Annotated in this window: 55 protein-coding genes and 1 other RNA gene (1 of these 56 only partly in view); 34 read left to right on the plus strand and 22 right to left on the minus strand. The window is 64.0% G+C overall.

The annotated features are described in order from the left end of the window. From truB to pnp, 3 genes are all read left to right on the plus strand, one after another. Positions 1-734 carry the 3' portion of a tRNA pseudouridine(55) synthase TruB gene (gene truB, locus QYC26_RS06875; RefSeq protein ID WP_317514652.1) on the plus strand. It extends 172 nt beyond the left edge of the window, so only the last 734 of its 906 coding nucleotides appear in the window; the start codon falls outside the window, past its left edge; its stop codon occupies positions 732-734. Positions 735-757: 23 nt separating this feature from the next. Further along, positions 758-1,027, plus strand: a complete 270-nt coding sequence (gene rpsO / locus QYC26_RS06880) for a 30S ribosomal protein S15 (RefSeq protein ID WP_317514653.1) — start codon at positions 758-760, stop codon at positions 1,025-1,027. Positions 1,028-1,185: 158 nt separating this feature from the next. Then, positions 1,186-3,486 (plus strand): polyribonucleotide nucleotidyltransferase, encoded by a 2,301-nt coding sequence (gene pnp, locus QYC26_RS06885; protein ID WP_317514654.1) that lies wholly within the window; start codon positions 1,186-1,188, stop codon positions 3,484-3,486. A gap of 94 nt (positions 3,487-3,580) precedes the next feature. On the opposite strand, the gene QYC26_RS06890 is transcribed toward pnp, so the two are convergent. The 3 genes from QYC26_RS06890 to mscL all read right to left on the minus strand — a co-directional run bounded on the left by QYC26_RS06890 (position 3,581) and on the right by mscL (position 4,866). Beyond that, positions 3,581-3,865, minus strand: coding sequence for a hypothetical protein (locus tag QYC26_RS06890; RefSeq protein ID WP_317514655.1), 285 nt, complete (start codon positions 3,863-3,865; stop codon positions 3,581-3,583). Between the two features lie 132 nt (positions 3,866-3,997). Then, positions 3,998-4,381, minus strand: a transfer-messenger RNA (tmRNA) gene (gene ssrA, locus QYC26_RS06895). Positions 4,382-4,446: 65 nt separating this feature from the next. Then, entirely contained in the window at positions 4,447-4,866 is a 420-nt protein-coding gene (gene mscL, locus QYC26_RS06900; RefSeq protein ID WP_317515017.1) for a large conductance mechanosensitive channel protein MscL, read from the minus strand. A 109-nt stretch (positions 4,867-4,975) separates the two neighbouring features. Here mscL and QYC26_RS06905 point away from each other — a divergent pair, with 109 nt between their 5' ends. From QYC26_RS06905 to QYC26_RS06925, 5 genes are all read left to right on the plus strand, one after another. Next, positions 4,976-5,560 (plus strand): LemA family protein, encoded by a 585-nt coding sequence (locus QYC26_RS06905; RefSeq protein ID WP_317514656.1) that lies wholly within the window; start codon positions 4,976-4,978, stop codon positions 5,558-5,560. Positions 5,561-5,705: 145 nt separating this feature from the next. Further along, complete coding sequence (locus QYC26_RS06910) at positions 5,706-6,452, plus strand: TPM domain-containing protein (protein ID WP_317515018.1); 747 nt, start codon at positions 5,706-5,708, stop codon at positions 6,450-6,452. Further along, complete coding sequence (locus QYC26_RS06915) at positions 6,452-7,135, plus strand: hypothetical protein (protein ID WP_317514657.1); 684 nt, start codon at positions 6,452-6,454, stop codon at positions 7,133-7,135. The genes QYC26_RS06910 and QYC26_RS06915 overlap by 1 nt, the downstream gene beginning before the upstream one ends. A gap of 33 nt (positions 7,136-7,168) precedes the next feature. Beyond that, a complete protein-coding gene (locus QYC26_RS06920) occupies positions 7,169-7,696 on the plus strand; it encodes an NUDIX hydrolase (protein WP_317514658.1) in 528 nt (175 codons plus the stop codon). A 78-nt stretch (positions 7,697-7,774) separates the two neighbouring features. After that, positions 7,775-8,824, plus strand: coding sequence for a CaiB/BaiF CoA-transferase family protein (locus tag QYC26_RS06925; RefSeq protein ID WP_317514659.1), 1,050 nt, complete (start codon positions 7,775-7,777; stop codon positions 8,822-8,824). Positions 8,825-8,830: 6 nt separating this feature from the next. Here QYC26_RS06925 and astD read toward each other — a convergent pair whose 3' ends face one another. After that, on the minus strand, positions 8,831-10,282 hold the full coding sequence (gene astD / locus QYC26_RS06930; protein ID WP_317514660.1) for a succinylglutamate-semialdehyde dehydrogenase: 1,452 nt from the start codon (positions 10,280-10,282) through the stop codon (positions 8,831-8,833). 106 nt (positions 10,283-10,388) lie between these two features. Here astD and QYC26_RS06935 point away from each other — a divergent pair, with 106 nt between their 5' ends. Then, a complete protein-coding gene (locus QYC26_RS06935) occupies positions 10,389-10,748 on the plus strand; it encodes an antibiotic biosynthesis monooxygenase family protein (protein ID WP_317515019.1) in 360 nt (119 codons plus the stop codon). Here QYC26_RS06935 and QYC26_RS06940 read toward each other — a convergent pair. Beyond that, the gene (locus tag QYC26_RS06940; RefSeq protein ID WP_317514661.1) at positions 10,696-11,601 is read right to left on the minus strand and encodes a LysR family transcriptional regulator; all 906 of its coding nucleotides are present in this window, start codon (positions 11,599-11,601) and stop codon (positions 10,696-10,698) included. The genes QYC26_RS06935 and QYC26_RS06940 overlap by 53 nt on opposite strands. A gap of 103 nt (positions 11,602-11,704) precedes the next feature. Here QYC26_RS06940 and QYC26_RS06945 point away from each other — a divergent pair, with 103 nt between their 5' ends. From QYC26_RS06945 to QYC26_RS06980, 8 genes are all read left to right on the plus strand, one after another. After that, positions 11,705-12,226 carry a DUF3598 domain-containing protein gene (locus QYC26_RS06945; protein ID WP_317514662.1) on the plus strand — a complete coding sequence of 174 codons (522 nt, stop codon included), beginning with the start codon at positions 11,705-11,707 and terminating at the stop codon, positions 12,224-12,226. Continuing rightward, the gene (locus QYC26_RS06950; protein WP_317514663.1) at positions 12,223-13,365 is read left to right on the plus strand and encodes a nitrilase-related carbon-nitrogen hydrolase; all 1,143 of its coding nucleotides are present in this window, start codon (positions 12,223-12,225) and stop codon (positions 13,363-13,365) included. The genes QYC26_RS06945 and QYC26_RS06950 overlap by 4 nt, the downstream gene beginning before the upstream one ends. Beyond that, positions 13,362-14,096: a hypothetical protein gene (locus tag QYC26_RS06955; protein ID WP_317514664.1), complete on the plus strand. Its 735-nt coding sequence runs from the start codon at positions 13,362-13,364 to the stop codon at positions 14,094-14,096. The genes QYC26_RS06950 and QYC26_RS06955 overlap by 4 nt, the downstream gene beginning before the upstream one ends. Then, complete coding sequence (locus QYC26_RS06960; RefSeq protein WP_317514665.1) at positions 14,093-14,755, plus strand: hypothetical protein; 663 nt, start codon at positions 14,093-14,095, stop codon at positions 14,753-14,755. Before QYC26_RS06955 ends, QYC26_RS06960 begins: the two co-directional genes overlap by 4 nt. Continuing rightward, positions 14,752-16,329, plus strand: coding sequence for an FAD-binding oxidoreductase (locus QYC26_RS06965; protein ID WP_317514666.1), 1,578 nt, complete (start codon positions 14,752-14,754; stop codon positions 16,327-16,329). The genes QYC26_RS06960 and QYC26_RS06965 overlap by 4 nt, the downstream gene beginning before the upstream one ends. 16 nt (positions 16,330-16,345) lie before the next feature. Then, entirely contained in the window at positions 16,346-16,726 is a 381-nt protein-coding gene (locus tag QYC26_RS06970) for a c-type cytochrome (RefSeq protein ID WP_317514667.1), read from the plus strand. Positions 16,727-16,888: 162 nt separating this feature from the next. Continuing rightward, positions 16,889-17,803 carry a DUF1838 family protein gene (locus QYC26_RS06975; RefSeq protein WP_317514668.1) on the plus strand — a complete coding sequence of 305 codons (915 nt, stop codon included), beginning with the start codon at positions 16,889-16,891 and terminating at the stop codon, positions 17,801-17,803. After that, positions 17,803-19,200, plus strand: coding sequence for a flavin monoamine oxidase family protein (locus tag QYC26_RS06980; RefSeq protein ID WP_317514669.1), 1,398 nt, complete (start codon positions 17,803-17,805; stop codon positions 19,198-19,200). Before QYC26_RS06975 ends, QYC26_RS06980 begins: the two co-directional genes overlap by 1 nt. A gap of 40 nt (positions 19,201-19,240) precedes the next feature. Here QYC26_RS06980 and QYC26_RS06985 read toward each other — a convergent pair whose 3' ends face one another. Further along, complete coding sequence (locus tag QYC26_RS06985) at positions 19,241-19,960, minus strand: TetR/AcrR family transcriptional regulator (RefSeq protein ID WP_317514670.1); 720 nt, start codon at positions 19,958-19,960, stop codon at positions 19,241-19,243. A gap of 66 nt (positions 19,961-20,026) precedes the next feature. Between QYC26_RS06985 and QYC26_RS06990 the strand changes: the two genes are divergently transcribed. The 6 genes from QYC26_RS06990 to QYC26_RS07015 all read left to right on the plus strand — a co-directional run bounded on the left by QYC26_RS06990 (position 20,027) and on the right by QYC26_RS07015 (position 27,927). After that, positions 20,027-20,806 carry an SDR family oxidoreductase gene (locus QYC26_RS06990; RefSeq protein WP_317514671.1) on the plus strand — a complete coding sequence of 260 codons (780 nt, stop codon included), beginning with the start codon at positions 20,027-20,029 and terminating at the stop codon, positions 20,804-20,806. Between the two features lie 119 nt (positions 20,807-20,925). Further along, the gene (locus tag QYC26_RS06995) at positions 20,926-23,160 is read left to right on the plus strand and encodes a TonB-dependent receptor (protein WP_317514672.1); all 2,235 of its coding nucleotides are present in this window, start codon (positions 20,926-20,928) and stop codon (positions 23,158-23,160) included. A 314-nt stretch (positions 23,161-23,474) separates the two neighbouring features. Then, the gene (locus tag QYC26_RS07000; protein ID WP_317514673.1) at positions 23,475-25,847 is read left to right on the plus strand and encodes a TonB-dependent receptor; all 2,373 of its coding nucleotides are present in this window, start codon (positions 23,475-23,477) and stop codon (positions 25,845-25,847) included. Positions 25,848-25,942: 95 nt separating this feature from the next. Continuing rightward, the gene (locus tag QYC26_RS07005; protein WP_317514674.1) at positions 25,943-26,248 is read left to right on the plus strand and encodes a DUF1330 domain-containing protein; all 306 of its coding nucleotides are present in this window, start codon (positions 25,943-25,945) and stop codon (positions 26,246-26,248) included. Positions 26,249-26,295: 47 nt separating this feature from the next. Further along, positions 26,296-26,601: a YciI family protein gene (locus tag QYC26_RS07010; protein WP_317514676.1), complete on the plus strand. Its 306-nt coding sequence runs from the start codon at positions 26,296-26,298 to the stop codon at positions 26,599-26,601. A gap of 180 nt (positions 26,602-26,781) precedes the next feature. Further along, on the plus strand, positions 26,782-27,927 hold the full coding sequence (locus QYC26_RS07015; protein WP_317514677.1) for an acyltransferase family protein: 1,146 nt from the start codon (positions 26,782-26,784) through the stop codon (positions 27,925-27,927). Between the two features lie 51 nt (positions 27,928-27,978). Here the strand turns inward: QYC26_RS07015 and QYC26_RS07020 are convergent, their stop codons facing one another. From QYC26_RS07020 to QYC26_RS07060, 9 genes are all read right to left on the minus strand, one after another. Then, positions 27,979-28,884: a hypothetical protein gene (locus QYC26_RS07020; protein WP_317514678.1), complete on the minus strand. Its 906-nt coding sequence runs from the start codon at positions 28,882-28,884 to the stop codon at positions 27,979-27,981. A 61-nt stretch (positions 28,885-28,945) separates the two neighbouring features. After that, positions 28,946-29,710, minus strand: a complete 765-nt coding sequence (locus QYC26_RS07025; protein ID WP_317514679.1) for an enoyl-CoA hydratase/isomerase family protein — start codon at positions 29,708-29,710, stop codon at positions 28,946-28,948. Continuing rightward, positions 29,707-30,573, minus strand: a complete 867-nt coding sequence (locus QYC26_RS07030; protein WP_317514680.1) for a polysaccharide deacetylase family protein — start codon at positions 30,571-30,573, stop codon at positions 29,707-29,709. The genes QYC26_RS07025 and QYC26_RS07030 overlap by 4 nt, the downstream gene beginning before the upstream one ends. After that, positions 30,573-31,406 carry an SDR family NAD(P)-dependent oxidoreductase gene (locus QYC26_RS07035; protein ID WP_317514681.1) on the minus strand — a complete coding sequence of 278 codons (834 nt, stop codon included), beginning with the start codon at positions 31,404-31,406 and terminating at the stop codon, positions 30,573-30,575. The genes QYC26_RS07030 and QYC26_RS07035 overlap by 1 nt, the downstream gene beginning before the upstream one ends. Continuing rightward, positions 31,406-31,711 carry an REDY-like protein HapK gene (locus QYC26_RS07040; RefSeq protein WP_317514682.1) on the minus strand — a complete coding sequence of 102 codons (306 nt, stop codon included), beginning with the start codon at positions 31,709-31,711 and terminating at the stop codon, positions 31,406-31,408. Before QYC26_RS07040 ends, QYC26_RS07035 begins: the two co-directional genes overlap by 1 nt. Before the next feature lie 20 nt (positions 31,712-31,731). Further along, the gene (locus tag QYC26_RS07045) at positions 31,732-33,048 is read right to left on the minus strand and encodes an amidase (RefSeq protein ID WP_317514683.1); all 1,317 of its coding nucleotides are present in this window, start codon (positions 33,046-33,048) and stop codon (positions 31,732-31,734) included. Beyond that, positions 33,045-34,415 (minus strand): phenylacetate--CoA ligase family protein, encoded by a 1,371-nt coding sequence (locus QYC26_RS07050; protein ID WP_317514684.1) that lies wholly within the window; start codon positions 34,413-34,415, stop codon positions 33,045-33,047. The genes QYC26_RS07045 and QYC26_RS07050 overlap by 4 nt, the downstream gene beginning before the upstream one ends. Then, positions 34,412-35,719, minus strand: a complete 1,308-nt coding sequence (locus QYC26_RS07055; RefSeq protein ID WP_317514685.1) for an MmgE/PrpD family protein — start codon at positions 35,717-35,719, stop codon at positions 34,412-34,414. Before QYC26_RS07055 ends, QYC26_RS07050 begins: the two co-directional genes overlap by 4 nt. Beyond that, positions 35,716-36,747, minus strand: a complete 1,032-nt coding sequence (locus QYC26_RS07060) for an MmgE/PrpD family protein (protein ID WP_411197634.1) — start codon at positions 36,745-36,747, stop codon at positions 35,716-35,718. Before QYC26_RS07060 ends, QYC26_RS07055 begins: the two co-directional genes overlap by 4 nt. Before the next feature lie 257 nt (positions 36,748-37,004). Here QYC26_RS07060 and QYC26_RS07065 point away from each other — a divergent pair, with 257 nt between their 5' ends. Further along, on the plus strand, positions 37,005-37,766 hold the full coding sequence (locus QYC26_RS07065; RefSeq protein WP_317514687.1) for a GntR family transcriptional regulator: 762 nt from the start codon (positions 37,005-37,007) through the stop codon (positions 37,764-37,766). 4 nt (positions 37,767-37,770) lie between these two features. On the opposite strand, the gene QYC26_RS07070 is transcribed toward QYC26_RS07065, so the two are convergent. From QYC26_RS07070 to QYC26_RS07095, 6 genes are all read right to left on the minus strand, one after another. Then, positions 37,771-38,859, minus strand: a complete 1,089-nt coding sequence (locus QYC26_RS07070; RefSeq protein ID WP_317514688.1) for a CoA transferase — start codon at positions 38,857-38,859, stop codon at positions 37,771-37,773. A 3-nt stretch (positions 38,860-38,862) separates the two neighbouring features. Beyond that, complete coding sequence (locus tag QYC26_RS07075; RefSeq protein WP_317514689.1) at positions 38,863-40,056, minus strand: CoA transferase; 1,194 nt, start codon at positions 40,054-40,056, stop codon at positions 38,863-38,865. After that, positions 40,053-41,222, minus strand: a complete 1,170-nt coding sequence (locus QYC26_RS07080; RefSeq protein WP_317514690.1) for an acyl-CoA dehydrogenase family protein — start codon at positions 41,220-41,222, stop codon at positions 40,053-40,055. The genes QYC26_RS07075 and QYC26_RS07080 overlap by 4 nt, the downstream gene beginning before the upstream one ends. 13 nt (positions 41,223-41,235) lie before the next feature. Next, positions 41,236-41,745, minus strand: coding sequence for a MaoC family dehydratase (locus QYC26_RS07085; protein WP_317514691.1), 510 nt, complete (start codon positions 41,743-41,745; stop codon positions 41,236-41,238). Then, positions 41,738-42,568, minus strand: coding sequence for a CoA ester lyase (locus QYC26_RS07090; protein WP_317514692.1), 831 nt, complete (start codon positions 42,566-42,568; stop codon positions 41,738-41,740). The genes QYC26_RS07085 and QYC26_RS07090 overlap by 8 nt, the downstream gene beginning before the upstream one ends. An 83-nt stretch (positions 42,569-42,651) precedes the next feature. After that, the gene (locus QYC26_RS07095) at positions 42,652-43,332 is read right to left on the minus strand and encodes a hypothetical protein (protein WP_317514693.1); all 681 of its coding nucleotides are present in this window, start codon (positions 43,330-43,332) and stop codon (positions 42,652-42,654) included. A 135-nt stretch (positions 43,333-43,467) separates the two neighbouring features. On the opposite strand from QYC26_RS07095, the gene QYC26_RS07100 reads away from it, so the two are divergent. The 7 genes from QYC26_RS07100 to QYC26_RS07130 are packed head-to-tail and all read left to right on the plus strand — an operon-like array spanning position 43,468 to position 52,153. After that, positions 43,468-45,936: a TonB-dependent receptor gene (locus tag QYC26_RS07100; RefSeq protein ID WP_317514694.1), complete on the plus strand. Its 2,469-nt coding sequence runs from the start codon at positions 43,468-43,470 to the stop codon at positions 45,934-45,936. Between the two features lie 38 nt (positions 45,937-45,974). Next, a complete protein-coding gene (locus QYC26_RS07105; protein ID WP_317514695.1) occupies positions 45,975-47,243 on the plus strand; it encodes an MFS transporter in 1,269 nt (422 codons plus the stop codon). Position 47,244: 1 nt separating this feature from the next. Beyond that, on the plus strand, positions 47,245-48,801 hold the full coding sequence (locus tag QYC26_RS07110; RefSeq protein ID WP_317514696.1) for an FAD-binding oxidoreductase: 1,557 nt from the start codon (positions 47,245-47,247) through the stop codon (positions 48,799-48,801). Positions 48,802-48,805: 4 nt separating this feature from the next. Beyond that, entirely contained in the window at positions 48,806-49,861 is a 1,056-nt protein-coding gene (locus QYC26_RS07115; protein ID WP_317514697.1) for a nitrilase-related carbon-nitrogen hydrolase, read from the plus strand. Then, positions 49,858-51,060: a class I SAM-dependent methyltransferase gene (locus QYC26_RS07120; protein WP_317514698.1), complete on the plus strand. Its 1,203-nt coding sequence runs from the start codon at positions 49,858-49,860 to the stop codon at positions 51,058-51,060. Before QYC26_RS07115 ends, QYC26_RS07120 begins: the two co-directional genes overlap by 4 nt. Next, positions 51,057-51,422: a hypothetical protein gene (locus QYC26_RS07125; RefSeq protein ID WP_317514699.1), complete on the plus strand. Its 366-nt coding sequence runs from the start codon at positions 51,057-51,059 to the stop codon at positions 51,420-51,422. The genes QYC26_RS07120 and QYC26_RS07125 overlap by 4 nt, the downstream gene beginning before the upstream one ends. Continuing rightward, positions 51,422-52,153, plus strand: a complete 732-nt coding sequence (locus tag QYC26_RS07130; protein WP_317514700.1) for a hypothetical protein — start codon at positions 51,422-51,424, stop codon at positions 52,151-52,153. The genes QYC26_RS07125 and QYC26_RS07130 overlap by 1 nt, the downstream gene beginning before the upstream one ends. 73 nt (positions 52,154-52,226) lie before the next feature. Here the strand turns inward: QYC26_RS07130 and panC are convergent, their stop codons facing one another. Beyond that, on the minus strand, positions 52,227-53,072 hold the full coding sequence (gene panC, locus QYC26_RS07135) for a pantoate--beta-alanine ligase (protein ID WP_317514701.1): 846 nt from the start codon (positions 53,070-53,072) through the stop codon (positions 52,227-52,229). 184 nt (positions 53,073-53,256) lie between these two features. Between panC and QYC26_RS07140 the strand changes: the two genes are divergently transcribed. From QYC26_RS07140 to pgmG, 3 genes are read left to right on the plus strand one after another with little or no spacing between them, the layout of a single operon-like run. Next, positions 53,257-54,042, plus strand: coding sequence for a division plane positioning ATPase MipZ (locus tag QYC26_RS07140; protein ID WP_317514702.1), 786 nt, complete (start codon positions 53,257-53,259; stop codon positions 54,040-54,042). Then, positions 54,042-54,323, plus strand: coding sequence for a DnaJ domain-containing protein (locus QYC26_RS07145; protein ID WP_411197635.1), 282 nt, complete (start codon positions 54,042-54,044; stop codon positions 54,321-54,323). Before QYC26_RS07140 ends, QYC26_RS07145 begins: the two co-directional genes overlap by 1 nt. A 23-nt stretch (positions 54,324-54,346) precedes the next feature. Beyond that, the gene (pgmG, locus tag QYC26_RS07150; protein ID WP_317514703.1) at positions 54,347-55,729 is read left to right on the plus strand and encodes a phosphoglucomutase/phosphomannomutase PgmG; all 1,383 of its coding nucleotides are present in this window, start codon (positions 54,347-54,349) and stop codon (positions 55,727-55,729) included. The last annotated feature ends 300 nt before the right edge of the window (positions 55,730-56,029 follow it).

The raw sequence follows: 56,029 nt of genomic DNA on the forward strand, positions 1-56,029 counted from the left end.
CCAAACTCGCCGGACGGATGCTCGATGCGTCCAAGGTCTATGAGTTCACCATCCGCTTCGGCACGCAGACCGATACGCTGGATGCCGAGGGCAAACCGATCGCGACGAGCGAGGTCCGCCCCGCCCCGGCCGCGCTGGCGGAGATACTCCCCCGGTTTACCGGCCCGATCGAACAGGTGCCGCCCGCCTATTCGGCGCTGAAGGTCGACGGACAGCGCGCCTATGACCTTGCCCGCGCCGGCGAGGAGGTGGCGCTCAAGACCCGCGCGGTCACCATCCACGCGCTGACGCTGGTTTCGACCACGGCGCAGGACGGCGCGCCTGAGCGGCTTGAAGCCGCCACGCTGGCTGCCCATGTATCGAAGGGCACCTATATCCGCAGCCTCGCGCGCGACATTGCGCTGGCGCTTGGCACGGTCGGATATGTCACGATGCTGCGGCGTACCAAGGCCGGCCCGTTCACGCTCGATCTGGCGATTTCACTGGACAAGCTGGACGAAATGGCTAAGGCCCGAACGCTTGAACAAATTGTCTTGCCGCTGACGGCAGGGCTGGACGACATCCCGGCTCTTTCCGTCACCCCCGATCAGGCAAGGTTGCTCCGTCAGGGGCAGGTTTTGATCGGGATTGCCGCCCCACAGGGCCTAAACCTCGCACTGCTCGGAGATATTCCAGTGGCGCTGGTGGAAGCTGACGGACCCGAAGTCCGGGTGGTGCGCGGTTTCAACCTGTAAGCGATGTCGTAGGAAAAACATTCATGACGATTACTGCAGAGCGCAAGGAAGCGCTGATCAAGGAACATGCCCGCGTCGAAGGCGACACCGGCAGCCCCGAAGTTCAGGTCGCCATCCTCACCGAGCGCATCGTCAACCTGACCGAGCACTTCAAGGGTCACCACAAGGACAACCATTCGCGTCGTGGTCTTCTGATGCTGGTCAACAAGCGTCGTTCGCTTCTGGACTATCTCAAGAAGAAAGATCAGAGCCGCTACGCAAACCTGATCGCGAAGCTCGGCCTTCGCAAGTAAAAGGGACGGCCCCCCTGCGGGGCCGTTCGCTTTTTCCGGGCAGGCGCAATCCGGCGCCTTTCCCGGCCAGGCGGAAGATGCTTCCGCTGCAAGGGGGCCAAGCCGGCCCCGACACACAGGCCCCGGCCGCATAGGGTGGCCGGATGTAAGGAAAACAGATGTTCAACACGAAAAAAGTCGAAATCGAGTGGGGCGGCCAGACCCTGACGCTCGAAACGGGCCGAGTTGCCCGTCAGGCCAATGGCGCGGTGCTCGCGACGCTTGGCGAAACGGTAGTGCTCTGCGCCGTCACGGCCGCACGTTCGGTGAAAGAAGGCCAGGACTTCTTCCCCCTCACCGTCCACTACCAGGAAAAATATTCGGCTGCCGGCCGCATTCCGGGCGGTTTCTTCAAGCGTGAGCGCGGTGCGACCGAAAAGGAGACGCTGGTTTCGCGTCTGATCGATCGCCCGATCCGCCCGCTGTTCCCCGAAGGTTTCTACAACGAGATCAACGTCATCGCTCAGGTCATGAGCTATGACGGCGAAAACGAACCCGATATTCTGGCGATGGTTGCCGCATCGGCCGCGCTGACGATTTCGGGCGTGCCCTTCATGGGCCCGATCGGCGCCGCACGCGTCGGCTATGTCGACGGCGAGTATATCCTCAACCCGACCGACGAACAGGTTGCCGCCGGTGACCTCGACCTCGTCGTCGCCGCCACGCAGGACGCGGTGATGATGGTTGAATCCGAAGCCAAGGAGCTTTCGGAAGAAACCATGCTCGGCGCGGTGATGTTCGCGCACAAGCATTCGCGCACCGTGATCGACGCGATCATCAAGCTGGCCGAACAGGCCGCCAAGGAACCCTGGGAAATGCCCGCACAGGCAGATCTCTCGGCCGCCAAGGACAAGCTGAAGAAGCTGATCGGCAAGGACATCGAGGCAGCGTACAAGCTGACCAACAAGTCCGAGCGTTCGGACGCGCTGAACGCCGCCCGCGCCAAGGCGAAGGAAGCCTTTGCCGAGGAAACCCCGCAGGACCAGATGGCCGCGATCAAGCTGGTCAAGAAGCTGGAAGCGGAAATCGTCCGTACGGCAATCCTGAAGGAAGGCCGCCGCATCGACGGCCGCAACACCACGCAGATCCGTCCGATCGAGGCGACCGTCGGCTTCCTGCCGCGCACCCATGGTTCGGCGCTGTTCACCCGCGGCGAAACCCAGTCGATCTGCACCACCACGCTTGGCACCAAGGACGCCGAGCAGATGATCGACGGCCTGACCGGCCTGCGTTACGAGCATTTCATGCTCCACTACAACTTCCCGCCCTATTCGGTCGGTGAAGTCGGTCGTTTCGGCGCCCCCGGCCGTCGCGAAGTCGGCCACGGCAAGCTCGCCTGGCGCGCGCTGCACCCCGTTCTGCCGTCGAAGGAAGAATTCCCCTACACCATCCGCGTGCTGTCCGACATCACCGAGTCCAACGGCTCGTCGTCGATGGCAACGGTGTGCGGCGGTTCGCTGTCGATGATGGATGCGGGCGTTCCGCTGAAGCGCCCGGTTTCGGGCATCGCCATGGGCCTGATCCTCGAAGGCAAGGAATTCGCGGTCATCAGCGACATCCTTGGCGATGAAGATCACCTCGGCGACATGGACTTCAAGGTGGCCGGTACCTCGGAAGGCATCACCAGCCTTCAGATGGACATCAAGATCGCGGGCATCACCGAAGAGATCATGAAGGTCGCGCTCGCACAGGCCAGCGAAGGCCGTGCGCACATCCTCGGCGAAATGGCCAAGGCGCTCGACCACACCCGTTCCGAGTTGTCGGCGCACGCGCCGCGCATCGAAACGATCTCGATCGACAAGTCGAAGATCCGCGAAGTCATCGGCACCGGCGGCAAGGTTATCCGCGAAATCGTCGCTGAAACCGGCGCCAAGGTCGACATCGACGACGAAGGCATCATCAAGATCTCCTCGTCCGACCTGTCGCAGATCGAAGCCGCCAAGAAGTGGATTCTCGGCATCGTCGAGGAAGCCGAAGTCGGCAAGATCTACACCGGCAAGGTCGTCAACCTCGTCGACTTCGGTGCGTTCGTGAACTTCATGGGCGGCAAGGACGGTCTCGTCCACGTCTCTGAAATCAAGAACGAACGCGTCGAGAAGGTCTCCGACGCCCTGTCCGAAGGCCAGGAAGTCAAGGTCAAGGTTCTCGAGATCGATCCGCGCGGCAAGGTTCGCCTGTCGATGCGCGTCGTCGATCAGGAAACCGGCGCCGAGCTCGAAGACACCCGCCCGCCGCGCGAAGAACGCCCCCGTGGCGATCGCGGCCCGCGTCGTGACGGCGAAGGCCGTGGCGATCGTGGTCCGCGCCGTGACGGCCGTGGTGGCGGTCGTGGTGGCGATCGTGGTCCGCGCCGTGAACGCAGCGAAGACGGCCCCGAGCCCGAATTCGCACCCGCGTTCCTCAAGCGCGACGACGACTGATCGTTTCTCGCGATACGGACATGGAAAAGGGGCCTTTCGGCCCCTTTTCTTTTACCTGATCCGTGCGGCCCGGAAGGGACCGGACGTCGACAGATCAGTTCTTGTTTTCGATCGCATTCACGGCCGTGGCGTTGTCGCCGGCCTTTTCAAGCGCGTCGGCCTTGTTCTCGCCCGCGTCGCGCACGGCGTCAGCGGCGTTTTCAAGATTTGCCTCGACCATCTCGTTCGAAGCATTGTCGGCTGCGTTTTCAAGCATATCTGCCTGATTGTCGGCCATATTCTCGACATTGTCTGCAGCACGCTCGCCCGTGGTCTCACCACCGCAAGCGGTCAGCGCCGCCAGACTGATAAAGGCCATGGCCTGCAACACTGTCTTCATTCGATAATCCCCTGTGCAACGTCCGCAACCAATGCGCGGAACTGCATGAAGTCATAAAAGGGTCATGTAGTTCCGAATTTTGCGACGAACCGAGCGTCATGCACAGCCGGAAAGCCGGAATATCGGGGAAATGGTAGGGAGCTTCTGTTGCCCGGTGCTCCCCAAACCGCTGGAATCCGCTTCTGTTGCCCGGTGCGGCCCGGACCGCGTTCTGTTTGAATAATGTCAGGGCGTTAGCCCATCAATTATGCAGCAAGAGCGAGTGCTTCGTTATCGTTGGCACTTGTGTGTTTTGAACGGTTTTACGGCGCATTCAGGCCGGACGAAGACACCGCTTTTCAACACACGTCGATCCTAGTTCGGCCCCGTCAAAACCCCCTGTTTCCAGAGGTTTATGGTGGAGCCGCCGGGTACCGCCCCCGGGTCCGCTGTGCCTATTGCACGGCATGGTTTATCGTCATAGCCGGACGAATCCGGCCCGCCCAATATAGGGCGTCGGCGCGCGATGAAAAGAGACCCTAAAAAAAAGCCCTGCACCCCAGGTCTTGGGGGGCAGGACCGGCAAGGCAAGACGACGACGCTTATTTGCGCAGCGCGTCGCGGATCTCGGTGAGCAGTTCGACCTCGGTCGGGCCGGCAGGCGCCTCTTCGGGCTTCTTCGCCAGCTTATTGGCAAGCTTCACCAGCAGGAAGATCGCAAAGGCGATGATCACGAAGTTGATCACTTCGGTGATGAACTGGCCATAACCAAACAGCGGCACGCCGGCCGCCTTCAACGCGGCATAGTCGGTGAGCGAACCCTTATAATCGGCCGGCACATCGCCCAACACGATGAAGAGCGAAGAAAAATCCACCTTCCCCACGATCGCGCCGATCGCGGGCATGATCAAATCTTCGGTCAGCGAGGTGACGATCTTGCCGAATGCGGCACCGATGATCACGGCGACCGCGAGGTCGAGGACATTGCCCCGGGCGATAAAAGCCTTGAACTCGTTGAGCATGATGGTTTTCCGTCCCTGTTGATACTGAAACCGCCCGTCATTCGCTTTGGCTTCGACAAACGGATCGAGGGTTTTTATCATGAAAGGCCATTCTTCATAGGGGATTGCTATGAAAGCGCGTTTCTTCCTTGGCCTCATGCTCGCATCCACCCTTGCGGCCTGCGGCATCAACAGCGTTCCGACAGCCGAGGAAAATGCCAAGGCCAAATGGGCGAACGTCCAGGCCGATTACCAGCGCCGCGCCGATCTGGTGCCCAATCTCGTTGAAACCGTGAAGGGCTATGCCAAGCAGGAAAAGGACGTGCTGACGCAGGTGACCGAGGCGCGCGCCAAGGCGACCTCGGTTCAGGTAACGGCGGAAGATCTCGACGATCCGGCCAAGGTGCAGCAGTTCCAGCAGGCGCAGACAGCGCTGTCGGGATCGCTCGGTCGCCTGCTCGCCACGGTCGAGGCCTATCCCGACCTGAAGTCCAACGCCAATTTCCTTGCGCTCCAGTCGCAGCTTGAGGGCACGGAGAACCGCATCAACGTCTCGATCAAGGATTATAACGAGGCGGTGCAGCAATATAACACGACGATCCGGACCTTCCCGGACATCATCGGCGCCAAGATCGTCCACGGTGCCAAGCCGATGGTGCCCTATCAGGCGCAGGCCGGGTCGGACCAGGCGCCGAAGGTGAATTTCGGCGGCTGATTGCCATCCCTTTTCCGCGCGCAGCACGGAAGGACAGCGGCGCATGACGACAGCTTTCGCCCCATTGGCACGACCGGCCCGCACCTCCGGGCCGGGCCAGGCGGTGCATGCCCGCATCTTCGCGGCGTGCACCGCGCTGCTGCTGATGATCCTGTGCCTGCCGTTGCAGGCGCAGACCTTCCCACCCCTCACCGGCCGCGTGGTCGATCAGGCGAACCTGCTCAGCCCCGCGCAGGAGCAGGAAATCACCGCCAAGTCCGAAGCGCTCGAAAAAGCGTCGGGCCGCCAGTTCGTCGTCGCCACGGTGAGCAGCCTCGAGGGGCGCGACATTCAGGATTATGGCTATCGCCTCGGCCGCCATTGGGGGATCGGCACCAAGGAGGAGAATGACGGCGTCCTCCTCCTCGTCGCGCCCAATGAACGCAAGGTCCGCATCGAGGTCGGCTATGGGCTTGAGCCGATCCTGACCGACGCGCTGTCGAGCGTCATCATCAACTCGCAGATCCTGCCGCGTTTTCGCGAGGGCGACATGGCGGGCGGCATCGTCGCCGGTGCCGATTCGATCGTCACCCAAATCAGCCTGCCCGCCGACGAGGCCGCGGCGCGGCAGCAGCAGATCCTTGCGAACGCCAAGGACGATGCCGAGGGCGGCATTCCGATCTCGCTCATCTTCTGGCTGGCGGTGCTGTTCTTCTTCGTCCTGCCCGCGATCTTTGGCGGGCGGCGGCGCGGGCGCAGGCACCGCGGCGGCGGCCCGATCGTCATCTGGGGGCCGGGCGACTGGGGCGGCGGCAGCGGCGGTGGTGGTTCCTGGGGCGGCGGCGGTGGCGGCGGCTCCTGGGGCGGTGGCGGCGGATCATTTGGCGGCGGCGGCGCATCGGGGGGATGGTAATGGGCAAGACGAACCGACTTTCCGATGCCGATCACCTGCGCGTGAGCGACGCGGTGACGGCGGCCGAGCGCGGCACCGATGGCGAAATCGTCACCATCGTGACCGACCGTTCGGATGACTATGTCGACATCGCCTTTTGCTGGTCGATCGGCATCGCGCTCCTCGTGCTCGCCCTGCTTGCGGCCTTCCCGAACATGCTGAGCGCGCTGCTCGCTGGTTCTCGCGGGGGGTGGGAACATGAAACCAGCATCCGCGAATTGCTGTCGACCACGTTCCTGTTCGTCGCGCTGAGCTTCGGCTTGGGCTGGCTGGTGATGCGCGCCGTATCGTTGCGGCTTGCGCTTACGCCCAGCGGGGTCAAGGCCCGGCGCGTGCGCAACCGCGCCATCCGCTATTTCAAGGTTGGCGCCGAAGCGCGGACGATGAAGAAGACCGGCGTCCTCCTTTATCTCTCGATGCGCGAGCATGTCGCCGAAATCGTCGCGGACGAGGCGGTGCACCGCGCGGTGGCACCCGATATCTGGGGCGACGCAATGGCGGCGCTTGTCGCCCATGTCCGCGAGGGGCGCCCCGGTGAGGGGATGGCGGCCGCGATCGAACAGATCGGCGCCATCCTTGCCGAACACTTCCCCAAGGATCACGATGATCCCAATGAACTGCCCGATCGCCTGATCGAGCTTTGAGGCCATGCCTTGCACCCAGTGGAGCTCAGTACCATGTCGGATACCGTGTCAGACCCCGTCGAAATCAAATGGCATGGCCGCTTCCTGATCGCCAAGCAGGAAGGCAAATGGGAATATGTTTCGCGCGCGCGCAACATCAACGCGGCGGTGATCGTCGCGGTTGACGACGGGCATATCCTGTTGGTCGAGCAATATCGCTTTCCGCTGAAGGCGCTCTGCCTCGAGCTCCCCGCCGGGCTGGTGGGCGATGACGAGGAAGGCGAAGCCGTCGAGATCGCCGCCGCGCGCGAACTGGAAGAGGAAACCGGCTATCACGCCGAAAAGCTCGAGGTGATCGGCCAGTTCGCCTCCTCCCCTGGCATGGTCTCCGAAACCTTCACGCTGCTCCGTGCAACGGGCCTGACGCGCGTCGGCGAAGGCGGCGGAGTCGAGGACGAGCATATCGCCGTCCACCGCGTGCCGCTGGCCGAGATGGCGCAGTTCGTCGCCGCCAAGCGCAACCAGGGCGTGGTGATCGACGTGAAGCTGCTCCTGCTGCTCGCCGACCATATCATCGGCTGAGCTAAACCACCCTCCCGTTGACGTTAGCGGAAGTTCCGGCAACACTTCCTCTTGAAAACAACGCCGGGGAGGAAGCAGATGCCGGGACCGCTCAACGGTGTGCGCATCATCGAGATAGCCGGGATAGGCCCCGGCCCGTTCGCCGCGATGATGCTGGCCGATCACGGCGCGGAGGTGCTGCGCATCGAGCGCGGCGGCGCCACCAATCCGGCTGCGGCGCGCGATCCGCTGCTGCGATCGCGCACGCACATCGCGCTCGACCTGAAATCGCCCGAGGGCGTCGCCGAACTCCGCGCGCTGGTGCGCACCGCCGACGGGCTGATCGAAGGGTTTCGCCCCGGGGTGATGGAACGGCTGGGGCTGGGGCCAGAGGTGCTGCTGAAAGACAATCCCAGGCTCGTCTATGGTCGGATGACCGGCTGGGGCCAGACGGGGCCGCTGGCGCAGGCGGCGGGGCACGACATCAACTATATCGCGCTCTCGGGCGCGCTCCACGCCTTTGGCCGGCAGGGCGGGCCGCCGACGCCTCCGATCAACATGATGGGCGATTTCGGCGGCGGGGCGATGATGCTGGCCTTTGCGATGGTCTCGGCGCTCTTCCACGTCCAGCGCGGCGGGCAGGGGCAGGTGATCGACTGTGCGATGACCGATGGCTCGGCGCTGCTGATGGCGATGATCTGGGGCTTCCGCGCACAGGGCATGTGGCCCGGCGGGCGCGGCGAGAACCTGCTCGATACCGGCGCGCCTTTCTATGACAGCTATGAAACCGCCGACGGGAAATGGGTGTCGGTGGGGTCGATCGAACCGCAATTTTACGCGCTGCTGCGCGAAAAAATGGGGCTGGCTGACGATCCCGATTTTGCCGCCCAGCATGATCGCCGCCACTGGCCCGCGCTGAAGGCCCGGCTTGCGGCGCTGTTCGCGCGCAAGACCCGCGCCGAATGGTGCGCGGTGATGGAGGGCACCGATATCTGCTTTGCCCCCGTGCTCGATTTCGACGAAGCCGCCGCGCATCCGCACAATGTAGCGCGCGGCACCTTCGTGGAGGCAGGCGGCGTGCGCCAGCCCGCCCCTGCCCCACGTTATTCGGGCCTCGATCTCACGCCCCCGGCGATGCCGAAGGCGTAAAACCGCTCAGTCGAGCCCCTTGATTGCGCCGGTCTGGTCGAACGCGCGGTCCGCTTCGAAGCTTGCGACCGGATAGGCGCAGTAATCCGCCGCATAATAGGCGCTGGGCCGGTGATTGCCCGATTCCCCGAGCCCGCCAAAGGGCATGTTGCCCGCCGCCCCCGTCGTTGGCCGGTTCCGGTTGACCACGCCCGCGCGCGACCGGGCGATAAACTGGCGCCACAGCGCATCGTCGTCACTGATCAGCCCGGCGGACAGGCCGAAGGCGGTGTCATTGGCGGCGGCGATCGCGGCGTCGAAGTCGGGAACGCGCCGGACCTGAAGCACGGGCGCGAAAATCTCCGCATCGGGCACGGCGATGCCGGTCACGTCGATCATCGCGGGCGTGACGAAGCTGGGCCCGCGATCGAGCAGGCGGAACGGCAGGATGGCCTTGCCCCCGGCGGCCTCGAAACCGGCGACCGCGCGCGCCGCCTGTTCGGCGGGCGCCGCATCGATGAGCGGCCCCATGAACGCCTCCTGATTGTCGTTCCACGCACCGATGCGCAACCGGGAAGCGAGCGCCGCCGTCGCCGCGATCACGGCATCGCCTACCGCCCCTTCGGGCACGATCAGCCGGCGCGCGCAGGAACAGCGCTGGCCGGTGGTGATGAAGGCCGACTGAACGATGATCGACGCGGTCGCCTCGGCATCGCCGTCCCACGCGATGAGCGGGTTGTTGCCGCCAAGTTCCAGCGCGAGGATGACATGCGGCTTGTCGGCGAAATAGCGGCGGAAATGCATGCCTGCCGCCGCCGATCCGGTGAACAGCAGGCCATCGATATCGCCCGCGATCAGGGCAGCGCCGGTCTCGCGCCCGCCCTGGACCAGATTGAACACCCCCGCCGGCACGCCCGCCGCGGCCCAGGCCTCGGCGGTCAACTGACCGATATGCGGCGTGAGTTCGGACGGCTTGAACACCACCGTGTCGCCCGCGATGAGCGCGGGCACGATATGGCCATTGGGCAGGTGACCGGGGAAATTATAGGGGCCAAGCACGACCATCACGCCGTGCGGGCGGTGGCGCAGCACCGCGCGGCCGAAATCGGTGTCGGCCGATCGCTCTCCGGTCCGCTCGGAATAGGCGGCGATCGACACGCCCACCTTGGCGATCATCGATCCCACCTCGGCGGTCGCTTCCCACAGCGCCTTGCCGGTTTCGCGCGCGATCGCCTCGGCAAAGGCAGGCTTACGGCGCTCCAACTGCTCGGCAAAGCGCTTTACCAGTGCCACGCGCTCTTCCAGCGGGGTATCCGCCCAGCCCGGAAAGGCGCGGCGCGCGGCCGCCAGCGCGGCGGCGCAATCGGGGTCGGTGGCGGCGTGCCCCGTCCACAATTTCTCGCCGGTCGCCGGGTCGGTCGAGACAAAAGCGGCACCGCGCCCGCCCGTCCACTGACCATTGATGTACAGTTCAGTCATTCTCTCGCCATCCTTATCGCGGCTCTGCCCGGGGAACGGGCGGCCGCCTTGCTCATTTCCCTAGGATGCGCCTCTTTTTCCGGGCGCGCCGCACAGGAGGATGTCCATGTTTGTCGCGGTCTATTGGTGGCGTGTCCACCCCGGCAAGGAAGAACAGTTCCGCGAGGCATGGCGGCGCGGCACCGAACAGATCACGCGCATCTATGGCAGCTATGGATCGCGCCTCCACCGCGACCGCGACGGACGCTTTGTCGGCTATGCCGAATGGCCCGACGAGGCGAGTTGGCAGCGCGCGTTCGACGCGAAGATGGTCTATGACGACAGGGAAGCGCGGGCGATGTTCGTCGATGCGATCGCTGAGACGCCGCCGGGCAACCGCCCCGTCTTCACGATGACGGTGACCGACGACCTGCTCACCCGCGCGGGCGCGCCATCGCCTGCTGCAGCTTTTCCACCAGCGCGTTGACGAGCGGAGCCCTGGGTCCGCGCACGCGCGTCGCCACCACCAACGGGCGCGTCCAGGGTTCGGCCTCGACATTCAGCCGGACGATGCGCCCAATCGCGACATCGCGGGCGACAAGCATTTCAGGCAGGATCGCAAGATACCCGCCGCCATCGAGCATCGCGAGCGTGAAGAGCACCGAGGTGGTTTCGATCCCGGGGCGGAAACGCGGGACGCCCGCCGCGCGAAAGCTGGCCTCGATGCTGCGTTCGACCGCGCCGATATTGGCGCCGACCAGCCAGCGCGCGACCGAGAGATCCTGCAGCGACACCACCGGCTTGGTCGCGAGCGGATGGTTGGCGCCAGCAACGACGACATAGCGCATGTCGCCCAGCAGTTCCTCGCGGATCAGCGGATCGATCCGGTCGGTCTGGCGGAGCGAGACGAGCACGTCGAGCCGGCCCTGAATCAGGTCGTCGACCATCATCTCGTAGACGCCAGCGAGCATGGTGAGGCGCGCGCCGGGGCGTTCGGCGGTCAGTTCCTTCACCGCGGTCGCCACCACGTCCGCCGCCGCGCTCGGCCCCATCCCAACGCGCAGCCGGCCGTGGCGCCCGCCCAGCATGTCGCCAAGGTCGGCGCGAAACCGGTCCCCTTCCGCAACGATCGTCCGCGCATGGGGCAGGAACAGCTCGGCATAGGCGGTAGGCCGCACGCGCCGCCCGTCGCGTTCGAACAGGCGCACGCCCAGCTGCGCTTCCAGCCGGAGGATGCTCTTGCTCACCGCCTGCTGGCTGAGCCCCAGCCGCTCGGCGGCGGCAGCGAAAGTGCCGGTTTCATAGGCGGCGAGGAAATGGCGAACCTGACGTGATTCCATCCCTTTCGAATACCCAACTTATAGTTGTTCAAAAAGACAAATTGTTGTTGGAAATGAGTCCGGACAACTTGCAGTATCCCCCTTGTCAGGAGGAACACCGAACATGATCATTACGGAAAAGCAGCCCATCGTGGCGTCGCAGGCGGGCGTGTGGGAAGGCGAATATGTCCATCTCGATGCCGATCACAACATCATCGATCGCCACAAGTCGCGCCTTGTGTGCCGCCTGACGGATGGCCCCGATGGTGAAGCGAAGCTGGCGCAGACCAACATCTACACCTGGGATGATGGCACGCAGGAAATCCGCTATTTCGACGGCACGTTCAAGGGCGACCGCGTCTGGATCAAGAACGATCTGATCGACGGTTTCGTCGGCGCGCTCAACTATGACGAGACCAACCGCACGATCATGGTCGGCTGGACCCGCACCCACGAGCCCGACTTCCGCTATTACGAAATGATCACCGTGGCCGAGGACAACCAGGCGAAGAACCGCACCTGGCACTGGTACCGCAAGGGCCGTCTGTTCCAGCGCACCGTGATCAACGAGAACCGTATCTCTGACGATTGGCAGGCATACGACGATCCCAGCTATTACAGCTTCCGTCCGCGGTCGGCTGTATGAACCAAACAGCGCTTTCTCGCAGGGCGCTGATCGGAGCGGCGGGGGGCTTAGGCCTCACCGCCGCTATCGGCGTTTCTGGAACCGCAGCCGCTGCCTCCTCCGGGCAGCCGCGCGATGTCGTGCTCAACACCGACGGCCGTTACCCGGTCGCCCCGCTGACCAAGGAAAGCTGGACGCTGGGCGTGGCGCAGTGCCGGTCGATGCCGGTCGATCTCAACCGGGTCGAGGCCAGCCGCCGCGAAAACCTGAACCACATGATCGGGTTGATCGACGCCGCCTTTGCCTTTGGCGCCGGTCCTGACCTCCTGTTCTTCCATGAATTCCCGATCACCGGTTTTGGCGCAGGCTGGACGCGCAAGGACGTCCTCAAGGTCGCCATCGAAATCCCCGGCGCCGAAACCGAGGAAATCGCGAAAAAGGCGCGCCAGTACGGCATCTATATCGTCTTCGGCTCCTATGCGCGCGATCCCGACTGGCCGGGGCATGCGCTGTCGATCACGACGATGATCGGGCCGGACGGCAAGATCCTTGCCCGCGACTGGAAGGCCCGCAACATCAAGGGCGTTTTCGGTGGCGAGATCGAGCTGTTCACCACCACGATCTACGACGTGCTCGACCGCTTCGTCGAAATGTACGGGCGCGACGCGATCCTCCCCGTCGTCCAGACGCCGATCGGCAATCTGGCGATGAGTTCGGTCCAGCGCGAACCCGAACTGTTCCGCGCGCTGGCGATGAAGGGGGCGGAGGTTATCCTGCGCACCGCGACGGGGGGCTTCGTGCCGACCGATATCGCCGCGACCTCGCTCTACAACAGCGTCTATACTGCAATTGCCAACAATGCGGTGTCGCCCGGCTCGCCCTTTTTCGAAGACAGTAATGCCGGCGGGTCGGCGATCTACGGCCCCGATGGCGAACCCATCGCCATCGCCAAATCGCCCAATGAGACGCTGGTCATGGCGCGCATTCCGATCGGCGCCTTCCGCGCGCGGCATCGCCAGCCGACGATCCACCCGCAGCTCTATATGGACGTGCTGAACGGCTACACGCCGCGCTTCCCGCCCAATCTCTTTTCAACCTACGTGCCGAGCGACCTCAAGGATGCCGGCCGTTACCTTCGTGACAAAGGTGTCTGGAAATGACCCGTGGCGTAACCCGTAGCATCACCGGAACCATCCTCTACACCAGCACCAAGCCCGAACGCATGGGCCAGGGGCGCGGGCGCGAGCATTTCCGCATCGACCATCATGTCGACGGGTGCCGCACCATCGCCGCGCACGGCGAGATCGACGATGCCCCATCGGTCGTGCGCGACGTCAACCTGCGCATCGGCGCCGATGGCCGCCCGCAGGAAAGCTTCGTGCGCATCGCCGTTGGCGGCGAATTTCGCGGTTCGGGCTGGTTCCGCTTTTCGGATACCGAGGCCGAATGCGAAGCCTTCACCTCGGTCGAGGGCCGCGTTTCGCAGCGCATGGAACTGAAGGAGCCGCTTCCGGCGTTCGGCAACCATGCGATGGTGAACGACGGCTTCCTGCTCAGCCTGTACGACCTGTCCAAGGGGCCGGGCGTGCAGGTGGTGAAGAACATCCTCCTCTCCTCCCCCGATCATCGCGGCGCCACCGGCCCGATGCTGTTCGGCATCGATCTCGCGATCGAATTTGTCGGACGCGAAACGGTGAAGGTTGCCGCCGGCAAGTTCGAGGCGCTGCACTTCCGCTTTGTCGACATTCCCGGCCTGCTGCTCGAACACCCGCCTTATGATCTGTGGTGCACCGATGACGGCGAATATGTGCTGCTGAAGGCGCAGGTCGGCGGCTATATGCAGACCGCCTACGAACTCACCGCCTATGACAAGACAGGTGAAGGCATATGATTGAACCTTGGCTTCTCGCCGCGCATATCGCGGTTCTGGGGTACTGGCTCGGTTCCGAGTTCGTGATCAACAGCACCTATCGCTATGTGTCGTACAGCGATCGCATGCCGTTCGCGGAACGCTCGCGCCTGATGGAGCACGTGATGCATGTGGACCAGCATGTCCGCTATGCGCTTGTGCTGCAGGCGAGCCTTGGGCCCGCAATCGCCGCGCTTTACGGCTATATCCCCGGCGGTCAGGCAACCGCGATTGGCTTCGGTATCTTCGGCGCGCTGTGGTTCGGCTTTGTCGAACTGGTCCACCGCCTGCGCCACAGCCCGATCGGCAAGACGCTGGGCGCGATCGACCGTGGCTCGCGCTACGTGTTCATGGCCGTCCTCGTCGCCGCCGCGGTCAGCCTGATCGGTGGCCAGTGGCCCATGCCCGAATGGCTGCGCTGGAAGCTGGCGATGTTCGCGGGCGTCATGCTGTGCGGCGTCGGCATCCGCATCGCGCTGATCTCGCACTTCCGCACCTGGGCGATCATGGCGCGCGAGGGGCCCACCGACGAAACCAACGCGATCATCAAGCGCACCTATGTGCGCGCCACCTCGGTGCTGCTGCTCCTCTGGGTCTTCATCACCGCGATCGCCATCGTCAGCGTGTGGAAGCCCGCATGAGCCATGCCGACGTCCTCACCGCACTCGTCGCCGCCCTTGGGGCGGAGGCGGTGCGCACCGACGCCGACGCGCTCGATTTCGTCGCCAGCGACGTGCATGTGAACGCGCGGCGCCCGGCCGCCGTGGTCCGCCCGGTCGATGCGCAGGGCGTGGCCGCCGCAGTCGCCGCCGCCACGTCGCGCGGCTATGCCGTGCTGCCGCGCGGCGGCGGGCTGAGCTATACTGGCGGCTATGCCCCCCAGTCCGAACGCTCGATCACGATCGACATGGGCGGCATGAACCGCATCCTGTCGATCTCCGAACAGGATCTCACCATCACCGTCCAGGCAGGCGTAACATGGAAGCAGATCCAGGACGCGCTAAAGCCGCTCGGCCTGCGACTGCCCTTTATCGGCACCTTTTCGGGGGCCGGGGCAAGTGTGGGCGGCGGGCTTGGCCAGGGTGCGCTGTTCTTCGGATCGGCGCGCTACGGGTCTGCGGCGGAGGTCGTTCTCGGGATCGAGATCGCGCTGGCCGATGGCAGCCTGCTGCGCACCGGACAGGGATCGCTTGCGGTGGAAAGCAAGCCCATCCTGCGGACCTTCGGCCCCGACCTGACCGGCCTGTTCACGCATGATTGCGGCATGTTCGGGATCAAGACCGAAGCCAGCTTCCGCCTGATCCGTACACCTTCGGAAACGGGCTTTGCCAGCTTCGCCTTCCGCACGATCGAGGAAGCCGCCGACGCGCTGTCCGAGATCGCCCGCGCCGATCTGGCCGAGGAAGTCTATATCCTCGATCCCAGCGCAGCCGGGACCATCGATGCCGATGCCGCCACCATGGCCAAGACCGCGGTGTCGGTGGCACGCGGCGCAGGCGGTGCGATCAAGGCCGTGAAGGCGCTCGCCTCGCTCGCCAAGGGCGGGATGGACTTCATCCCCGAAGGGCATTTTTCGCTGCACCTGACGGCGGCCGGACGCACGCCCGGCGCGGTCGAGGCCGATCTGGCCGAGGCGCACCGGATCGCAACCGAAGCGGGCGGTTTTGCTGTGGCCCCAACGATCCCGCGTGTGGCGCGCGCCGAACTGTTCGCCAATCTGAACGGCATTCTTGGCCCCGATGGCGGGCGCTGGGCAGCGCTCAACGCCAAGGTCGCGCATTCCGACGCGCGCCGCCTGATCGCGGCGTTCGACGAGATGATCGCCCCCTGGCAGGCAGAGATGGACAAGCACGGGGTGCATTACACCCGTCTCGTCTCCGCTCTCGCCAACCACTGTTTCAGCTTCGAGCCGGTCTTTCGCTGGCGCGACACGCTGAACCCGATCCACAGACAGGCCGCCGAGCCCGGCTTCCTCGCCAGCTTCCCCGAAGCAGCAGCAAACCCCGAGGCCCGCGCGCTGGTCGACACGCTGCGCCGTGAAACAGTGGAACTGTTCCGCCGCCTTGGGGCCGCGTCGAACCAGATCGGCCGCACCTACCCTTATCGCGAAGCGCTGACGCCCGAGGCCGATGCGCTGCTCTCGTCCATCAAGCAGGCACTCGATCCGCAGGGGCTCATCAACCCCGGCGTGCTCGGTTTCGCCCGCCCCTCTTGAGGAACTTCGGTCGCCCATGAAAAACTACCTCTTCGCCCTTTCCCTTCCCCTGATGCTCGCTGCATGCGGCGGCGATGACGGCGCCAAGAAAACCGCTGACGGCTCCGACGCGGTGGCCCGCTGCGCGGCGTGCCACAGCTTCGAAAAGGACGGTCCGAAGCGTTCGGGGCCCAATCTTCACGGCATTCTCGGCCAGCCGGCCGGGACGAAAAAGGGCTTCACCTATTCCAAGGCCATGAAGGACAGCGGGATCACCTGGTCCGCCGAAACGCTCGACGCCTTCATCGCCGAACCGAACAAGGCCGTCCCCGGAAACCGCATGGGCTTCCCGGGCGAATCCGATGCCGCAAAGCGCCAGGCGATCATCGCCTATATGCAGAAAAACGCCGCGTCGTGATCCGCCTGGCCGGGGGATGTTGCCCGCATCCCCCGGCCCAACAGTTGGAAATCCGGCCAAATCCGTTCAGACAACAATAATTTGTCCGGACATATTGCCTCTTCCAGCGTCCGCGCTAGCTTACCCGTCATGCGCCGTTCAAGGCTTGATGGGGAGACTGGCATGAAGAAGATCGTTCTGGCGGGCACGGCAATGCTGTGCACATTCGCCGCACCGCTGGCGCAGGCGCGCACGCTCGACCCCGCCAAACCCGAAGACGCCGTCGAAATCGCCAAGCGCGCCCAGTGCGGGGCCGCCGATGGCAAGCCTGCGATCTATCGCTGGTCGGCCAAGGTCTATTCGCGCGTCAACGGCGAACCCGACCGGCTGCTCTTCACCGGTGAGGGCATGAACGTCCGCCAGTGCACCACCGTCACCGACGCCAAGCGCGGCAAGGGCTATCGCCAGGTCAGCCGCGAGCTGATGGTATTCACCGACGCAAAGACCGGCGAAATCGTCCGCAACTGGACCAATCCGTGGACTGGCGAGACGGTTGAGGTGATGCAGATCGCCAATGATCCGGTGAACGTGCCGACGATCTTCCCCTATTCGGCCGACGGCAAGCCGTTCAATCCCGGCTATAGCCGGATGGGCCAGTGGCTCGCCATGCCGATGGAAATTCCGCTCTTCTACCACAATGTGCTGGCCGGCGATTATCAGGACTATGTTGGCGGCAAATATCACGCGATGGAGATTTTCGACTTCATGGCGCGGGCCGACGAGATCCTCGACACCAAATATCCCACCGCCTACCCGTCCATCTCGTGGGTCCGCGTGTCCGACTGGATGCCGTGGATGAAGATGCGTGGACGCGACGGGATCATGATCTTCAATGCGGTCGGCACCAAGGTCGACCGGATCGCCGATCTGCCCAAGGTGCTGCAGGACGAGATCGCAACCAGCTATCCCGATTATGCCACGCCGCCGCCCGCTGACGACACACGCCCCAACGAAACCACCTGGACCGTGTTCAAGAAGTGGGTCGAAGGGCGCAAGGCCGCCGCTGGCGCCGAACTCAATCCGCACAAGGCGCATTGATGCGCCCGCTCAGCAGACGGCACGCGCTGATCGGCGCCAGTGCGGCGCTGGTGGCCGGCGCTGCGCCGCGCATGGCCTGGGGCAAGACCGAGGCAGACGTGATCGTGATCGGCGCCGGGCTGGCCGGGCTCGCTGCCACCACCCAGCTTGAGGCCGCGGGCGCGCGCGTCGTCCTGCTCGAAGCCGCGCAGCGCATCGGCGGCCGTATGCACACGCTCGACGATCTGCCCGGTCGCCCGGAGGCGGGCGGCGTTCAGGTGGGTAGCGGCTATCACCGTGTGCTCGGCCTCGCCAAGGCACACGGCATCGGACTTGAACCTGCGCCATCGATCGAACGCAACGCACTCTATGTCATCAACGGGCAAAGCGTGACGATGCGCGATTGGGCGACCACCCCGGCCAACCGACTGATTGGCCCCGAACGCGCGGTGCCGCCCGCGGCGCTTGGCGGGTTTTACGGCGCGCGGTTCGGCCCGCTTGCGGGGCCCGAGGCATGGACCGGGGCTTCGGCCGCCGCGCTCGACATTCCCTATGCGCAGGCGCTGGCCAATCTGGGCGCCAGTGCCGAGGCGTTGCGGCTGATCGACGCCAACCTGAACGGCAACAGCATCCACACGCTGTCCGCGCTGCAACTCGCGCGCACCGCCGCGATCTTCCGGGCCAGCCCCGGCCAAATCCTGATGCTGACCGGCGGATCGCAGCGCCTGCCCGAGGCGATGGCCGCCGCGCTCAAGGCGCAGCCGCGTCTGGGGCAGTTGGTGACCGGCATTGCAGAAACCGCTGACGGCGTCCGCGTGACGCTGGCCGGGGGACGAACGCTGAGCGCGCGCCACTGCATCTGCACCATTCCCTTTGCCGCGCTGCGCACCATCGCGGTCGAGGCACCGATCGGCCGCGACATGGCCTCGATGATCGCGGGCCTGCCCTATAGCCGCGCGAGCTTTGCCTATCTGGCGGCAAGCGATCCGTTCTGGAAGCAGGACGGCCTGCCCGAGACGATCTGGAGCGACGATCCGCTGATCGGCCGCGTTTTTGCGCTGGGCGACGATCCTGCGGTGCTCAAGGTCTGGCTGTCCGGCCCCAATGCCGATCAGCTCGATCGCCTTGCCCCCGACGTCGCTGCGGCGGAGATCATTCGCCGGATCGAAGCCGCGCGTCCGTCAGCCAAAGGCAAGTTGCGGCTGTTGCGTGTGCATAGCTGGCAGAAGAACCCCTTTGCCCGCGGCATCTATCATCACATCGCCCCCGGTCAGGGCGCGGCGCTCGCCGCCGCGACATTGCCCGCAGCCGGGCGCCTGCACTTTGCCGGCGAACACCTTGGCCGCAACGATGCAGGCATGGAAGCCGCGCTCGAATCGGGTGAAAGCGCCGCGCGCACGGTGGCCACGCGGCTCTGATCCATGACCGGTGCCGCGCCGCCACGGGGCGGCACCGGATCTATGCGATCAAGATACCACGCAGGGCGGCCTGAAGCATCTCGCGGAAGGATTGAAGCGTCTCAGGCGCGTCCGCCGTATAGCCGCGCCCCTTGCCGAGTTGCTCGGCGTTGCAGACATAGGCCGGGATGGCCGAACCGATGATGTTGAGCGCCAGCGCGGGCTTCACATCGCGGAACACCCCTTTGGCGATCCCATCGCGCAGGATCTCGTCAAAGGCGAAAACCGCGCTTTCCGAGAACAGCGTCGGATTGCCTTCGGTGCGCGACACCAGATCCGCCGAATTGCGTGCGATGATGCGGGCGGCATGCGGCCGCGCGATCATGAACTGCAGCCAGGTGTCGAGCAGCGCCCACAGCGCCTCTGCGGGCGCCAGCCCGGCATCGCGCGCCGCGCCCCGGCGGTCCAGTTCCTCGAAGATCCGGCCTTCGACCGCGTCATAGATCGCGCGCTTCGACCTGAAATGATGCAGCACCGACGGTCGCCGGATGCCGACGGCGTCGGCAATGTCGTCCAGGCTGGCGCCGGCAAAGCCAAGCTCGGCAAATATCCGCTCGGCCGCGTTCAATATATCCTCGGCGGTGGTGCTGCGCGCAACGCCGCGTTGGGGGCCGCGCCGGGCGCGCGTGGTGGTTTCGATCATCGCGCCGTTCTGGCCCTGTGTACGCGACGGCGCAAGACGCGAGCGCCGCGCGGCTTTCCGCTTATCCCCGATTGACATGCTGCCCAGCCAATTTTACCCCTTCATTAAACCTACTGACGCGTAGGCATATTAGGAGAGCATTGAATGCAGGATATCAACCCAAAATTGGGTGCGCCGGGCACGGGCGTTGTCATTACCGGCGGTGCATCAGGATTGGGCTTTGCATCGGCACGCGCGCTGGCCGCCGTCGGCCGCAGCGTTGCGATCTGGGATATCAACGCCACGCGCGCCGAAGATGCCGCGCAGAAGATCCGCGATGAATTCGGCACCACCGCCTCCGCCCATGCCGTCGATGTGCGCGATCCACAGGCGATTCTGAACGCCGCCAAGGACAGCCGCGACAGCCTGCCTTCGGTGGGCGGCATCGTCCACTGCGCCGGGATAGTCGACACTGACTCGCTCGACGGGCTGACCGTCCAGAGCTGGGATGACGGCATCAACGTCCATCTCCGCCCCATCCCGCTGCTTATCCAGGCGTTCTTCGATGATCTGAAGGCCAATCCGGGAAGCGCGATCGTCGCGACCTCCTCGATCAACGCCACGCTCGGCAACGCCGTGAACCCGATTTACTCGGCCGCCAAGGGCGGCGTGCTGTCACTCGTCCGCTCGCTCGCGGACCGGCTGGCGCGCGACAATATCCGCATCAACAGCATCTCGCCCGGCCAGATCACCACGCCAATGATGCAGCCCGCGGTCGACAATCTCGAACCCGGGTATTTCGAACGCCGCATCCTGCTTGGCCGCATCGGCGAACCCGAGGAAATCGGCCGCGCGGTACGTTTCCTGCTGTCGGATGAAGCCAGCTACATCACCGCCGCACAATTCGTCGTCGATGGGGGCAATATCTCGTCCCAGCGTCAGTAAACGCCACAGTCGACATCTAGCGCACACAAAAATCAAAACATTCCTGGAGGGGATTTATGCGCCTATTCACTGTTCGTAACTCATTGCCTGCCAAAGCCGTGCTGCTGTCTGGCGCAGCTTTGGCATCCTTGTCGTCGGCACCGCTCCATGCGCAGGAGACCGAAACGGTCGCCAGCCAGGGCGGTGTCGAGGACATCGTCGTCACCGCACGCCGCCGCGAGGAAAATCTTCAGGACGTACCCGTCGCCATCTCGGCCTTTACCGGTCAGATGCTCGAGGCGCGCAATATCTCGGACATTTCCTCGCTCGACGGCCTCGCGCCCAGCGTGAAGGTGATCGAAAGCTCGAGCAACACGACCACCTATATCCAGATCCGCGGTTCGGTGACCGCAAACCCCAACCCGGCCTACGAACCGGCGGCGGCACTCTATATCGACGGCGTCTATTTCGGCAAGGCAGCCGGGTCGACGATGGACGTCGCCGACATCGCTAATGTCGAGGTGCTGCGCGGCCCCCAGGGCACCCTGTTCGGCCGCAACACGCTGGCCGGCGCGATCAACATCGTCACGCAGAAGCCGAGCGGCGAACTGGGCGGCAAGATCAAGGTGGGTGCGGGCGATTTCGGCCGCCGCCTGCTGCAGGGATCAATCGATCTGCCTCGCTTCGGCGATTTCAGCGTCAAGCTGTCGGGCCTGATGAGCGAACGAAACGGCTATATTTCGGTTTCGTCCAATCCCTATGCCGGCATCCCGGCCCAGCCGCGCACCGTCAGCCGGCTTGGCGACGAAAGCAACCGGGCGCTGCGCGCGGCCGTCCGCTTCGAACCCACACCCGATCTGATCTTCGACTATGCGTTCGATTTCAACCGCATCCGCAACACCCCGGGCAGCGGCACCCTGCAGAGCGTTGGCGAAGGCGGCATCTTCGATCCCAATTCACCGATCTACAGCGGGGTCCCGCTCCATCTTTATGTGCAGGACGGCAAGCGCCCGCGCACGGCCTATTCGTCGGCCGGCGTCGACAACGCCCCACTCTACGAACGCGTGAAGAGCTACAGCCATGCGCTGACCGGGACCTGGGATGTGGGCGATGCGACGATCAAGTCGATCACCGCGTTCCGCGAGATGGACTGGGGCCAGTCGCTCGATCTCGACGCCTCTCCGCTGCCGCTCGCGGCCGCCGCATCCGATCTCGATTATCACCAGTTCTCGCAGGAATTGCAGGCAAGCGGCAATGTCGGCGAACATTTCAACTATACCGGCGGCGTCTATTATTTCAGCGACAAGGGCGACGTTTCGAACCCGCAGCAATTCTTCGGCATGACGCTGGAATCGGAGGCGCTATTCAAGACCCGCGCCTATGCGGTTTACGGTCAGGTCGATTACACCCCGCCCATTCTGGATGAAAAACTGACGCTGACGGCGGGCCTGCGGTACAGCAACGAACGCAAGTCGATCACGCGCTTTGCCTCGGCGGCCGGTTTCGTCACCATCCCCGATGGCACGCACGGCGCCAAGACCTTCAAGGGCACGACGCCAACCTTCATCGCGAAATATGCCTTCAGCCCCGATTTCAACATCTACGCCAAATATTCGGAAGGATTCAAAAGCGGCGGCTTCTCGGCCGATGCCAGCGACATTCGCGCCGCGATGACGCCCTATGAGCAGGAAAGCGTCAAATCGTACGAAATCGGCGCCAAGGCCCGGCTGTTCGACGGCAAGCTGCAGCTCAATGCTGCCGCCTATTTCGACAAGCATGTCGATCAGCAGATCCAGATCTTCTCGCCGACGCTCAACGGCTTCGTGACGCTGACCGCCAATGGCGCGCGCTCGGAAATCAAGGGGTTCGAGCTTGAAGCCACCGCCCGCCCGGTCGATTGGCTGCGCATTTCAGCCAATGTCGGCCATACCGATCCGCGCTTCACCGAATATTATGCGGTCGAAGGCGGACCCAACGTCGCCGATAGCTGGTCCTTCGTCTTCGTCCCGCGCTGGACGGCATCGGCCAGCGGCGATGTCCGCCTGTACAAGGGCGACGATCTGCAGGTGAACTTCATGGTCGATCTCAACTACAACTCGGCCTATGCGGCGCTACCGTACAGCAAGGATCCGACCTATGATCCAAACATCTATTCCACCCGCGCCGACGCCGCGACGGTGGTGGATGCGCGGCTGCTGTTCAGCAAGATCCCCGTGGGCAAGAGCGAAGCGGAAATGTCCTTCTTTGTGAAGAACATCTTCGACGATGCGTCGCGCATTGCGGGAATCGATTTTGGTGCCGCGTTCGGAAACATTGTGACACGAAACTATAACAACCCGCGCAGCATCGGGTTTGATACCACGCTGCGCTTCTGAGTCGGCGGCGGGGAAGGCCTGAAAACCTTCCCCACACGGCCGACCAGCCCCCCGAAACATCCACCTTCCGTAGCGTTTTCGTAGCGCGAGCCGAGCATGGATCGGTTTGCACTCAGCCATTATGGCTCCATATGCACAGCGCATATGGAGCCTTTTTTGTGCCTGAAAGGTGCGGGAATTTTGCAACACCTCGGAACATTCCGTATTAAAATCGTCAAAATGTCCGGACATATTTGTTAGATTTGTCTGGACAAATTTAAGGCCTCTGCGATGCTGCGCGTCGCATTATCGGATATTTTCCGGAGGGGCTTTACATGCAGATTTTGGGTATCTCGGGACGTAAATTCACGCTGGCGCTGTCGGCAGCGACCATCGCGCTGACCAGCCAGGCAGCACTGGCGCAGTCGGCCGACGACGGCGAAGCCGATTCGATCGTCGTCACCGCGCGCAAGCGCGAAGAAACCGTCCTCGACATCCCCATCGCCGTCAGCGCGTTCAACAACGCCTCGCTGCAGGACAAGATGGCGAACACCGTCACCGATATCGCCAACTTCACCCCGGGCTTCCAGATTCAGGAATCGTTCGGTCGCGACGGTGACCGCCCCGTGATGCGCGGCGCATCGAACATCCTGTTCAGCGACGGCAAGGTTGGCATCTTCCTCGACGGTGCGCCCTATCTCGGCGACTTCTCGTCACTCGACCTCGCGAACATCGACCGCATCGAAGTCATCAAGGGCCCGCAGTCGGCGGTGTTCGGGCGCGGCACGCTTTCGGGTGCGGTCAACGTGGTGCTGAAGCGCCCGGGCGGCGAGCTTGAAGGCAAGGTGCAGGGCACGATCGGCAGCTACAACCGCCGCGAGATCGCCGGTTCGCTTTCCGGCCCGATCATCGACGGCATCGGCTTCCAGATCGGCGCGAAATATTTCGACGTCGACGGCCAGTTCAAGAACAGCGCCATTCCCGGCGAACGCTTGGGCGACCAGCAGACCAAGCAGTACACCGCAGGCCTGTTCTTCGATCCTATTGCCGACGTCAGCGCCTCGATCCGCTGGCTCCACCAGGAAGACGATGACGGCCATTTCGCCATCGCGCTCCAGCCGGCGTCGCAGAACAACTGCTTCCTCGACACCCGCACCTATTATTGCGGCAAGGTTTCCGCGCCCACCAGCTTCGGCGTCAACACCGATCGCCTCAAGCGCCCCGGCCTCTATCGCAATGCCGACCGCTTCATCGGCGATATCTCGTGGAACATCGCGGGTTCCGGCTATGAGGCGTCATTCCAGGCCGGTTATAGCGACATGACCGAAGTGCTCGGCGTCGATCAGACCTATGACGACCGCTTCTACGCCTTTCTGCCCCCCGCGCTGTGCGGCACCGGCTTTTATGCGCTTCCCAATCAGGATTGCCGCTATTCGAGCTTCGAGACGACCAATGGCGAACGCCGCAAGACGCAGACCTACGAATTCCGTCTGAATTCGCCGAGTGAAGACCGCTTCCGCTGGCGCGTGGGTGTGTTCTTCAGCCACGACAAGCAGACGCCGATGACCGAATATCTCGAACTGAGCGAAGTCGGCCCCGAAGCACTGCTCGACGCACGGCTCGTCAAGAACCGCGCCTATTTCGGCGGCATCGATTTCGATGTGACCGACACGATCACGATCGGTGCCGAACTGCGCCACCAGATCGACAAGGTCCGCGCAACCACCCCCACCTACCGCGTGGGCGATGTGTTCGACGCCGATTATCTCGCCAGCATCCCGTTCGCCAACCCGAACCAGATCGTCGGCACCGCAGCCGAGCGCAACGCCACCTTCAAGGCGACGTTGCCGCGCATCACGGTCAACTGGAAGCCCGAGAACAACCTGTCCTTCTACGCGCAGTTCTCGCAGGGCAACTCGCCGGGTGGCTTCAACAAGGCCAATGCACCGGTGTCGATCTTCGACGAAGAAGAACTGACCAACTATGAAATCGGGATGAAGACGTCGAAATTCGGCTTCGACTATCTGAACGTCTCGGCCTTCTGGCAGGATTACAAGAACCAGGTCCTCACCAACACCTATGTCGCCAACAACACGGTCGACAGCTACAGCGTCAATATCGGCCGCACCCGCATCCGCGGTGTCGAGCTGGACGGCCAGCTGCCGCTCGTCGGCAAGATCCTGAAGCTGCAGTTCAACTACACCTTCCTAGACGCTGAATTCCGTCGTGGCATCGAACCCGAAAAGGCCGTTCAGGAACTGGGCCGCGCATGCAAGACCGGCAGCGCCGTCAATCTCGACCTGCCCGGTTGCCGCGACGCCGCGTCGATCGCAGGCAACCGTCCGCCGCTCGTCTCGAAGCACACCGGTTCGCTCGGCCTGCGCTTCAACCACGAGTTCGGCCGCAACTGGACCTTCTTCTCGGGTGCGGACGTGATCTATCGCAGCAGCTATTTCGCGCAGGTACTGAACCTCGCCGAAAGCGGCAGCTCGACCAAGCTCAACCTGCAGGCGGGTATCCACGACGACAACGGCCTGCGCATCGCGGTCTATGGCAAGAATGTGCTCGGCGACGAAACGCCGGTCGGCATCCTCCGCTATCTCGATGTGCCCGCACCGCGTGCGCCCTCGGGCGACTATGCCCGCGCCTTCGGCATCACACCCGCGCGCAAGCCGGAATTCGGCCTGACGGTCAGCAAGTCGTTCTGAACGCGCTGACACGACATTGAAGGGGGGATGGATCGCACGGCCTGCCATGCGTTCCGTCCCCCTTTCTTTTTCCAATCCAGAACAGGAAATCTGAAATGCCCGCCTATTTGGTCGTCACCGCCACCGTTTCGGACCGCGAGAAATTCCTTGCCGGCTATGCGCCCCGCGCGGCCGAGCTGCTCGAGCAATTCGGCGGCAAATACCGCATGCGCGCGCCGGGCGCCGAGGCGCTCGAAGGCAGCTTCGGCGATGGCGGCTCGGTCGTGATCTCTGAATGGGAAAGCAAGGCGGCCGCGCTCGCCTTCTGGAACTCGCCCGAATATACCGAAGCCCGCACATTGCGGGAGGGTATTTGCGAATGCCAGGTGATCCTGATCGAGGCGCCCGATATCACGGCCTGATCGGCTTTTCCCCTATCCCTTGTCCCCCACACAAAAAGGAAATCCCCATGTCGAAACTCTACGCCATCATCACCACGGACAAGCCCGGTGCCACGGCAACCCGCATGGAAAAGCTGAAGGAGCATCTCGGCCATGTCGAAGCCGGGCTCGACCGTCTCGCCATCGCCGGCCCGCTGCGCGATGAAGACGGCAATTTCACCGGCTCGCTGCTCGTCGTGAAGGCCGAAAGCGAAGCCGAGGCGCGCGCGCTTCTGGAAAATGACCCCTATTACAAGGCCGATATCTGGTCCGACATCCAGATCCGCGCGTTCAACGCAGCGGCCGGCGACTGGGTCGGCGGCAAGACCTGGTAAGGGTCCTTCTGAACACTTCCTCGGGCGGTGCCGGTTCAGGCGCCGGCATCGCCCCCTCCGACCATGAATTTCCACCGGCTTTGGCCGGGCCGTGGCAAAGCGGCGGTCAACGCCCCTGCCCCCGATTGACCCCACCCACCTTTCACCGTCCTAGCATTCCACTGCATCTGGTGGAGTCGCATGAAGCAAGGCCAACGTGATCATTCCTGGGACGCGATGCGCGCGTTCCTCATGATATTGGGCATCCCCTATCATATCGCGCTTTCCTATCGGCCGGGCCAGGACTGGATCGTCCGCTCGGGCGAAGGGCTGCCGATCTTCACCTATCTTGCCGAATTCATCCACCTGTTCCGGATGCCCGCCTTCTTCGTGATCGCGGGCTATTTTGCGGCCTTACTGCTTGCCCGGCGCGACCCCGTGGCGTGGCTTCAGGGGCGCGTGCAGCGGCTGGTGCCCCCGGCGTTGGCCTGCCTCATCTTGCTCGTGCCGCTGATGAACCTTGTCTGCGAGCTCTCCAACCTTGCGCTACCCGAGGCGCTTTCGTCCTGGGCGCATAATTCGGCGGTGTCGGGCGGCTATTGGGTCCGCCACCTCTGGTTCATCGTCGTGCTTCTCTATTGCAGCGCGGCGCTTGCGCTCGTCGCCTGGTGGCGCCCCGCGCTCCGCACCGCCATGCTGCGGCCCACCACCGACCGCTGGCTTGCGCGCTATCATGTCGCCGTGCTGTTCGGCGTCGCGCTGTTGCTGGGTGCGTGGGAGGCCGGCGCGGTCGAGATGTTCTACATCGCCGGGCTGGCGACCAACCTCCCCCAGCAGATTCTGCGCATCGACGAACTGATCGCCTATGCCCCCTATTTCCTGCTGGGCGTCTTCCTCGCGCGTGCGCCGCAGCTGATGGCGGCGTTCAGCCGTTTTTCGCCGGAGATCACCGTTATCGGCATCGCAACCGCTGCCGGAAGCCTAGCGCTGCTCGATGCGCTGTCGCCCTCGCTCGGCCGCTTTCTCGCGACCTTTGCGGCGCTCACCCTCACCCAGATGCTGATCGTGGTGGCGCGGCGCTATCTCTCGAAGCCAATCCCGCTCGTCCAGCGGCTCGTGGCCGCATCCTTCGTCATCTATCTGGTCCACATGCCCGTGGTCGTGCTGCTGGTCTGGCTGGGCCATTATCTGGCGCTGCCCGTTGCCATCAAGGCAATCGCCATCACCGGGCTGACGCTGCTCTTGTCCTACGGGATATGGCAGCACCTATCGCGCCTGTCGGTCGCCCCGCTGCTCGGCGCTTTGGCGCCCCCGCGCAACGGTTCGCTACGTCTGCAACCGGCCTGAACAAAGGCCTCGCGGACATGACGGCCGATGCCGCCATGCCCGCGCCTGTGCTTATTTGCCGATTTCGAGCAGTTCGATCAGTTCGCCCGCGACGCCGCGCACGGTGGCGGCACGACGGCCACCATAAACCGCGCCCGCGCGTGCGACCGGCGGCGCGATGAAGGCGACATCGAGCGCGTCGAGATCATCCACCGCAAGCGTGATCATCGCATTGCCCGGCGGCAGCATGTGCGCGTCGCCCTGACGCACCGTCGCCCCGGCCGGATAGTCGTCGACCTCGACGATCGGCAGGCGATCCTTCTGCACCATGGTGATCGTTGTGCGATAATCGCTGTCCAGCCCAAAGGCGTTGTTGATCATCGAATAAGCGAGCGTGTAGCTCGACGAGATATCGAGCTTCAGCGCCTCGGCAAACCATTTCAGGCTCGCTTCGCGATCGGGCGTCGCAAGGATCACGATGAAGATGTGATCGGTCAGCGACCGCGCCTTGGGCAGGTCCGAGGTCGGCGTATTGTCCGCCACCTCGTTGAGATAGATCATCTCACGGCCCCGCCCCGTCACCTGCATGGGGATGAAATAGGGCAAGCCTTCAAGCGCCTTGGGCGGACCGACAATGTCGAAGCCGGTGCCCGCCAGCCGATTAGGCCAGCCGAACACGTCCTGCACCGTCAGCTCATACGCCGCCCAGCCATAGGTGCGCGTCGGCTTGAAATCGGCGGGCAGCGGCGCCTCGACCAGCCGGAGGAAACAAGGCACCCCGCTCATGGGCTGCAGCGTCGCAAAGCGCGCGCCCGCGCTTTTGGGGCACCCCCAGCTTGCCGCCAGTTCGCCGTCGAGCACGCCCTGTTCGACCAGCTTCAGGCCAAGACAGCCCTGATAGTCCGCCAGCGCGCCGTCCAGATCGGGGGTCGAGATAACGCCACCGGCAATCCGCCCATGCGTCAGATATTCGCTCACACATCCACTCCCGGAAAAAGTTCGGGCCGCATCCCCTGGGGGTGCGGCCCGTTTGAAAGGTTCAGCGAAAAACCGCCTTGCGCTTTTCGAGGAAGGCCGAGACGCCCTCCTTGAAATCGGGCCCCGTAAAGGCGGCCCCGAACAGCGCTGCGGTTTCCGCATTATCATCGGCCTGCCCGTCGAGGATGCGCCGGACGATCTTCTTCGTCTGGCGCACGCTGTGCGACGATGCCGAGGCGATCGTCTGCGCCAGCGCCTCGGCGGCGGCCAGCGGGTCCGCGTCGAGAATCTCGACCAGTCCGATGCGCTGCGCTTCGTCGGCGGGCAGCAACTGCGCGGTGAACAGGATGCGCTTGGCCTGTGCGGGGCCCACCAGATCCACCAGCAGCTTGGTATCGTGCAGCGAATAGACGAGGCCGAGCTTGGCCGGCGTGATGCCGAAGCGTGCGCGCGGGCTCGCCACGCGCATGTCGCACGCGATCGAAAGGCCGCAGCCGCCGCCAACACAGTCGCCGTCGATGGCGGCGATCACCGGCTTTTCAGCGCGCGTCAGTTCGATCTGCGCGCGGCTGATCGCCTGCTGGTTGCGTTCGCGCCATTCGGGGTCGAGCGCGCCTGCCCCGAATTCGGCGATATCGGCGCCGGCGCAGAACACGCCCGGGGTTGCCGATTGCAGGATCACCACCTTCACCGCGTCATCGGCCATCGCCTCGTCCAGCAGGACGGGCAGCGCTTCCCACATCGCCTGGGTGAAGGCGTTGCGCTTTTCCGCCCGGTCGATGAGCAGACGGGCGATCGCGCCCTGCTTTTCGAGGCGCAGGCTCATGCCGGGTTCACCGTGGCCAGATGCTCCGCAATCTCGCGGCGCGTGGTGATCCACACATCCTGCCTGGCGGTCACGTGGCGGAAGAATTCCTCCAGCGCCCAGATGCGGCCGGGACGGCCGATGATGCGCAGGTGCAGGCCGAGCGACATCATCTTCGGGTTACCGGCTTCGCCCTCGCGGTACAGCTGATCGAAGCAGTTCTTGGCATATTCCAGCCACTGCGTCGGCGTCATCGCGGGGTCGGTCCACATCTTCATGTCGTTCGAATCGAGCTGATAGGGCACAATCGCGATCGGCTGGCCGGGCACCGTGTCCTTGTCCCAGAACGGAACGTCACCCGAATAATCGTCCATATGATAGGTGAAGCCCTCCTCGATCAGGAGGCGGCGGGTGTTGTCGGTGTGGAAATAGCGGCTGAGCCAGCCATAGGGGCGCACGCCGGTCGTCTTTTCGATCGACTGGACGGCCTTTCGGATGAACGCGCGCTCCTGCTCCTCGTTCATCTTGAACTGGTGCACCCAACGATAGCCATGGCTCACCGGCTCATGGCCCAGCGCGGCGATCGCCTGCCCGATTTCGGGATGGTTTTCGAGGCTGAGCGCGGCCACCGTCCAGCTCGCCTTGATGCCGTACTGCTTGAGCAGACGCACGATGCGCGGCGCACCGGCCTTGATGCCGTAGAGATAGTTGGATTCGTTGCCGTAGTTGCGGATCGGCGACTTGATATGGATGCCGAGTTCATCGACCGGCTCCATGCCGCGATCACCCCGCGCCACGGTCATTTCCGAGCCTTCCTCGACATTGACGACAACCGACAGCGCAAGCTTTGCGTTATTCGGCCAGTCGATCCGTTCTTCAATCATCAATGCATCTCCTCACCGCCCGAGACGTTGAGCGCCTCGCCGGTCACGTAAACTGCGTCGTCCGAGGCCAGCCAGGCACAGGCGGCGGCGGTATCGCTGCCAAGCCCGGGGCGGCCCATCGGGTTCTTGCGCTTCATATTCTCGACGTACGCCTCGACCGTGTCGAAACCGAGCAGCTTCGAGAAATATTCGTTCTGGCGTGCACCAAGGCCGGTGGTCACATGGTTGGGGCACACCGCGTTGACGGTGATGCCATATTGGCCCAGCTCGATCGCGTTCGACCGCGTAAGGCCCACCATGCCGTGCTTGGAGCTGGTATAGGGCGCCATGTGCGGGAAGCCCGACTTGGCGGCCTGGCTGGCGATGTTGATGATGCGTCCGCCCTTGCCCGCGGCGATCATCGCCTTGGCGGCCGCCTTGGTGCCGTAGAACGCGCCCGACAGGTTGACCCCGATCACGGCTTCCCATTCGCTACCCGTCGTCTCAAGCAACGGCTTCATGATATAGCCGATACCCGCATTGTTCACCCAGATATCGAGCGAACCGAAGGTCTCGACGGTCCTGGCGACAAGCGCCTCGCAGCTTTCTTCCGACCGCACATCGCAGGGGATCACCGCAACCTTGGCACCGCGCTGGCGCAGTTCCTCGGCCACCGCTTCCATCTCGTCGGTCGTGCCGATGTCGCTTGCGCCCATATGCTCGGCGGGTTTGCCAAGGTCGGAAACGACGCAGTTCGCGCCCTCATCGGCAAAGCGCTGCAGGATCGCCTGACCAAGCCCCTTGTCGCGGCCCGATCCGGTGACGACGATGGTCTTGCCCTCGAAACGCCGCATCACAGCGTCTCCGTCAGGATGAACTGCGGATTGTCGGCGAACTGCTGGAATTCGGCGGCAACCTTCTGGACGGCTTCGCTCGACGCATCGACGCCAAAGGCTTCGATGTCGGTGATGTCGATCACCTCGAAATAGGCATAGGGCGAGGCCGCGTCGCTGCCGAGCACGCCGGTGGCGCGGTGCACCTGGAAATCCTTTACCGAGCCAAGCGCGTTGACGCCCGGAATGTCGGTGGTGCGCGCCCAGTTTTCATAGGCTGCGGCGTCGACGCCGGGCTTCAGGTTGAAAAGAACGATGATCCGCATCGAAAACTCTCCTTGGAAATTCAAATCAGGGGGGACGGCACGAAACCCGCCAGCCCGGCATCAAGCTGCCGTGCCAGCGCGATCAGCGCCGCTTCGCTGCCCTCGGGGCCAACCAGCTGGATGGCCACGGGCATGTTATTGTCATCAAGCCCCGCCGGAATGCTGATCGCCGGGAGACCCGCGATATTGGCAAAGGCGGTGAAGGCCGACTGGGTCACCGGCGGGCGGGCGCTGTGCGGGAAGGCCGCCTGCGGCGCGGTCGGCATCAAAAGGACGCCGTCCTCGCCCACCGCCGAACGCACCGCCGCGCGGGTGCGCGCGATGATCGCCTCGGCCTTTTCGACATCCTCGGGCGAGCGCCCAGCGGCATAATCGAGCATGAAGCGCAGTTCGTTCGAAAGCTGGTCCGCCTTTTCGCTGCGCACGGCGCCGAGATGGCCGATCAGTTCGCGCGCCGCGACGACGAACCCGGCAAAGCGTACGCCCACCGCATTGTCCTCAAGCGACAGTGCCGCGCGCGGCAGATCGCCGATCTGGCCAAGCGCGCGTTCATAGGCGGCGAGAACCGCCGGCTCGCAGCCCAGATCGTCGAAACTGTCGAGCAGCACCAGACGGCCGAACGAAACAACGCCCGCCCCGCCATCGGCAAGCACTGCAAGCAGCGCCTCCAGATCGCCAAGCGACCGCGCGATGGGGCCGATGCTGTCGAGCCATTCGCTCAGCGGAACGAGCCCCGCATCCGAAATTGCGCCGTGCGTCGGCTTGATGCCGTAGACGCCGTTATAGGCCGACGGGATACGCACCGACCCCAGCGTGTCGGTGCCAAGCGACGCAACGCACAGCCCGGCGGATACCGCCGCCCCGCTGCCGCCCGACGACCCACCGGGGGTGCACCCCGTGCCGTGCGGGTTGATCGTCTGGCCGAACCACGGATTGTCCGTCGTCGCGCCCAGTGCGGCTTCGTGCATGTTGAGCGTACCGAGGATGATCGCGCCTGCCGCGCGCAGCCGGGCGACGGCTTCGGCATCGGCGTCGGCGACGATGCCGCGCCGGGCTTCCATCCCGGCATTCCATTCAAGCCCCTTAACCGCGATGTTCGATTTCACCGCGACGGGCACGCCTTCGAGCGCGCGGGCGCGGCCTTCGGCAAGGCGCACGCCGCTTTCCAGCGCCGCCGCCATCGCCCCGTCCCGGTCAAGCCCGACATAGGACCGGATCACCGGATCATATTGGTCGATCCGCGCAAGATAATGCGCAACGACCTCGGCGGGCGATGTCTCGCCCGCCGCATAGGCCGCACGCAGCCCGGCAATGTCGAGCTGGTGCAGGGCGATCACAGCTTGCGCTCGTCGATCAGGCGGATCGGCTTCTGGCGCACGTCGATCTGGGTGGCCGGTGCGGTTTCGCCCGCGCCCACCAGTGCGATCGACACCTCGACGCCAAGCCCCTGGCGCAGCATGCCTGCAAGCTGCGCCTCATCGGTGCCGCCGCGGCTTTCCAGCGTCACGCACATATCGTCGCGGCCGGCGGCGTCACGGCGCAGATAGCAGACGAACTCGCCCGTCAGGTCGGGGCGGTTTTCAATCAGCGCGCCGATAGCGTGCGGGAAGACGTTGATGCCGCGCAGCTTGACCATATTGTCGCTGCGGCCCTTGAAGCCGGCGATCCGCTTGAACACCATGCCGGTCTGGTTGGCGCCGGTCAGTTCGTGCGTGATGTCGTGCGTGTTGAAGCGGATGCAGGGCGCAATATCGTCCTTGAACAAGCAGGTGACGACCATGTCGCCGGTTTCGCCCGCGCCCACCTGCGCACCGGTGTCGACGTCGAGCAGTTCGAGATATTGCGCGTCTTCCCAGACATAAAGACCGTCGCGCTCGGGGCCTTCGCCCGCGATCGAGCCAGTGTCGCCCACGCCGTACCAGTCATAGGCCTTCGCGCCGCCCCATGCCTGTTCGACACTGGCGCGGTCTTCGGTGCCAAGGTGGCCGCAGATCATCTTGATGTTGATCTTGTCCAGCAGGCCTTCCGCCTTCGCGACTTCGGCGAGCTTGCGGATATAGTCGATGAAGCCCACCAGCACCGAAACGTTGAAATCGGCCATCAGCGAGACCTGGTTGACCGAGCGGGTTTCGATGCCCGTCCCCGCCGACAGGAAGATCGAGTTGGTGAAGTGCGTCACCGCTTCGCGGATATAATGGCCGCCATTGATCATGCCGTGGCCATAGACCGACTGCACCACATCCTGCGGCGACAGGCCCTGCCAGCGATACATGCGGCCGACGAGCAGATTGGTGATCTCGCGCCCCTTGGGGCCAAAGAGCAGCGCCTGCGGACGCCCGGTGGTACCCGAGGTGGTGTGGAAGATCGTCGGCGGACGATCCGCACCGCCCAGCCCGGCGAAATCGCCATAAGGCGGGAATTCGGCGATCGAGGCCATCAGGTCGGTCTTGTCGTAGACGGGCAGCTTGGTGATATCGTCAAGGCTGCGGATATCGCCGGCCTCGATGCCCTGCGCGCCCCAGAGGCGCTGGTAGAAGGGCACTTCCCAACCACGCTTCATCAGCTTCAGGAACCGCTCATTCTGCATCGCGTGCAATTCGTCACGGCTCATCGTCGTGTAGCGAGCGGTGAAAGCGTCGCCTACCGGATAATCCTCCAGCATCTGCTTGGCGTCGAACGTTTCATGATAGGTCGGGAAAGTCATGCTGGCTCCGGACGAGTGAAATAGGAAAGCGGGTCGGCAAAAAGCCGGGGATCGGTGATGTTGGCGGCGAGTTCGCGTGCGAGGCCGCGCTTGGTTGCCGTCTGCGCGGCGCTCATCGCCGCATCGGGATGGCCAAGGGTATGCGGGATCACGCGCTCGACGCGGGTGCCGTCATTCAGCGTGACGACAAGCCGCTGCGGCGACAGCGCATTGGGGTCCTGATTGCCGTCGAGCGTGATCGACAGCTTGCGCGCAAGCGTGCCGATGGCGGGATCGGCAAAGGTATCGGCGGTAAAGCGGCGCGGATCGATGCGGCCATCGATCAGTTGCAGCGCGACGAGCAATTGCAGGCACAGCCGCGCATAAGCGGGCGTCATCGCCGCCTGCATCGGGCGGCCGACAAGCCGCTGGATAAGCGGCGGCACGAACGCCTCGATCGTGGCGACATTGCCCGCGCTGACCGCGCCTTCGCGCATCAGCGTATCGAGCGTCGCGATCACGGCGTGGCTGGCACGGCCCGAGGGGAAGGGCTTGATGCTGACTTCGGCAATCCGCCACACATCCCCCAGATGATCGGTATAGCCGGCAATATTGCCGTCATCGATCAGCTTGAAATAGCCGAACGGGCCTTCGAGCACATCGTGCGGGCCGGTGAGCCCCGCCTTGACGAGATCGACCGCAGCGATCGCCGCGCGCGCGGCCCCCGCTATCTGAAGCGGCAGCGCGATCGACCCCTCGACATGCGCCTGCATCGTGCCCGCCACCTGCGAATAGGCAAGGCCGAGCACATCCTCGGAATTCTCGACACCGTCGATCCGGGCGACGGCAAGCGCCGAACCGATGCACCCTGCGGTGGCCGGACGGAAGAAGCGCAGCGCGCTGCTGGCGGCAATGCCCAGCCCGCTCGCCACGTCGACACCCACCGCAAGCGCGGCCAGCGCCTCGTCGGGGTCGCATCCGCCGCGCCGGTCGATCGCGGCGGCAACCGATGCGGTGACCGTTGAAAGCGCATGGACTACGGCGGGTTCGTGCACCGCATCCCATTCGAGACAATGGATCTGGAAGGCGTTGACGAACGCCGCCCCAGCAGCCGGCAGGCGCACATCGCGCGCGATGATACGCGCATCCTGCCCGGCGCCCCAGCCTTGTGCCGCGGCGAACACGCCGTCCGCCCCCGGCGCGGTCGACCCGGCGGCCCCTACCGCCAGCGTATCGCCGAGCAGATGGATCGCGGCGTCGCGCACGGCATCCGGCAGCCTGTGCTCGGCGCGGGCAAATTCGATCAGCCTCTTGGTCGCGCTCACAGCCATTCCCCCAGAATATCGGTGATTGCGGAAACCCGGTCGCCCTCGAGTACCGCCTGTATCGCGGCTTCGGCGCGGCTCGGATCGATCCCGCCCCAGGCCATCAGCGCCTGCGCCTTTTCAATGATGCCCGCATCCGCAAGCGGGCGTTCGGGATCGCCCAGCGCATCGCGCAGCATCACCCGCCCGGTCGCGCTTTCGATGCGAGCGCCGAAATGCGCCGGATAATCCGCAGTGATCGCCAGATCCTCGGCCACGGTCACCAGCGCGCGCAGCGGCGCCAATTCGGCGATCGCCTCGGGTTCGAAATCGGTGAGCACGGGAACGCCGCGCGCCATGACGATCGCTACCGCGTGCTGAATCGAGAATTTGGCGTCGATCACGCTTTGCGGGTTGGGCCGATCGCAGAACACCATCGCATCGCGGTAGCTGGACAGTGTGACCGGGCCTTCAAGCGCGCCTTGCGCCTTCAGTTCAAGCGCGGCGTCAATGGCGGGGTGCGCGTGGCGGCAGGCGCCCCATGGCTTGAAGCTGACTTCATCGATCCGCCAATGATCCGGCAGTTCGAGCGGCCTGGGTTCGGCGCAGCTTGCGGTGAGCAGGCCCTGCGGCCCTTCCAGAATAAAGCGCGGCCCGGTGATCCCGTGCGCGGCATTGCGCGCGGCGGCAACACCCGTCGTCAGGCAATGCGCCAGATGCCATTGCTTCGCCATCACCGGTTCGTGGCGCATCTGCCACAGCCCGCCCGTGACCGATCCCGCCAGCCCCAGCGCCGAAACCGTCTGGGCGCTGTCAAGGTCGAGCCGGCTGGCCGCCGCCGCTGCAGCGCCGAAGGTGCCGGCGGTCGCGGTGTTGTGCCAATAAGCATAATGGCGCGCGTCCAACATCGATCCGATGGCGATCATCGCCTCATAGCCGCGCACCGCCGCGTCCAATGCGCCGTCCAGATCATCGTCGCCAAGGCTTAGCGCCGCCGGCCACACCACCGGGCCGGGGTGCAAAATTGCCGTCCGATGGACATCATCCATCTCGAGAACATTGCCGAGCCAGGCGGTGCGTTCAAAGATGTTTCCGTCAGTGCGCGCCCCCTGTATCTGCGCCAGCGCGGAGCCGCGCGCGCCGGCAACACACGCTAGCCAGTCGAGAAGATGAAATCGCGCTTTTGTCCGTACAATTTTCTGGACAGGCCGTTGTAAATGCTGTGCAAGCCGTTCGGTGACGCTATGGTTCGATGAGTTCACCGGGAGAACTCCGGGATCATGTATTTTGGATGAGGAGCGCAAATTTGTCGGCCGACGTTGAAAAGGTTTCCGGACGTGGCTCCAGAAAACCGCGTTATCAGGAACTTGCCGAAGATCTGCGCGCAGGAATATTGCGGGGCGACTTTCCCGATCCCGCCCAGTTCCCTACCGAAAGCGTGCTGTGCGCGCGTTACGGGGTGAGCCGCTTCACCGTCCGCGAGGCGCTGCGCGCGCTGCAGACCGAAGGGCTTATCCAGCGCAAGCGCGGCTCGGGCACGGTCATTCAGCCCGCGTCCGCACGCGGCGGCGCGCTGCACCAGCCGCTGTCCAACGTCGGTGAAATTCTGCAATATGCGCGCGACACCCAATATCTGTTCACCGAACAGGGGGTCGTTCCGCTGCCCAAGAAGCTGGCCGTCCATATCGGCGTTCCGGCGGGCGGGCGCTGGTATCATTTCCGCGGCCTGCGGACGCGCACCGGCGCCGCCGAGCCGATCGCGCTGACCGACGCCTATATCCATCAGGATCTCGAAGCCGCCGCGCGGGAAATCCGCCCGAACGAGTCGACGATCTTCCAGCAGCTCGAGCGCCTTTCCGGCGTCAAGGTCGTCAGCGTCACGCAGGACATTCAGGCGGTTCCCGCGAGCGGACCGATCGCCGCAGAGCTGGGCATTCCGCGCCGCAGCCCCTGCCTCCGGATCCTGCGCTGCTACCTCGACGCGCAGGGCCGTATCATCGAGATTTCGGCCAGCCACCATCCCGGTGACCGCTTCGCCTACGCGATGCACATCGAAGTCGAAAAATAACCGATCAGCCATCGGCGCCGAGCTCCGGCGCCGATGCCGGCACCCAGGCCGGATCGCTGGCAAAACGGATGGGCGGGGCGATATGATGCGCGCCGTCCACCGCCACCACCAGCCCGCGTTCGGCGGCATGCGGCTGGGTGAACGCTTCTTGGAAATCGAACACGGGCGCAAAGGCCACGTCCCGGTCCGCGAACCACTCCACCCATTCGGCGCGCGTAGACGTGCGGAAGGTTTCGCGCAGATAGGCGATGAGCGGCGCTTGCGCCGGGCCCGGCTCCTCGCTGCCCAGCGGGATAAGGTCGGGGCGGCCAAGCGCGGTCAACAGATTTTCGACGAATTTGAGTTCACGACCGCCCAGCACGATGTGCCGGCCATCGGCGGTCTCATAGACATTGTAAAAGGCGGCCCCACCCAGCGAACGCTGAGTGGTTGAGCGCGGCGGCTCTCCGCCGCCGACCGCGCCGCCCGCGATATGCGCGCACCAGGGCAGCAGCGAATCGAACATCGCGACATCGATATAGTCGCCCCGCCCTGATTGCGCGCGACCGAGGAGCGCCATCAGCACGGCCGAAAGACCCGTGAGCCCCGCCGCCATGTCGGCCGAGGGCGCGCCGGGGACAACCGGCATGCCGTCAGGCCCGTCATTGACCGAGAGGAAACCGGCCATCGCCTGCACCGCCATGTCGTGCGCTGCGTGATGCGCCAGTTCCCCCGTCTGCCCAAAGGCCGAGATCGAGCAATAGACGATGCGCGGATTGCGCGCCGCCACTGCATCATAGCCAAAGCCAAGGCGCTTCACGACGCCGGGACGAAAGCCTTCGATGAAGACATCCGCCTCGTCGATCAGCGCCCATAGCGCCTCGCGGCCCGCATCGCTCTTGAGATCGAGCGCGACGCTTTTCTTGCCACGATTGAGATTACGGAACCAGACTGACTGGCCGGCCTCGAACGGCGCCTGGGTGCGTGCGGGTTCCCCGGCCAGCGGTTCCACCTTCACCACCTCGGCACCGTGATCCGCCATCATCACCGAGAGCATCGGCCCCGGCAAAAATTGCGACAGATCGACGACCTTGATCCCAGTCAGCTTACCCATGACTCAAACGATGCCCTTGTCCTTGAATGCCGCGATCTCCGCCGCGTCGTAACCCGCCTCTGCGAGGACGGTTTCGGTGTCGTTGCCCAGCAGCGGCCCTGCCCGATTGGGCAGGCGCTGGCCGTCGATCTTGATCGGGTTGGCCAGCACGCGCATCTCTGCGCGGTCGGGATGCACGACGCTGTCGACCATGCCCGTCGTCCGCAGATACGGATTGTCGAGCGCCTGATCGAGCGAGAACACCGGGGCAACCGGCATATGGCCGCCCAGCGCCTCGATCCAATAAGCCGTCGGCTTGGTCGCAAACACCGCGTCGAGGATGGCGACAAGCGCGTCGCGGTTCTTGGTCCGATCCGCGGGCTTCAGGAAGCGCGGATCCTGCGCCAGTTCGGGACGGCCGATCTTTTCGGTCAGCACGGTCCAGAATTTGGGGATTTGCGCCATGATGAACACCGAACCATCCGCGGTCGGGAACATCTGGCTCGGGGTTACCGAGGGATGCGCCGAACGCACGGTGCGCGCGGTGATGTCGCCGGCGTTCAGATACCACATGGCCGGATAGCTGGTCTGGTGGATCGCGGTCGACAGCAGGTCGACATCGACATCGCGTCCCTGGCCGCTGCGCTGCGCATCGACAAGGGCGGCGAGCAGGCCGATCGCCATCATCGTGCCGGTCATGAAGTCGACGATCGACAGGCCGAAGCGCGTCGGCGGTGCCGACGGATCGCCGGTCATCGCCATGAAGCCGGCTTCCGCCTGCATCAGATAGTCATAGCCAGGCCAGCGTGCGCGCTCATTGTCGCGGCCATAGGCCGACAGATGCGCGCAGACGAGCGCGGGGTTGGCGTCCTTCAGATGCGCATAGGTCAGGCCGATCTTGCCCGGCAGGTCGCCGCGCAGATTGTTGACCACCGCGTGCGACGAGGCGGCGAGCCGGTGCAGGATCGCCTTGCCCTCTGGCGTGTTCAGATCAAGCGTCAGCGAGCGCTTGTTGAGATTGAAGCTCTGGAAGAACAGGCTTTCATTTTCACGCAGAAAGTGCGGCCCGACCGCCCGGGCGCTGTCTCCAGCGCCCGGTTGTTCGATCTTGATGACCTCTGCCCCCAGCTGGCCGAGGAACATGGTGCCGTACGGACCCGCACCATATTGCTCGGCCGAAAGGATGCGATAGCCTGCAAGGGGAAGCGCGCCCGTCACACCGGGTTCCTCTTCAGCCACTGCTTGGCGATGATCATGCGCTGCATCTCGTTGGTGCCTTCGCCGATGCACATCAGCAGGGCATCACGATAGAAGCGCTCGATCTCATATTCCTTGGAATAGCTGTAGCCGCCGAAGATGCGCATCGCCTCTTCGGAATTGCGGACCGCCGCTTCCGAGGCAAAGAACTTCGCCATGCCCGCTTCCATGTCGCAGCGTTCGCCGCGGTCATAGGCCTGGGCCGCATTCGCGACGAGCAGCTGCGCCGCCTTGGCGCGCGTCACCATCTCCCCCAGCTTGAGCTGGATCGCCTGGTGCTGCGCGATAGGCTTGCCCATCGTCTTGCGGATCTGGGCATATTCGGTCGCCAGACGCAGCGAACCTTCGGCCAGGCCGACGCCGCGTGCCGCGACGTTGATGCGGCCAAGCTCAAGTCCGCCGGTCGCCTGGAAAAAGCCCTCGCCCTCGACGCCGCCGATCAGGTTGTCGGCCGGGATGCGGTAATTGTCGAACACCAGCTCGGCGCTGTCGATCGCCTTATAGCCGAGCTTGTCGAACTTCTTCGAAACCGTGAAGCCTTCGGCCTTGGGGGCGATGAAGATGCTCATGCCCTTATAGCGCGGCTCGGCCTTAGGATCGGTCTTCACCAGGAGCGCAAAGCAGCTGCCCTGCACGCCGTTGGTGATCCAGGTCTTGGTGCCGTTGATCACATAGTGATCGCCGTCGCGCACCGCAGTGGTACGGATACCCTGAAGATCGGTGCCGGCATCGGGTTCGGTCAGCGCCAGGCCGCCGCGGATCTCGCCGCTGGCGAACTTGGGCAGCCATTGCTGCTTCTGCGCCTCGGTGCCGAAGCGTTCGACCGCCGCCGCCATGATCAGGTGCGAATTGACGATCCCCGTGATCGCCATCCAGTAGGACGAGATCTTGGTGATGATCTTGGCATAGGTCTTGGCCGGCAGGCCGAGACCGCCATATGCCTGATCGATCGTCGCACCGAACAGGCCCATTTCCTGCATTTGGCCGACAAGCTTTTCGGGCCAGATGTCGTTATGGTCGTGGTGCATGATGACGGGGCGCACTTCGCGTTCCAGCCACCGGTCGATCGCGTCGAGAAAGGCTTCTTCCTCGACCGGATCGATATGACGTTCCACATGTTGGGACATTGTTGGCTTTTCCTCAGTCGTCGACGGGGCCGCAGCCGCGCTTCCACACGAGCACGGTGCGCTTGTAATGGCTCACGATCGTGCCATCCTGATTCTTGCCGACGGTCTTGAACGTCACGATGCCCTGATCGGGTCGGCTCTTGCTCTCGCGCTTTTCGAGCACTTCGCTCTCGCTATACAGCGTGTCGCCGACGAACAGCGGATGGGTCATCCGCACTTCGTCCCAACCCAGATTGGCGATCGCCTTGCCGCTGGTGTCCGACACGCTCATCCCGGTCATCAGCGCAATGGTCAGCGGGCTGACCACGAGCGGCTTGCCGAACTCGGTCTTCTTCGAGAATTCATAATCGAAATGCGCCGGATGGGTGTTCATCGTCAGCAGCGTGAACCACACATTATCGGCATCGGTGATCGTGCGACCGGGGCGGTGCTCATAGATGTGCCCCACCACGAAATCCTCGAAATAACGCCCCTGCACCTCGCGGAAACGTCCGGGGGCGACCTCGACCACACCGTCACGCATCGTTGTTGCTCCGCATTGCCAAAATCCTTTGATATCGCCGCATGATCGGTGCTTCGAGCATGCGGCCGTTGAAACGCACCGCGGCGCCACCGGCCGCGGCAAAAGCCTTTTCCGCCGCTTCCGCCTCGGCAATTTCCGCGGGCGTGGGGCGCAAAACCGAATTGATGACATCCACCTGCGACGGGTGGATCGCCGCCTTGGCCGAGAAGCCGAGCGCCTTTGCAGCGCGCGTTTCCGTCTCGAGGCCAGCAGCGTCATCGAGAATGATGTAGGGCACGTCGATCGCCGGGATCGACGCACCGGCACAGGCCTGGATGAAGGCGCCGCGCGCATAGGCCAGCGGCTCCCAGGCCAGCGCGACGCCGAGTTCGGCGGCAAAGTCGCCGCCGCCGAACATCATGGCGACCACGCCGGGTTCGGCGGCGATCGCATGGCCCGCAGTCAACCCCTTCACGGTTTCGATCAGAGGCACGATGCCGGGGCAGCGCGCGCCGAGCACCGAACGGATGATGCCGATTTCGGCCGGGCTTTCGACCTTGGGAACGAACAGCAGCGCCGGCAGGCGCGGCGCATCGGCCAGCGCGATGAGATCTTCCAGCCCGGCGCGCGTCGTCATGCCGTTGATGCGCAGGACCAGTCGGGCATCCCCCTCGGCGATTGCCGCGATCGATGCGGCGCGCGCCTCTGCCTTGCCGGCCTCGGGAACCGAATCCTCAAGGTCGACGCACACCACATCGGCGTCGCAGGCAAGCGCCCTTGCAAAGCGTTCGGGCTTGCTTCCCGGCACGAAAAGCATGGTTGAAAGGCCAGCCGCAGCGTTCAATCGATCCTCCTTGAACTGAGGGTCACAGAATTTGTCCGGACAAATTATAAGTCAAGCACAAAAGCGCGACCCCCCGTTTTTCGTCAGAAGGGCTTCACCAAACCGAGGTACGAGGTGACAACGAGAAGCAGGTAAACGACCCACACCCAGATGCGCGTGCGGTCCATCGTCGCGCGCAGCGGAACCTCGGTCTCGTCGCTCGACCCTTCCTTGAGCAGGCGGCCAAGCTGCGGGCCGACGGGCTTGAACGATACGTCGATCATGATCGCCGCGGCGAAGATGAGGCCAAAGAGAAGCGCCTTCGACGCGAGCCAAACGGGCGCCAGCGGTTCACCGACGATCAGCGACTGGGCGCCGAGCCAGACATAAAAAACCGTCAGCCCGATTCGCAGCCATGATTCGATCTTGCGGTCGCGCGCCGCGCGCGGCGTCATGTCGTGATTATGGGCATCCCAAACCAACCACAGCCACAAACCACCCACGGCCCAAGCGGCGGCAAGCATCAGCGGCGGCACGGCCCAGAAGCCGCCCATGGTGACCACCGTCAGCGACACCGGAACCATCAGCGCCCAGGCCGTACGCGGGCCCATGTCGATGAGGACGAGAAGCTTGAGCAGGGCGATTCGCTGGTCGAGCGTGTAGATTTCACGTTTGCGAAAATGCTGCCCCGCAAGGAAAACGCCGACGTCTCCGCCGAGCCACAAAACGAACAAAAGCAAGTGGAAATAGACCAGGCTTGGGTAGGCCAAATCGGCAAATGTCATGTCAAATTTCTCCCTCTGCGGGCCGAAGGCCGCTTGACAGCCATTGTGTTACATGAAAATTTGTCCGGACAAATCACAAAAAAGCTCCGCAGGCAGAAACGCCCCAACACCGGATCGAATAAGAGGGAGAATTTGATGAAACGCATCCTGCTCGCAGCGACAGCGCTGTCCGCGACGATTGCGATTACCCCCGTCCACGCGCAGTCAGAGGCAGGCGCTCAGGTCAGCTCAGCCGTCGACGATATCGTCGTGACCGCACAGCGCCGTTCGGAAAGCGTCCAGGACGTGCCGATCGCAATTTCGGCCTTCTCGGCCGATCAGCTTCAAAAGCAGGGCGTTTCGAATACTCTCGAGCTTGGTCGTTTTGTCCCAAACCTTGTGTCGATGAACAATACCGGCGTAGGTTCGGCCAATGCCTTCTATCTGCGCGGCCTCGGTAACACCGAAACCATCCCCACCTTCGACCCGCCGGTCGGCACCTATGTCGACGATATCTATCTGAGTCGGCAGAACGCGAACAACATCAACCTGTTCGACGTCGAGCGCGTGGAAGTGCTGCGCGGTCCGCAGGGCACGCTGTTCGGCCGCAATACCACCGGCGGCGCGGTCAACGTGATCCTGCGCGAACCCGGCAACGAATTCGGCGGCTATGCCGAAATCGGCTATGGCCGTTTCAACAAGAAGGTCGTGCGCGGTTCGGCAGACATTCCGCTCGCCGACAGCTTCGCGGTCAAGATCAGCGGTTACTGGCAGAATGACGACGGTTACGCCAAGAACGTCACCACCGGCCAGCGCCTGAACGACGATGATGGCTGGGGCGTCCGCCTTGGCATTCGCGGCGATCTTGCCCCCGGCGCCAAATGGACCGGTTCGTACGCGCATATCGTCGCGAACGGCGAAAACATTATGAACTTCCAGTGCAACCCGGCCAATCCCAGCGAGTGCGACGGCCGTTTTGTCACGACCGGCCTGCGCGCAGGCAAGACGGCGGAAACCTCGCCCTATCTGGCCACCGTCAGCGGTCGCAAGGCGAACTATTTGATGGGCAACCGCACCAGCACCGATCTCGTCACCTCGAAGTTCGAGTTCGACGTTGCCCAGAATCTGTCGGCCAGCCTGATCACCGGCTTTGTCAGCCAGACCCAGCAATATGCGCTCGATTTCTATGACGGCCGCACCGGCCCGACGCTCGCCAACCCGGTTCCCCCGGTGCTCGGTCTAGCGCACGGCGCATTCGTCATCACCAACGACGGCCAGCACGAACAGTTCAGCCAGGAAATCAAGTTCAACGGCAGCGTTGGCGATGGTCTGATCGACTATGTCGCGGGCGCTTATTACCTTGTCGAGAACAACCGCACCGACTTTGCGGACCTCTTCTCGACCTCGGCAACGTCGCAGTTCCTGCTCGCCGACCGTATCCTGCGCAACAAGACCGAAGCCTATGCTGGCTATGCGCAGTTCGATCTCAACGCCACCGAGAAGCTGAAGCTCACCGCTGGTATCCGTTACACGGATGAAACCAAGACGTTCGAACTCTCGGACAACCGTCTGAGCTGCAATGACGGCACCGTGGAAGCGACCTGCCTCAACACCGGCAACCTTTTCGGCCCGTCCGGCCTGGCCGTTCCGCACAAGCAGAGCGCCAAGCTGTGGACCCCGCGTTTTGCGGTGAACTACAAGGCCACCGACGATATCCTGCTCTTCGCCTCGGCGACGCGCGGGTTCAAATCGGGCGGCTGGAATGCGCGCGCAACCAACGTCAGCACCTTCCTGCCCTTCGGCCCCGAAAAGGTCTGGAGCTATGAAACCGGCATCAAGTCCGACTGGTTCAACCGCCGGGTCCGTGCCAACCTGACCTTCTTCTATACCGATGTCAGCGATCTGCAGACGCCGTCGGCGATCCTGAACGCCAATGGTTCGGCCACCTTCATCACCCGCAACTTCGCAGATATGCGCAACAAGGGCGTCGAAGCCGAATTCACCTTCGTTCCGGTCAACGGCCTCAACCTGTACGTCAATGGCGGCTATCAGGATGCCGAATTCCGCATCGACAAGAACGCCCCCGCATTCGACGAATTCGGCGTGCAGTCGGTCTATGCGCAGCAGCAGGCCTGCCTTGCCGCGCTTGCGGCCGGCAATGTCCCGGGCGTCGGCACCTCGCCGTGCGGCGCGGGCATCGTTGCTGCCGATGGCAGCATCGCCAAGCCGACGCGTACGCCCAAATGGACCATTGCCTTCGGCGGCAATTACGAGGCCGAACTGGGCAGCAGCGGCATGACGCTGGTTCCCTCGATCAACGCCTCCTATCGGTCCAGCCAGGAAACCTCGGCATCCAACCTGACCATCTATTCGGGTTCGATCACCGGCGCCAACGGCACCTTCCCGGGCAATCCGTACGAAGGCACGATCCTCGCCGGTTCCTACTCGCCTGCCGCATGGTTCCTGAACGCCGGTTTGGCGCTCAACGGCGCTGACAAGGCGTGGCAGCTTTCGGTATCGTGCACCAACTGCCTCGGCGAAACGGCGGCCAACACCTCGCTGGTGAACACGCGCTACATCGATCCGCCGGCAACGTGGATGATCCGGGCGCGCCACAACTTCTGATCACCCGCACCGAACAGGAACGAGGGAACAACGATAATATGACGACCGCGACGGGCCAGCGCTCTGAATTCAAATTGGGCGCAAAGCCGCTCGCCGCAGCATTACTGGGGGTGGCATGCGGTGCATCACCACTGCCCTTCAATGTCCTCCCGCTCGTCATGGGACCGATCAACAAGGAATTCGGCTGGGACTTCGCGTCGATCAGCGCGGGGGTGACCGTTTTCGGGATCATCGCCGCGCTGATGGCGCCGGTCTTTGGCGGCCTTTCGGATCGGTTCGGCGTCCGCCCGGTGGCGCTCTTGTCGTTGTTCGTCTTCGGGATCGTCTTCGGTGCCTTCTACTTCATGCCGGCATCGACGCCCGGGTACATCGCCTTCTGGGCGGTGCTGGGCGCAATCGGTATCGGCTCGACTCCGGTCACCTGGAGCCGGGCAATCAGCCTGTGGTTCAGCAAGAACCGCGGGCTGGCGCTCGGCATCATGCTGCTCGGCACCAGCCTGGCCGCCATGGTCGTGCCGCAGATCGCGCAAAAGGCGATCTCAGCCGGCGGATGGCGCATGGCCTTCCCCGTCGTCGCGCTGCTGCCCATCTGCATCGCGCTTCCGCTCGCCTTTTTCTGGTTCCGCGAACCCCGGCCCGAGGAACGCCCCGCTGAACTGACCGACGCCAAAGGCGAGGTTGCCGGGCAGTCGCTCGGCGAGGCCGTTCGCGGCTACCGCTTCTGGGTTATGTTCGTCTCGATCCTGCTCACCGCCTTTGCCTATGGCGGCGCGCATATCCACATTGCGCAGATCGTCTCGCTGCACGGTTTCGCCGCCGAAGTCGCCGCCAGCGTCATGGGCGTGGTTGCGATCGGCATTCTTACCGGCCGCCTGCTCGTCGGCTATCTCTTTGATCGTTTCTGGGCCCCTGGCGTCGCCTTCCCGGCACTTTTGCTGCCCACCATCGCGTGCTGGCTGCTGATGGGCACCGACGCCACGATGGCGGCGGTGATGACTGGCGGGTTCCTCCTCGGCTTTGCCGCAGGCACCGAATCGGACGTCATCGCCTATCTCGCCTCCAAATATTTCGGCATGGCGCATTACGGCAGGATCTACGGCGTGCTCTACATGCCCTTCGGCATCGGCTCGGCGATTTCGCCGATCGTCTACGGCCTCGTCCGCGATCGGACCGGAAGCTACGACCCCATTCTTTTCGCCGCGATGCTCTGCTTCGCTGCCGGCGGTGCGCTGCTGCTGCTGCTTGGCCGCTATCCCGCCGCCTCGCGCCACGCAGACCCCAAACTTCAACCCGCAGGAGCCCATTGAGATGGCCACCATGATTCAGGGTACAGACGCTCTGGCCTCGATCGTCGCCGCCGTCGGCGCAGACGCGATCGTGACCGATGCTGCTGAACTCGATTATTTCTCGCATGACGTTTTCAGCCGCGGCCCCGCGCTGTTCGGCGTCTTCCGCCCCGCGGACAAGGACATGCTGGCGCGCGGCGTTGCTGCAGCGACGGCAGCGGGCATCGCCATCGTCCCGCGCGGCGGCGGCATGAGCTACACCTCGGGCTATCTCGCCACCGCCCCCGGCGCGCTGCTGATCGACACCGCCGCGATGAACCGCATCCTCGACATCAACGAGGAAGACATGACGGTTACCGTCGAATCGGGCTGCAGTTGGGACAAGCTTCAACAGACGCTCAAGCCCAAGGGCCTGCGCGTCCTGGCCTGGGGCACGCTGTCGGGAATCAACGCCACGGTCGGTGGCGGGATGAGCCAGAACGGCATCTTCTGGGGCGCATCGGCCGGCACCGTCGTCGACAGTGCGATCAGCTTCGAGGTCGTCCTCGCCGATGGCCGGATCATGTCGACCGGCAGCCAGTTCTTCCGCCCCTTCGGCCCCGATATCACGGGGCTGTTCGCGGCGGATTGCGGTGCGCTGGGGGTCAAGGCGACGATCACGCTGAAGCTGGTGCGCGAAGGCAAGGCCTTTGCCTACGGCTCCTTCTCCTTCCCCGACGCGGCCGCCTATTTCGGCGCGATGAGCGAAGTGGCCCGCGAAGGGCTGGCCTCCGAAAATTTCGGCTTCGACCCCTATCTCCAGTCGCAGCGCATGAAGCGCGACAGCCTCACCAAGGACGCCAAGTCGCTCGTCAACATGATGAAAGCGCAAGGTTCGGTGTTCAAGGCGCTGAAGGAAGGCGCCAAGGTCGTCGCCGCGGGCCGCTCGTTCCTCGACGATGTTCCCTTCTCGCTCCACTGCATCTGCGAGGGCCGCTACCAGTCGGCCGTCGATGCGGACATCAAGGCGATCGAAGCGATCGCGGTGAAGCATGGCGGCAAGGCGATCGAGAACACGATCCCCAAGATCCTGCGCGCCAACCCTTTCCCGCCGGTCAACTCGATGGTCGGCCCGGATGGCGAACGCTGGGTGCCTGTCCATGGCTTCCTGCCGCACAGCCGGCTAATCGAAGGCTGGAACCGCATCCAGGCGCTGTTCGATGACAACAAGGCCGAAATGGACGCGCTGGGCGTTGCCTGCGGGGCGATGCTCGCCGCCGTCAATCGTTCGACCTGCCTTATCGAACCTGTCTTCTTCTGGCCCGACAATCTGGAAGAGATTCATTGCCGCTCGCTCGAGGCCGATCACCTCGCCAAGCTCAACCGTTTCCCCGCGAACGAGGAATCGCGCGCGCTGGTGGTGCGCCTGCGCAAGGAAATTGTCCGCATCTTCCGCGATCTCGGTGCCACCCATCTCCAGATCGGCCGCGCCTATCCGCTTCAGGAAGCGAGCGATCCCAAGGCATGGGACCTGCTCAGCACGATCAAGCAGGTCGTCGACCCCAAGGGGCTGATGAACCCCGGCAGCCTGGGGCTCTGATCCCATGACGGCAATCAAACCCTTTGCCGCCGTCGCGCTCCAGATAGCCGCCCGCTCGGTCGAGCGGCTGTCGGACCGTGCCGAGGTCAGCGCCCAGATGCTGGCGATGATCGACGAGATCGGCGTCAAGATCCGCGCATCGGGCGTGTTCATCCAGCAATATGGCGGCTCGCCGCTGCGGCTGGTGGTGCTCCCCGAATATTTCCTGACCAGCTATCCCGGGCGCATCTCAATCCCCGATTTCGCCGAAAAGGCCGCGCTCGACATGGACGGGCCGGAATATGAGGCGATGGGCCGCATCGCGCAGGCGCAGAACCTGTTCCTCGCGGGCAATGCCTATGAGCGCGATCCGAATTTCCCCGGCATCTATTTCCAGACCTGTTTCGTGATCGGCCCGTCGGGCGATATCGTGCTGCGCTATCGCAGGCTCAACTCGATGTTCGCCCCCACCCCGCATGATGTGTGGTCGCAATATCTCGATGTCTACGGGCTGGAGGGCGTCTTCCCCGTCGCGCGGACCGAGATCGGCAATATCGCCGCGATCGCGTCGGAAGAAATCCTCTACCCCGAAATCGCGCGCGCGCATGCGCTGCGCGGGGCGGAAATCTTCGTCCACAGCTCGTCGGAAATCGGCTCGCCGCTGGCCACCCCCAAGCAAATCGCAAAGCGCGCGCGCGCCTTTGAGAACATCGCCTATGTCGTCTCCGCCAACACCGCCGGCATCGAGGGCTCGGCAATGCCGCTCGCTTCGGCTGACGGCAATTCGGTGGTAATCGACTATAAGGGGAATCCGTTGGCGGAATCGAACACGGGCGAAACCTTCACCGCCTTTGCCGATCTCGACATCAACGCGCTGCGTACCCAGCGCCGCAAGTGCGGCATGACGAACTTCCTCGCGCGGCAACGGCTTGAACTGTTCGCGCCGGTCTATGCGGGCCAGTCACCCCAGCCCGCCAATAGCCTGATCGAGAATGGGGAACTGAAGATCCCCGATCGCGATCATTTTCTCAGAGTTCAGGAGCAGGTGATCGAACGCCTTGCAAAGGATGGAGTGATATGAGCCGCCAGGATGTACCCCCGCCCTATACCGCGGTTGCCCGCCACGCCGTTTTCCCGGACCCCACGCACGACGAAGCGGCGCGCTACAACTTCCTGACCGCGATGAACAAATATCTGTCCGGCGCGATCGGCGCGGGCAACAAGATCGCGTACGATACGCGCGTGCTCCCCGCGTTCGAAGCCGAACATGGCCGCGCGCCGCAGGACCGGTTCGAGATCCGCGACGCGATGAACCAGGATCCCTGGCATCGCTACTGGTCGGCGCTCAAGCGCAACACGATGGAAATGCGCCAGCAGAACGGCCGTTCGATCACGCTGCGCCAGCTTGATGAACTCAGCGCCAAGGTCCGCCAGTTCAACGAGGGCCGCGACACGCTTCAGCTCGATCCGACGCTGGCGATCCCGCATTACATGGACGTCACCGACATCCACTGCATGCCCGGCTCCTATCATGGCGAGGAACGCCCCGGCGACATGTCGGCCGGCGCCAATTATGACAGCGGGCTGTTCGCCACCACCGGCGGCGGGCTCGGCGCGCTTTCCGATGGCGGCGGTCAGGCGCTGGTCGAATGGATCAAGAAGGAACGTCCGGGCTGGACGCCCCGGCGCATCCTCGATCTGGGCTGCACCGTCGGCCACAATATCGTGCCGCTGGCGCTCGCTTTCCCCGAAACCGAAATTGTCGCCATCGACACGGGTGCGGCGGTGCTGCGTTATGCCCATGCCCGCGCACAGGCGCTGGGGGCGAAAAACATCACCTTCATCCAGATGAACGCCGAGGATCTGAGCCGCTTCCCCGATGGCCATTTCGACTGGGTGCAGACGACGATGTACCTGCACGAACTGTCGGGCAAGGCGCTGCCGCAGATCATCCGCGAGGGCGAACGCGTGCTCGCGCCGGGCGGGCTGATGTTCCATCTGGAACAGCCGCAATACACCGCCGAGATGCCGCTCTACGAGCAGTTCATCCGCGACTGGGACGCGTTCAACAACAACGAACCCTATTGGTCGGCGATGCACGCGCTCGATCTCAAGCAGGTGATGGAAGACGCCGGTTTCGCGCGCGACAGCCAGTTCGTCGCGCGCGTGCTGGCGGTGGTGGATCGCACCGTTTTCCCGCCCTCGCCCGAAGGGGAACAGGAAGATCATGGCCGCGCTGCGGCGTGGAACGCCTATGGAGCATGGAAAGCCGAAGCATGAGTGACGATAGCGTAGACTGGATCGCCCGCGCAGGAACCCGCGCCAAGGGCAAGCGCCCCAACACGTTGGGGGATTTCAACGCAGAGCGCACGCTCTCGATTCTGTTGGCGCTGGCCGGCGAAATCTCGGTGGTGAAGGAACGGCTCGACACCGTCGAACGGTTGCTGGACGCCAAGGGCACGATCAGCCGGGCCGATATCGAGGCGTATCAGCCGACCGGCGACGCCGCCTATGAACGCGCGCTGATGACCAAGGAGTATATCGCGCGGATCATGCGGGGGCTTCAGCAGGAAATGGAAGCGATGCAGGCCGCGCCTGAACGCCCCATGGCCGAACTCAGCATCGCCCTGCGAGACAGCTGATGCGGCATCGGACGATCAGCGGACGCATTCGCTACACCTCGAAAAAGCCCGAGATGATGGATCAGGAACGGGGCCGGGAATGGTTCACCTTCACCCATCATGGCGATGGCAGCACGATCTTTCGCGCCCGCTGCGAGATCGAGGAACCGTCCCCCACGGTGATGCGCGACATCATCTACGCGCTTGATGCCAAGGGCCGGCCGCAGGATCTGCACGTCCACCTGACGGTCGACGACGCGTTCATGGGTTCGGGCTGGCTGCATCATGTTCCCGGTGAAACTGGCGGCGTGATCGAATGCGAAAGCCACGGCCCGATGATCGGCCGGATTTCGCAGCAGATGCCCTATACCGGCACAATCGACGGTTTCGGCACGCACCCCATTGCGGGCGATGGCTACACCACGCGCTGCATGGATATTTCCAAGGGGCCGCATCGTCGGCGCATCCGCGTCTTCCTGCCCTCTCCCGATCATCGCGGCGCAACCCCGCCGCTGATCAGCGAAGTGGAGATCGGTCTGGAATATGTAGGCGAGGAAACCGTGACGGTTGCCGCCGGCACCTTCGACTGCCGCCATTTCCGCTTCGTCGATGACGAGGGCGCTGGCATGGGCGGCATTCCGCACCCGCATTACGACATGTGGGTCACCGCCGACGCGGACTCGATCTTCGTCCAGGGCGGCGTCGGCGGCTATATGCAGACCTGGTACGAACTCGTCGAACTCGAGCGCTGATAGCGCATCGACGTCCCGCCCCGCGTTTCTGGTTCCGCCGGGGCGGGACAATCATTGCCCCGCTATGGGATGCTTATTCGGCAAGCACCGGCAGATTGTCGATCAGGCGCGTGCGGCCGAGCCGTGCCGCCGCCAACAGGCGCGCCGGACGGTCGAACTGCTCGATCGGCTCAAGCGTCTCGGCATCGCGCAGCGAAACATAGTCGATCGGTCCGAAGCCCGCCTTTTCAAGCTGCGCCACCGCCTTGGCCAGTGCCTCGGCCACATCGCCGCCTGCGGCAATGCTGCGCGCGGCTTCGCCCAGTGCGCGCGGCAAGGCGCGGGCCGCCTCGCGTTCCTCGGGCGCGAGATACGCGTTGCGCGACGACAGGGCGAGCCCGTCTTCGTCGCGCTGCGTGGTCACGCCTTCTACCTCGATCGGCATATTGAGATCGGTCACCATGCGGCGGATGACGAGCAATTGCTGGTAATCCTTCTCGCCAAACAGCGCGATATCGGGGCGAACCTGGTTGAACAGCTTGCTGACGACCGTCGCCACGCCATCGAAATGGCCGGGGCGCGCCGCACCGTCGAGCATTTCGGTAATGCCCGAAACCGACACATTGGTGGCATAGCCTTCCGGATACATCACCTCGACCGGCGGCAGCCACAAAAGCGCGCAGCCAGCAGCTTGCAGCATCGCTGCATCGGCCAGTTCCTTGCGCGGATAGGCGTCGAGATCCTCGTTCGGGCCGAACTGGCGCGGGTTGACAAAGATCGATGCGACCACGCGGTCGGCGCGGGTCTTGGCCGCTTCGATCAGCGCCATATGCCCGTCATGAAGCGCGCCCATGGTGGGCACGAGGGCGATTGTTTCGCCCTTTTCCCGAAATGAAGCGATCTCTGCCCGCAGGCTCTCCAGATCACGGACCGTTTGCACGCTGCCTTTGCCTCCGATATGGCCGGGAAGTGCTCAACAGAACCCATGCCCGCAACGCCGTAACGGCAGGGGATATGAGGCTCTGTATAACGGTAGAGCAATCCCGGTGTAAAACCCGGTAACGGAAAATTCCGAGGGATGCTCTAGGGGGAAGGCACGGGCTTTAAAAGGGGCGAATGCACTAATGGCGATCAACGGGGTACATCTGATCGTATTCGCGAACGAAAAGGGCGGCAGCGGCAAATCGACGACTGCGGTCCATACCGCGATCGGTCTGGCGCAGGCGGGCCGCCGCGTCGCCGCGCTCGATCTGGACGGTCGGCAGAAAACGCTCGCGCGCTATCTGGAGAACCGCCGCGAGACCGCAAAGCGGCGCGGCGTCGAGCTGGCATCGCCCGAATTCGCGGTGGTGAATGACGGGCGGACGGAGACGTTCGAGGAAAAACTCGAAATGCTCACCCGCGATGTCGAATTTCTCGTGATCGATACGCCGGGGCGCGACGATGATCTGGCGCGCGCGGCGGCCGGCCGTGCAGATACGCTCGTCACCCCGCTCAACGACAGCTTTATCGACCTCGACCTGATCGGGCAGGTCGATCCGGAAACCTACAAGGTCAAGCGGCCGAGCTTTTATGCCGAAGTGGTGTGGGACGCGCGCAAGGCGCGGGCGAAGACCGATGGCGGCACCGTCGACTGGGTGGTGCTGCGCAACCGCCTCCAGCATCTCGAAGCGCGCAACATGCGCCGCGTCGGCGATGCGTTGGGCGAGCTTTCCAAGCGCGTCGGCTTCCGCGTGATCCCGGGGCTGGGCGAGCGCGTGATCTACCGCGAGCTTTTCCCCAAGGGAATCACGTTGCTCGACCTCCAGCAGCTCGGCGAACTCGGCATCAGCCATATCGCCGCGCGCCAGGAACTGCGCGAGATGATTTCGGGGCTGGCGCTGCCCGAGGCGGCCGCGAACGCCGCCTGATGGCCAAGCTGATCCTGATCGCCGCGATCGGCGCCATCCTCTATTTCTGGTGGCGCGGACGCAGCGAACGCAGCGCGATGACCCCGAACGAGGCGCGCCGCCTGCTCGGGGTCGATCCGGGCGCCGATGCCGAGGCGATCCGCGCCGCGCATCGTCGGCTCATCGCGCGCGTGCACCCGGACAGCGGCGGCAGCGAAGAACTGGCGCAAAAAATAAACATGGCGCGTGACCTCTTGCTCAAATCGGGCGTTCATGGGGGGCATCGCGAGACGCGATCCTAATCGACAGGACTACGGAGCTTTTGATGAGCCATAATTTCCACCCTACTACGCTGCGCGAATATGACATCCGCGGCATCGTCGGGTCCACGTTGGAAGAGGCAGATGCCTATGCGATCGGGCGCAGCTTCGCCACGCTGGTCCGCCAGGCCGGCGGCACGCGCGTCGCGGTCGGGTATGACGGGCGCGAATCCTCGCCTCGGCTTGAGAGCGCGCTGGTCAAGGGGCTGACCGAAGGGGGCGTCGACGTGGTGCGCGTCGGCCTCGGTCCCACGCCGATGCTCTATTACGCCGAAGCGGTGCTGGAGGTGGATGGCGGCATCCAGATAACCGGCAGCCACAACCCCCCCGATTATAACGGCTTCAAGATGGTGCTTCAGCACGCGCCCTTTTACGGGGCGGACATCCAGAAGATCGGCGCCATGGCCGCCGAAGGCGACTGGACCGAGGGTACGGGCACCGTCACCGACGCCGATATCATGGACGATTATGTCGGCCGCCTGCTCGCGGGCTATGCCGGCGGCGCGTTCCGCATCGGCTGGGACGCGGGCAACGGCGCCGCCGGCCCGGTGATCGAGAAGCTCGTCAAGCTGCTCCCGGGTGAGCACCATCTGCTGTTCACCGATGTCGACCCGAATTTCCCCAACCATCATCCCGACCCCACCGAGGAAAAGAACCTCGCCGACCTCAAGGCGCTCGTCGCGCGCGAAAAGCTCGATTTCGGCGTGGCTTTCGACGGTGATGGCGATCGGATCGGCGCGATCGACGGCGAAGGCCGCGTGATCTGGGGCGATCAGCTGCTGGGCATTCTTGCCGAACCGGTTCTGAAAGCCGTGCCCGGCGGCACGATCATCGCCGATGTGAAGACCAGCCAGGCGCTCTATGACCGCGTCGCCGAACTGGGCGGCGAGCCGCTGATGTGGAAGACTGGCCACAGCCTGATCAAGGCGAAGATGAAGCAGGTCGATTCCCCGCTGGGCGGTGAGATGAGTGGCCACATCTTCTTTGCCTGGGACTATTATGGCTTTGACGACGCCATCTATGCTGCGGTGCGGTTGATGAGCGCAGTGCGTATGTCGGGCCAATCCTTGACCGAGATCAAGGACGCCATGCCCGATATGATCAACACGCCCGAGATGCGGTTCCAGGTCGATGAAACCCGCAAGTTCGCGGTGGTCGACGAGGTTCTCGGGCGGCTCAAGGCTGACGGCGCGGATGTCAACGATATCGACGGCGCGCGCGTAAACACCGAGGATGGCTGGTGGTTGCTGCGCGCATCGAACACGCAGGATGTGCTCGTGGCGCGCGCGGAAGCCCGTGACGAAGCCGGGCTCGATCGCCTGCTGGGCCAGATCGACGAACAGCTGGCACTGTCCGGTCTCGAACGCGGTCCGCAGGCAGGTCACTAACTATGCGATTGCGAATGAATTGCAATTAAGATGCAATTTTTGCAACGCGGCGCCGTTTTTCGCACTTGCACAATTGTAAGCAATGCAACATATGAGGGGTGCCTTTTAGGCATCCTCTCCTAAAACTTTCCCAGCCGCCTTTCGGGGCGGCTTTTTTTTGCCCTGCGCAGATCGTTCCATTTCCAAGGACTCTCGCCTGCAGACGGCATGTTACCAACCACAGGCTGCGTCCCGCCCTCCGAAACGCTTGCCGCCAGCCGGGATGAGGCATAATCTTCGAGGACACACCCTTGGGAGAGG

It is taken from the genome of Sphingomonas sp. C3-2, from assembly GCF_033025475.1.
Taxonomy (GTDB): Bacteria; Pseudomonadota; Alphaproteobacteria; order Sphingomonadales; family Sphingomonadaceae; genus Sphingobium_A.

Excerpts from the sequence above, each read along its gene's own strand:
- QYC26_RS07105 (WP_317514695.1), top strand. The coding sequence starts at position 45,975 with ATGACGACCGCGACGGGCCAGCGCTCTGAATTCAAATTGGGCGCAAAG.
- QYC26_RS07080 (WP_317514690.1), bottom strand. The coding sequence starts at position 41,222 with ATGTCCCAACATGTGGAACGTCATATCGATCCGGTCGAGGAAGAAGCC.
- QYC26_RS06970 (WP_317514667.1), top strand. The coding sequence starts at position 16,346 with ATGAAAAACTACCTCTTCGCCCTTTCCCTTCCCCTGATGCTCGCTGCA.
- QYC26_RS06975 (WP_317514668.1), top strand. The coding sequence starts at position 16,889 with ATGAAGAAGATCGTTCTGGCGGGCACGGCAATGCTGTGCACATTCGCC.
- QYC26_RS07100 (WP_317514694.1), top strand. The coding sequence starts at position 43,468 with ATGAAACGCATCCTGCTCGCAGCGACAGCGCTGTCCGCGACGATTGCG.
- QYC26_RS06915 (WP_317514657.1), top strand. The coding sequence starts at position 6,452 with ATGGGCAAGACGAACCGACTTTCCGATGCCGATCACCTGCGCGTGAGC.
- QYC26_RS07005 (WP_317514674.1), top strand. The coding sequence starts at position 25,943 with ATGCCCGCCTATTTGGTCGTCACCGCCACCGTTTCGGACCGCGAGAAA.
- QYC26_RS07130 (WP_317514700.1), top strand. The coding sequence starts at position 51,422 with ATGCGGCATCGGACGATCAGCGGACGCATTCGCTACACCTCGAAAAAG.
- QYC26_RS07000 (WP_317514673.1), top strand. The coding sequence starts at position 23,475 with ATGCAGATTTTGGGTATCTCGGGACGTAAATTCACGCTGGCGCTGTCG.
- mscL (WP_317515017.1), bottom strand. The coding sequence starts at position 4,866 with ATGCTCAACGAGTTCAAGGCTTTTATCGCCCGGGGCAATGTCCTCGAC.
- QYC26_RS06965 (WP_317514666.1), top strand. The coding sequence starts at position 14,752 with ATGAGCCATGCCGACGTCCTCACCGCACTCGTCGCCGCCCTTGGGGCG.
- QYC26_RS07010 (WP_317514676.1), top strand. The coding sequence starts at position 26,296 with ATGTCGAAACTCTACGCCATCATCACCACGGACAAGCCCGGTGCCACG.
- QYC26_RS06905 (WP_317514656.1), top strand. The coding sequence starts at position 4,976 with ATGAAAGCGCGTTTCTTCCTTGGCCTCATGCTCGCATCCACCCTTGCG.
- QYC26_RS06940 (WP_317514661.1), bottom strand. The coding sequence starts at position 11,601 with ATGGAATCACGTCAGGTTCGCCATTTCCTCGCCGCCTATGAAACCGGC.
- QYC26_RS06925 (WP_317514659.1), top strand. The coding sequence starts at position 7,775 with ATGCCGGGACCGCTCAACGGTGTGCGCATCATCGAGATAGCCGGGATA.
- astD (WP_317514660.1), bottom strand. The coding sequence starts at position 10,282 with ATGACTGAACTGTACATCAATGGTCAGTGGACGGGCGGGCGCGGTGCC.
- QYC26_RS07085 (WP_317514691.1), bottom strand. The coding sequence starts at position 41,745 with ATGCGTGACGGTGTGGTCGAGGTCGCCCCCGGACGTTTCCGCGAGGTG.
- QYC26_RS06890 (WP_317514655.1), bottom strand. The coding sequence starts at position 3,865 with ATGAAGACAGTGTTGCAGGCCATGGCCTTTATCAGTCTGGCGGCGCTG.
- QYC26_RS06950 (WP_317514663.1), top strand. The coding sequence starts at position 12,223 with ATGAACCAAACAGCGCTTTCTCGCAGGGCGCTGATCGGAGCGGCGGGG.
- pgmG (WP_317514703.1), top strand. The coding sequence starts at position 54,347 with ATGAGCCATAATTTCCACCCTACTACGCTGCGCGAATATGACATCCGC.
- QYC26_RS07120 (WP_317514698.1), top strand. The coding sequence starts at position 49,858 with ATGAGCCGCCAGGATGTACCCCCGCCCTATACCGCGGTTGCCCGCCAC.
- QYC26_RS07115 (WP_317514697.1), top strand. The coding sequence starts at position 48,806 with ATGACGGCAATCAAACCCTTTGCCGCCGTCGCGCTCCAGATAGCCGCC.
- QYC26_RS07140 (WP_317514702.1), top strand. The coding sequence starts at position 53,257 with ATGGCGATCAACGGGGTACATCTGATCGTATTCGCGAACGAAAAGGGC.
- QYC26_RS07125 (WP_317514699.1), top strand. The coding sequence starts at position 51,057 with ATGAGTGACGATAGCGTAGACTGGATCGCCCGCGCAGGAACCCGCGCC.
- QYC26_RS07015 (WP_317514677.1), top strand. The coding sequence starts at position 26,782 with ATGAAGCAAGGCCAACGTGATCATTCCTGGGACGCGATGCGCGCGTTC.
- QYC26_RS07070 (WP_317514688.1), bottom strand. The coding sequence starts at position 38,859 with ATGGGTAAGCTGACTGGGATCAAGGTCGTCGATCTGTCGCAATTTTTG.
- QYC26_RS07110 (WP_317514696.1), top strand. The coding sequence starts at position 47,245 with ATGGCCACCATGATTCAGGGTACAGACGCTCTGGCCTCGATCGTCGCC.
- pnp (WP_317514654.1), top strand. The coding sequence starts at position 1,186 with ATGTTCAACACGAAAAAAGTCGAAATCGAGTGGGGCGGCCAGACCCTG.
- QYC26_RS07025 (WP_317514679.1), bottom strand. The coding sequence starts at position 29,710 with ATGAGCCTGCGCCTCGAAAAGCAGGGCGCGATCGCCCGTCTGCTCATC.
- QYC26_RS06945 (WP_317514662.1), top strand. The coding sequence starts at position 11,705 with ATGATCATTACGGAAAAGCAGCCCATCGTGGCGTCGCAGGCGGGCGTG.
- QYC26_RS06980 (WP_317514669.1), top strand. The coding sequence starts at position 17,803 with ATGCGCCCGCTCAGCAGACGGCACGCGCTGATCGGCGCCAGTGCGGCG.
- QYC26_RS07060 (WP_411197634.1), bottom strand. The coding sequence starts at position 36,747 with ATGGATGATGTCCATCGGACGGCAATTTTGCACCCCGGCCCGGTGGTG.
- QYC26_RS07145 (WP_411197635.1), top strand. The coding sequence starts at position 54,042 with ATGGCCAAGCTGATCCTGATCGCCGCGATCGGCGCCATCCTCTATTTC.
- rpsO (WP_317514653.1), top strand. The coding sequence starts at position 758 with ATGACGATTACTGCAGAGCGCAAGGAAGCGCTGATCAAGGAACATGCC.
- QYC26_RS06935 (WP_317515019.1), top strand. The coding sequence starts at position 10,389 with ATGTTTGTCGCGGTCTATTGGTGGCGTGTCCACCCCGGCAAGGAAGAA.
- QYC26_RS06910 (WP_317515018.1), top strand. The coding sequence starts at position 5,706 with ATGATCCTGTGCCTGCCGTTGCAGGCGCAGACCTTCCCACCCCTCACC.
- QYC26_RS06985 (WP_317514670.1), bottom strand. The coding sequence starts at position 19,960 with ATGTCAATCGGGGATAAGCGGAAAGCCGCGCGGCGCTCGCGTCTTGCG.
- QYC26_RS06920 (WP_317514658.1), top strand. The coding sequence starts at position 7,169 with ATGTCGGATACCGTGTCAGACCCCGTCGAAATCAAATGGCATGGCCGC.
- QYC26_RS07030 (WP_317514680.1), bottom strand. The coding sequence starts at position 30,573 with ATGATTGAAGAACGGATCGACTGGCCGAATAACGCAAAGCTTGCGCTG.
- QYC26_RS06960 (WP_317514665.1), top strand. The coding sequence starts at position 14,093 with ATGATTGAACCTTGGCTTCTCGCCGCGCATATCGCGGTTCTGGGGTAC.
- QYC26_RS07035 (WP_317514681.1), bottom strand. The coding sequence starts at position 31,406 with ATGCGGCGTTTCGAGGGCAAGACCATCGTCGTCACCGGATCGGGCCGC.
- QYC26_RS07095 (WP_317514693.1), bottom strand. The coding sequence starts at position 43,332 with ATGACATTTGCCGATTTGGCCTACCCAAGCCTGGTCTATTTCCACTTG.
- QYC26_RS07040 (WP_317514682.1), bottom strand. The coding sequence starts at position 31,711 with ATGCGGATCATCGTTCTTTTCAACCTGAAGCCCGGCGTCGACGCCGCA.
- QYC26_RS07050 (WP_317514684.1), bottom strand. The coding sequence starts at position 34,415 with ATGACTTTCCCGACCTATCATGAAACGTTCGACGCCAAGCAGATGCTG.
- QYC26_RS06990 (WP_317514671.1), top strand. The coding sequence starts at position 20,027 with ATGCAGGATATCAACCCAAAATTGGGTGCGCCGGGCACGGGCGTTGTC.
- QYC26_RS06955 (WP_317514664.1), top strand. The coding sequence starts at position 13,362 with ATGACCCGTGGCGTAACCCGTAGCATCACCGGAACCATCCTCTACACC.